Genomic DNA, 57,671 nt, shown 5'->3' on the forward strand with positions numbered 1-57,671 from the left:
CAAGCCGGCCGCGATCAGCGCCAGGCGCAGGAACGTCTCGGGGGCCGAGTCGGCACCGGGCCGGATGAGCGCCGTCGCCGCTCGTGCTTTCACGATCCCCTTGAGCTTTGGGTGCCGCGCCAGCATCGCCGTCAGCTGGGGAAGGGTGGCCCACGGCTCGGTGCGGCCCTCCAGTTCAGGGCGTGGCCGGCGCACGAGTTGGTCGCCCACTGCCACGAGATCATCCAGCGGCACGATGCGGGCAAGGTCCAGCCAGGTCCGGGCGGGTGTTGATATCCGGATGCCGTCCAGGACCATGAGCTCGTCGTCGAACGCAAGGACCGTGTGCCCGACCACGCCCTCACGCCGGACCGGCGGCAGGGCCCTGCGCTTGCTGAGATGCAGTTCGCGGCAGCCGCGGTACCAGGGCGGGAGCCACAGTCCCAGCAGGACGGCGGCCGTGAGGTGCGAAATCCACGCGCCCGGCGTCGCGGATGACAGGGCACGGGCCAGGCTTCGGAATTCAAATTCCCAGCCCGCCGGCACATGGATCAGCCGGCCCGCCGAGGTCAGGTCGGAGGAACGGAGCCGGGCACTGCCCAGGCTCGCGGCCCGCGCCTCATAGACCGTGAACGGGGCCGTGGAAAGGTGGGCCGGCAGGGGTGCTGGTGGGTGCATGCGGACCATTCTTGTCCGAACCCCGGGTCGCCGCTCCGGTTATCCACAGGCCCCCGTTGCGCTATCACTTGGAGCGGTCAAACCGCCGGAATGGCAGCCCAAAGTGATAGCGCAACAAGGGGGTGGGAGGGGCTTTAGAAGAGGCCGACGGGGTTGCCGGCGTCGTCGACGTCCATCCGCATCGCCGCGGGCACCTTGGGCAGGCCCGGCATGGTCATCACGGCGCCGGTGAGGGCCACGATGAAGCCAGCGCCGGTCTTGGGGATGAGGTCCCGGACGTGGATGGTGAAGCCCTTGGGCGCGCCGAGCCGGGTGGCGTCGTCGGTGAAGGAGTACTGGGTCTTCGCCATGCACACCGGCATCCCGGACCAGCCGTTCTTCTCGATCTCGACCAGCCGTTTGAGCGCCGGCACCGAGAAGTCCACGCCGTCGGCACCGTAGACCTCCTGCACGATGGTCCGGATCTTGTCCTCCACGGACATCTCCAGCGGGTACAGGTGCCGGAAGCCGTGCGGGGCATCGATCGCGGCGGCCACCTTCGCCGCGAGCTCGTCGCCGCCGTCGCCGCCACCGCCGCGGCCCCAGACATCGGCCACCGCGGCCTGGACCCCCTCCGCGGCGCACCACTGAAGCAGCCAGTCCAGCTCCTCGGTGGTGTCCGTGGAGAATTTGTTGACCGCCACGACCGGGATGATCCCGAACTTCTCGACGTTGCGGATGTGGCGCCGCAGATTGGCGACGCCGGCGGCCAGCGCCTCCACGTTGGGCTCCTTGAGCATGTCTTTCGGCACGCCGCCGTGCATCTTCAGCGCCCGAACGGTGGCCACGAGGACGACGGCGGACGGGGCGACGTCGGCCATGCGCGCCTTGATGTCCATGTACTTTTCGGCCCCGAGGTCCGCGCCGAACCCCGCCTCGGTGACGACGATGTCCGCAAGGCTGCGGGCCGTTTGCGTGGCGATGAGGGAGTTGCAGCCGTGGGCGATGTTGGCGAAGGGCCCGCCGTGCACCAGCGCCGGGGTGCCGGCGATGGTCTGCACGAGGTTGGGCTTGATCGCGTCCTTGAGCAGCATGGTCAGGGCGCCCTGGACGCCGAGCTCGGCCACGGTGACGGGCCGGCGGTCGTAGGTGTAGCCGAACGTGATCCGGCCCAGCCGGTCGCGCAAATCGTTCAGGTCCGTGGCGAGGCAGAACACGGCCATGATCTCCGAGGCCACGGTGATGTCGAAGCCATCCTGCCGCGGCGTGCCCTGGGCCGGCCCGCCGAGGCCGATCACGACCTCCCGGAGGGACCGGTCGTTCATGTCCAGGACGCGTTTGAACGTCATCCGGCGCGGATCGATGTTCAGCTCGTTGCCCTGGAAGATGTGGTTGTCCACGAGGGCCATGAGGGCATTGTTCGCCGAGGTGATGGCGTGGAAATCGCCGGTGAAGTGCAGGTTGATCTGGTCCATCGGCAGCACCTGGGAGTAGCCGCCGCCGGTCGCGCCGCCCTTCATCCCCAGGATGGGGCCGAGCGAGGGTTCGCGCAGCGCGATCATCACGCTGTGACCGGCCCGGGCCAGGGAATCCGCGAGCCCAACAGTCGTGGTGGACTTGCCTTCGCCGGCGGGGGTGGGCGACATCGCGGAGACCAGCACCACCTTGCCGGGCGCGCGCGCGGGGGCGCCCGCCGGAACGGTCAGCTTCGCCGGATCGATCTTGGCCTTGTAGGGTCCGTAGAGTTCCAGCGCGTCCGGGTTGATGCCGGCGGCCGCCGCAATCTCCCCGATCGGCTTCATGACTGCCCGCTGGGCAATTTCCAGGTCGCTGGGGACGGTGTTCCCGGCAGTGGTGGTCTCAGACATCGTTGTCCTTCGGCTCGTGGCGTCGGCGGGTTTGTCCCGGTCCGGTGTTGCCGGGCGGGGTTGGAGGGGGTGGATCCGGTTCAGGGTGTGTGGCCCACCGGGATGGTCAGGCTTCCAAAATACTGGCTCACGGCGGTGTGGTAGCTCTCCAGCGTAATCGCGGCGGTGCGCTGCCAGCCGAAATCCTGGGCATGGATCGCGGCGGCGCGCCCCATGTCGGTGCGCGTTTGGGCATCGTCGAAGAGCGACTCGAGGGCGTCCGCCCAGTCGCTGGCCTTGTGGCCCTCGATCAGCATCCCGGTCCGCCCGTCCTGGACGGCGCGGGAGAGGCCGCCGACTTTCGTGGCGAGGACCGGCGTCCCGCAGGCCTGCGCCTCCAGCGCCACAAGGCCAAAGGACTCGCTGTAGGAGGGCATCACCACGACGTCGGCGGACCGGTACCAGCCGGCCAGTTCCGGGGCGTTCACCGGCGGGTGGTGGGTGGCGACGTCGTCCATTCCGGCGGCGCTGATCAGCGTCTTGAGGTTGAAGTCCTTGGCGCCGCTGACGGCCCCCAGAATGGTCAGCTGCAGGTCGATGTCCGGGCGCCGGGAGCGCAGGAGCGCGGCCGCCTTGATCAGGATCTGCGGGCCCTTGAGCCGCTGGATCCGGCCCGCGAACAGCAGATGGAACTTGCCCGGGGCGATGCCGTGCTGGGCCCTGGCCCGGTTCCGGAAGGCCGGGGTGAAGACGGCCAGGTCCACGCCGGGCGGCGCGACGTCGATGCGGTCGATGTCGGCGTTGTAATGCGAGACCAGCTCGGCCGCTTCGGTGCCGGTGTTGGCGATCAGCCGGGTGGCGCCGTCGACAATCCGGTGCTCGCCGTCCTCGCGACGCCGCGGCTCGGGCTGTTCGCCGGACTCGAGCAGCTGGTTCTTGACCTTCGCCATCGTGTGCATGGTGTGGACGAGGGGCAGCCCCCACAGCTCCGCGAGCTCCAGCCCGGCCACCCCGGAAACCCAGTAGTGGGAATGGACGACGTCATAGCGGCCGTGCGGCTGGAGCTGGCGGATCCGGTTGATCTCGGCGACCATGCTGTGCAGCAGCCCCGGGAGCTCCTCCTTGGGCAGCTTCCGCGGCGGCCCGGCGAGGACGTTGTGCACGCACACGCCAGGGGACGGGTGTTCGACGGCGGGCTGAGTGGCCGAGGTGGACCGGGTGAAGATCTCCACTTCCACCCCGGTCTCGGCGAGGGCTGCGGCCAGCGCCCGGACGTATACGTTCATGCCGCCGGCGTCACCGGAGCCGGGCTGCTCCATGGGCGAGGTGTGAAGGGAAAGGAAGGCGACGCGGCGGATCAGCGACACGGTTCCCCTTTCCTCTGCCCATTTCTCTCTGCCAAATGCATGTCGATAAAACATTACTCCTGAAGTGCCGGCCGGTTCACGGGTCCGTTCGGTTCGCAGACCGGGGCGTGCTGCTAACGTGGCCGCTGTGAACACAACGACAGGACCGGAGCCCGCAGCCGGCTGGACCATCCGCGAGGCCCGCCCGGAGGACTGGCCGGGCATCTGGACGATCCTGGAACCTGTCATCCGTTCGGGGGAGACCTTCACCTGGGACCGGGACACAGGAGAGGCGGAGGCCCGCGGGCGCTGGTTCAAGCGGGCGCCGGGCCAGACGTTCGTCGCGGTTGCCTCCGACACGGGTGCGGTTCTTGGCACCGGCGAACTGCACCCCAACCAAGGCGGCGGCGGCAGCCACGTCGCCAACGCGGGCTACATGGTTCACCCGGCGCAGGCCGGCCGCGGACTGGCCCGGGCCCTGTGCGCCTATTCGCTCGACGCCGCCCGCGACGCCGGCTTCCGCGCCATGCAGTTCAACGCCGTCGTGGAAAGCAACGTCCGGGCCGTGGCCGCGTGGAAATCCATGGGCTTTGAGGTGCTCGCGACCATTCCCGAGGCGTTCAACCACCCTGAACTGGGCTACGTGGGCCTGCACGTGATGTACCGAAAGCTGTAGGGCTGCCGGCCCCGGTGCCGCGGGACGCTAGTGTCGGCAGGCCGCTGCTGCCGGCGGGCCGTTATGGGCCGCCGTGCCAGAGACGGCCCAGCTCCGGGAACGCCGCTTCATAGCTGGCCAACAGTTTGCCGGCGAGGACATCCGAATCCACGAGCGGATGCCTGGCGAACGCGGCGAGGGCCGCCTCCCGCCGGCCGGTCGTCGCCGCCTCCACCACGAGCCGTTCGACGTCCTTGACGCGCCGCAGCAGCTCCAGTTGCGCCGGTCCCGGACGGTCCTGCGGGACCGGCTCGGCGCCGTCGGGCGTCACCCGGCACGGAACTTCGACGACGGCGTCGGCCGGCAGCCCCGGGACAGCCGGTACCGCCTGCTCCGCCTGCGCTCCGGACCCGGCGGTGGACCCGGCGCCGGCCGCTTCCGGGCCCGCGGACCCGGCGGTGGTGACGGTGTTGCGCGTATTCAGGATCAGGTCCGCCGCGCCGCCGCCGGAGAGGGCGCGCATGGCCGCCAGCGCCACCCGCTCGTAGCCGCCGCCGGCGAGGTCGGTCTCGTCGCGGCGTTCGCCCGAGACGCGGGCCTCCGCGAGGTATCCCTCCTCGCGGGACCGGCGGGCGGCCTCCCACAGCGCAAAGGCCTCCGGCCCGGCGGCAGCCAGCAGGGGATACAGTTCGGCCTGCTGCCGGGCGATGGATTCCCCCCGGGTCTGCCCTGCGGCGCGCATGCCGGCCACCGCCCGAACGGTGTCGTAGTAGTAGAACAGATATTCATTCGGCAGGCAGCCAAGGCCGGCCAGCAACCCGGGCGGGAACAGTCGGCCTTCCTCGAATTCCGACAGCGCCGCAGGGTTCGCGAGCAGTGCCGGGAGGGCGTCCCGGCCCCCGGCCCCCAGCCGGTACAGCCAGCCGAGGTGGTTCAGGCCGTAGTAGCCCACGCCGTCGAGCGTGCCCTCCGGCAACGCGACGCCGGCGGCCCGCGCCGCGCGGTGCACCAGACCGCTGGCGGAGTCGCAAATCCCGATCACCCTGGGACCGAGCACCGGGAGCAGGGCCTCCGTGACCATGCCGGCGGGGTTGGTGAAGTTCAGCAGCCACGCCCCGGGGCAGCGGCTCCGCATTTGCTCCGCGAGCCGCAGCATCGGCGGAATGGAGCGCAGCGCGTAGGAGATCCCGCCGGCGCCGGTGGTTTCCTGGCCCAGGAGGCCGAGGTCCAGGGCGATCCGTTCGTCGGCGGTCCGCCCGGCGGTGCCGCCGGGCCGGATGGCCGCGAAGACCATGTCGGCGCCGTCGAGGGCCTCGGGGAGCGAGGACACGGCGCGGATCTGCGGGCCGGAACCCGGCGGGCCCTGCCGGGCGAGGGAGGCCAGGACCGCCTCGATGGCCGCCAGCCTGGCGGGGTCGACGTCGTAGAGCACCAGCTCCCGCACCAGCCCCGCGAAAGGCCCGGCAGAGAGCGCCCGGTAGACCAGGGGGACGCGGAAGCCGCCCCCGCCGGCGATCGTGAGCCGCATGCGGACAGTCTATTCCCCGCCGCATTTTCCGCCGGCCGGGGCGCCGGCCGTGGCGCCGCTTCCCCTGGTTTCCCTCGACGGCGGTACAGCGTAGTGTGCCGTATATGGACGCGACCCCGGCGCGGCGATTTGATCCGCTCTCTGCCGTCCGCAGCCCGGCCGCGGACGGGTTCGACCTGCTCCTGACCGGGACGGTGTTCCAAGACATCATCTTCACCGGGCTGCCCCACGCGCCGCAGCCCGGCACGGAAATCTGGAGCGACGGGATGGGCAGCTGCCCCGGGGGCGTCGCCAACCAGGCCATTGCCGCCTCCCGGCTGGGACTGCGGACCGGTCTTGCCGCCGTGTTCGGCGATGACGGCTACGGTGACTACAACTGGAAGATCCTCGCCGCCCAGGAACACGTGGACCTGTCCCTGTCCCGGCGTGTTCCGGGCTGGCATTCTCCGGTCACAGTGTCCTTGAGCGTGGAAAAGGACCGGTCCATGGTGACGCACGGGCACCCGGCGCCGGTGACCTCCACCGAGCTGGTCGGATGCCCGCCGCCGGCGCTCGCAGCCGTTGCGGAGCTGGGGGAGGAACTCGAACCGTGGGCTGTCGACGCGCACAAGAACGGCGTCCAACTGTTCGGCGACGTCGGCTGGGACCCCACCGGCGCATGGTCTTCGACCCGGCTGGAAAACCTGAAGTATTTCCACGCCTTTATGCCGAACCAGCACGAGGCCATGAACTTCACGGGCTGCGACGACCCTTGGTCCGCCCTGTACTCGCTCGCGGACCGGGTTCCGGTGGCGGTGGTCACCCTCGGCGCCCAGGGATCCATGGCCGTGGATTCGGAAACGGGGGAGGAGGAGTGGGTCCCGTCCCTGCCGGTCCGAGCCTACGACCCCACCGGCGCCGGTGACTGCTTCGGTGCGGCCTTCATTGTCGGCTCCCTGGCCGGCTGGCCGCTGGGAGACCGGCTCCGCTTCGCCAATCTGTGCGCCGCCCTGGCCGTCCAGGAGGTGGGCGGCTCGCTGGCCGCGCCCGGCTGGGGCGACATTGCCGACTGGTGGCAGCGGGCCAACGCCAGGAAGGAACGGCAAAGCAGCCAATGGCTTCGCCGCTACCGCTTCCTGGAGGAGATCGTGCGCGATGTCCCGCCCGAAGCCCAGCGGCGCGCGACGGCGACCATCGCCCACCTGTCCGACGCTTAGCCGGCGGGGCGGCCGGGGCTTTCGTGGCCGGCACGAGTGGACATGTCCCGTGGTGGGTGCCGGCCGGGTTCGTGGCACCAGTGGACATGTCCTCCGCTGGGGCCAGGGCTTGGACATGGACCCGTTCTGTGCGGCCTTGGGTGTGAAGATTGGGCATGTCCCACGGTGGGTGCCGGCCGGGTTCGTGGCACCAGTGGACATGTCCTCCGCTGGGGCCGGGGCTTGGACATGGACCCGTTCTGTGCGGCCTTGGGTGTGAAGATTGGGCATGTCCCTCGGTGGGTGCCGGCCGGGTTCGTGGCACCAGTGGACATGTCCTCCGCTGGGGCCGGGGCTTGGACATGGACCCGTTCTGCGCGGCTTTGAGCGTGAAGATTGGGCATGCCCCGCGGGGAGGAATGGGCATGTCCCGCGGTGGGCGGCCCCGGCCGATTATTCGGCCCGCAGCGCCCGCGCCTAGAATCGTTAGGTGACTTACCAAGCAGCAACAGGCGATCTCCTGCCCGGTTCGGCGGCAGTGCCGGCCCATGCTGAGGAGCGCTCAGCCGTAATCGACCTCGACGCCATCCGGCACAACGTCCGCCGCATCGCAGCCGTGGCCTCACCCGCGCAGGTCATGGCCGTGGTCAAGGCCGACGCCTACGGGCACGGCGCCGTCCAGGTGGCCCGGGCCGCCCTCGGCGCGGGGGCCAGCTGGCTGGGCGTCGCCCACATCTCCGAGGCCCTCACCCTGCGCGCCGCCGGGATCGAGGCGCCGCTGCTGGCCTGGCTGCACACCCCGGACAGCAACTTCGCCGCCGCGGTGGCCGCCGGCATCGACATCGGCTGCTCGGGCTGGGAACTGGACCGGATCGTGGCCGCGGCCCGCGAGCAGGAACGGCCCGCCCGCGTGCACCTGAAGGTCGACACCGGGCTCGGCCGCAACGGCGCCACCCTCGACGCTTGGGACAGCCTGGTCGGCGAGGCCATGGAACACCAGGACCAGGGCCTGCTCCGGGTCGTGGGGATCTTCTCCCACCTGGCCGTTGCCGACGAACCCGAACGGCCCGAAACCGACGAGCAGCTCGCCGCGTTCCGCCAGGTCCTCGCCGTCGCCCAGGACGCCGGCGTGGACCCCGAGGTCCGCCACCTCGCCAACACCCCGGCCACCCTTTCCCGGCCGGACACCCACTTTGACCTGGTCCGTGTGGGGCTGGGCCTGTATGGGCTGTCCCCCTTTGAAGGGCAGAGCCCGGCCGAGCTCGGGCTGCGCCCGGCCATGACGGTCCGCACGGTGGTCTCGCACTGCAAGGACGTGCCCGCCGGGCAGGGCGTTTCCTACGGGCTGAACTACCGCACGGACGGTGTCAGCACCCTCGGGCTCATCCCGCTGGGCTACGCCGACGGCGTCCCGCGCATCGCCACCGGTGGGCCCGTCCGGGTCGAGGGCACGAACTATCCGGTGGTGGGGCGCATCGCGATGGACCAGATGGTGATCGACCTCGGACCCCGCCACGTGGCGGCCGGAGGCCCGAGCATCCTCGGCGCCGAGGCGGTGCTGTTCGGCGACGGCGCCGACGGCGGACCCACGGCAGATGACTGGGCAAGGGCCGCCGGTACCAATAACTACGAGATCGTCACCAGGATCAGCCCGCGCGTGCCGCGCCGCTACCTGAACGAAGAGCCCTCCACCGGCGAAGAGCGGCCGTGAGCGGGCCCGCGTGGGAACGGAGCCTTGAGGTCCACACCGCGGCTCAGACGCATTCGCTCGCCGCGGCCCTCGGCGCCGTGCTGGAAACCGGAGATCTGCTGGTCCTGACCGGCGAACTGGGTGCCGGCAAGACCACGTTCACGCAGGGGCTGGGGGAGGGACTGGGAGTGCGGGCCGGCATCATTTCGCCGACCTTTGTCCTGGTGCGCATCCATCCCAACCTGCCCGAAGGACCCCGGCCGGGCGGACCGGACCTGGTGCATGTGGACGCCTACCGGCTGGAGTCGGCCGCTGAAATCGACGACATCGATCTGGAAAACACCATGGACAGCGCCGTGACGGTGGTCGAGTGGGGCCGCGGCCGGGTTGAGCACCTCAGCGACAGCCGGCTGGAGGTGGAACTCCACCGCACCCGCGGAGGTGCCGCCGCGCCCGCCGAAATGCACGCCGAAACGCCCGCCGCCGGTCCCGTTCTGGACTTCGACACGGACGACGACGACGAGCTGCGGACCGTCGTGATCCGCGGCTTCGGCCCGCGCTGGGCCGAAGCGCCGGCGCTGCCCGGCACCGCGGCGCTGCCCGAGACCACGCCCGGCGCCGAGCTGCCCGAGGCCACGCCCGGCGCCGAGCCCCTGCCCCAGACCCCGGAACGGAATCCCTGATGCTGATCCTCGCCATCGACACCTCAGCTGTCGCCAGCGCCGCCCTGGTCTCCGATGACGCACCGGAATCCGTGCTGGCCAGCTTCGCCACCGAGGACACGCGCACCCATGCGGAGGTCCTGGCCCCGGGAATCGACGGGCTCCTGGCCGAGGCCGGAGTCAGCGGGCGCGACGTCGACGCTATCGTCACCGGCGTCGGCCCCGGCCCGTTCACGGGACTGCGCTCCGGGATCGTCACGGCCCGCACCCTCGCGTTTGTCTGGGGCAAGCCGCTGTTCGGCGTCATGAGCCTGGACGCGATCGCCCTGGAAGTTGCCGAATCCACCGACTCGGCCGCGGAGTTCATTGTCGCCACCGATGCGCGCCGCAAGGAAGTGTACTGGGCCCGGTACACCCTCTCCGATGCCCAGCTGCCGCACCTGGAGGACGGCCCGCACGTGGGATTCGCCGCGGATCTGCCGGATCTGCCCGTCTACGGTGCCGGGGCAGGAATCTACTCCGACGTCGTCAAGGCGGTCGCCGAATTCAGCACCCGCCAGCCGGAGGCCCTCTCGCTGGGCCAGTTCGCACTTGCCCGGCTCTCCGCGGGGGAACAGCTCCTGGACTCCACCCCCCTGTACCTGCGCGAATCCGACGCCCAGGTGCCCGGACCTCGGAAGCGTGCCCTGTGAGCGCGGGGCGAGCCGTCCGGCTGCCCGGCGGGGTCACCCTGCGGGACATGGACGCCGCGGACATCCCCGCCGTCCACGCCCTGGAACGCCGGCTCTTTCCCGTGGATGCGTGGCCGCTGCAGATGTTCCACGACGAGCTGGCACAGGCGGATACCCGGCGCTACCTTGTGGCGGAGATCCACGGCGGGATCGTGGGCTATGCCGGGCTCATGTGCATCGAACCGATCTCGGACGTCCAGACCATCGCCGTGGTGCCCGAGCAGGAAGGCAAGGGCATCGGCTCGGCCCTCCTCACCGAGCTGATCGCGGAAAGTCGGCGCCGCCACGCTCAGGACGTGCTGCTCGAGGTCAGGGCGGACAACCCCCGGGCCCAGCAGCTCTACCTGCGCTTCGGCTTCGAACAGATCCACGTCAGGCCTCGCTACTACCGCGACGGCGTCGACGCCCTGATCATGCGGCTCCAGCTGCCCCGCGAACCGCTCAGCCCCCAGCCAACGGAAGCAGGCCGACCATGAACCGCACCCAGCCGCTCGTGCTCGGCATCGAGTCCTCCTGCGACGAAACCGGCGTCGGCATCGTCCGGGGGACCACCCTGCTGACGAACACCGTCTCGTCCTCCATGGACGAACACGTCCGCTTCGGCGGCGTGATCCCCGAGATCGCCTCCCGCGCCCACCTCGACGCATTCGTCCCCACCCTCGAGGAGGCTCTCGCGGAGGCGGACGTGACCCTCGCGGACATCGACGCGATCGCCGTCACCTCCGGGCCGGGCCTGGCGGGGGCCCTCATGGTGGGGGTCTGCGCGGCCAAGGCGCTCGCCGTCGCCACCGGCAAACCGCTCTACGCCATCAACCACCTGGTGGCGCATGTCGGCGTCGGGCTCCTGCAGCAGGGCGGCGGCGCAGTGAATCCGTTGGGCAACGCGACGCCGGTCGGCGCGCCGGAGCAAACCACTCAGCAGACCGCGCAGCCAACCCTGCCCGAGAACATGGGCGCGCTCCTGGTCTCCGGCGGCCACACCGAGATCCTGCGGATCCGGAGCATCACGGACGACGTCGAACTGCTGGGCTCCACGATCGACGACGCCGCCGGCGAAGCCTATGACAAGGTGGCGCGGCTCCTGGGCCTGGGCTACCCGGGCGGTCCGGCCATCGACAAGCTGGCGCGCACCGGCAACGCCAAGGCCATCCGGTTCCCGCGCGGGCTCACCCAGCCCAAGTACATGGGGACCGCCGAGGAACCCGGACCGCACCGCTACGACTGGTCCTTCAGCGGACTCAAGACCGCCGTCGCCCGCTGCGTGGAGCAGTTCGAGGCCCGCGGCGAGGAGGTCCCCGTCGCCGACATCGCCGCGGCCTTCCAGGAAGCCGTGGTGGATGTCATTACCTCCAAGGCGGTGCTCGCCTGCCGCGAGAACGGGATCACGGAGGTCCTCCTGGGTGGGGGCGTCGCCGCCAACTCGCGGCTGCGCCAGCTCACCGAACAACGCTGCAGTGCCGCCGGGATCCGGCTGACGGTGCCGCCGCTGCCGCTGTGCACGGACAACGGCGCCATGGTGGCGGCACTCGGCGCGCAACTGGTGATGGCCGGCGTGAAACCGAGCGGGATCGGCTTTGCGCCGGATTCCTCGATGCCGGTCACGACAGTCTCCGCCTGAGGCTGCGTCCGCCTGAAGCCAGGACGGCCTGCGGCGTCGTCCGCCTCCATGCTGGCTCTTGGCGCCGGAGCTAGGCGTCCGGGCCCTGGCGCATCTGCTTGACCAGGTCCAGGACGACGGCGCGCAGGTCCCCGCCGTGCTCGGCGGCGACGCGGCGCTGCCGCTGGTAGCCGGCGCCGCGCTCGATGATCTTCTCGACGTCGGCCAGTTCGGCGCTGCAGCCCAGCTTCGCCGCCACCGGCTCAAGCCGCTTGAGCGTCTCGCGCAGGTGCTCCGTCACGAGCTGTTCGTTGCCCGCGGCGTCGAGGATGATGATTGCGTCCAAGCCATAACGGGCCGCCCGCCATTTATTCTCCTGGACATGCCAGGGCGGCATGGTGGGTATGGTGCCGCCGTTGTCCAGCGTCGTGGAAAACTCGTCGACGAGGCACTGCGTCAGGGCGGCGATGGCGCCGACTTCCTCGAGCGTGGCCAGGCCGTCGCAGATGCGCATCTCGATGGTGCCGAAGTGCGGGACGGGCCGGATGTCCCAGCGGATCTCCGAGAGGGAATCGATCACGCCGGTGGTGAACATGTCCTGGGCGTACGCCTCGAAGTCCTCCCAGCTGGAGAACTGGAAAGGCAGCCCGGCGGTCGGCAGCTGCTGGAACATCAGCGCCCGCTGGGAGGCGTATCCGGTGTCCTCGCCGCCCCAGAAAGGGCTGGACGCGGAGAGCGCCTGGAAGTGCGGGAAGTAATTGACCAGGCCGTCCAGCACCGGAAGGACCTTGTCCCGGCTGTCGAGTCCGACGTGCACGTGGACGCCGTAAATGACCATCTGCCGGCCCCACCACTGGGTCCGGTCAATGAGCTTGGCGTAGCGTTCCTTGTCCGTGACGGGCTGCAGCTGGGGCGGGCTGAAGGGGTGGCTCCCGGCGCAAAAGATCTCCACACCCATCGGATCGGTCACGTCCCGGACCGCCGCGAGCGAGCTGCTCAGGTCCGCCTTGGCCTCCGCAACAGTGGTGCAGATGCCCGTGACGAGCTCCACGGTGTTCAGCAGCAGCTCCTGCTTGATGTGCGGGTGCTCGTCGTCCTCATTGAGTTCGGGATGCCGGGCAGCGACGCCGCGCAGCACCTGGTTCGCCACGGAGGCCAGCTCGCCGGTCTCGGCGTCGACGAGCGCCAGCTCCCATTCCACGCCTAGGGTCGACTGCCTGGATGAAGCGAACTCGATCTTCATGTGGTCCCTTCACTGTTTTGCTGTCCCTGGCCGTGGTCCTGGTGTGGAGATGCGCTGGCAAACACCCTCGGACATGCCCCTGGACGTGGCACCGGCGGTGTCACGTGCAATTTCCCACATACCAGGGCGCCGGCCGGGCGGCTGGCAGGGCTACGGGTGGTCCAAGTCTAGTGCAGGGCCGGCCCCGGGACGGTGTCAAAGTTGCCGCTGGTGCGTGAGTGTATTCACAACGTGGCTGGTCAGCGACGGCGCGGGCAGTCGCGCGGTGAGCCGCGGGTGGCCGGACCCATCCTGGCGTTTAATGGAGCTGTGCCCATACTGAACAAAGACATGACCCTGTGTATCTCGCTCTCGGCCCGGCCCAGCAACAACGGGACGCGCTTCCACAACCACCTGTACGAACAGCTGGGCCTGAACTGGATCTACAAGGCCTTTGCCCCCACCGACCTCGCCCAGGCGATCGCCGGGGTGCGCGGCCTCGGCATCCGCGGCTGCGCGGTGTCCATGCCTTACAAGGAGGACGTGATCGCCCTCGTTGACGTCATGGACCCGTCGGCGAAGGCCATCGACTCGGTCAACACCATCGTCAACGACGGCGGCCGGCTCACGGCCTACAACACCGACTACACCGCAATCGAGCAGCTCCTGCAGAGCAATGCGGTCCCCACGGACTACTCGGTGCTGGTCCTGGGCTCCGGCGGCATGGCCAAGGCCACCGTGGCCGCGCTGCGCGATGCCGGGTTCAAGGACGTGACCGTCGTGGCCCGCAACGAAGAATCCGGCCGCGCCCTGGCCGAACAGTACGGCTTCGCCTGGAGCGCCGAACTGGGCTCTGCGGCGTCCGGTAACGGCATGGCCGACATGCTGATCAACGTCACCCCTATCGGTATGGCAGGCGGCCCGGACGCCGCCGCGCTGCCCTTCCCGCAGGAGGCCATCGACGCCGCCAAGGTGGTGTTCGACGTCGTCGCGCTCCCCGCCGAGACGCCCCTCATCAAGGCCGGCCGCGCGGCCGGCAAGACCGTGATCACCGGAGCCGAGGTGGCCACGATCCAGGCGCTCGAGCAGTTCGTGCTGTACACCGGCGTCCGGCCGACCGACGAGCAAATCCGGGCCGCCGAGGAGTTCACGCGGGCCCAGTAACCCGGCCGCCCGGCCCCTTCCCTGGGATCCCGCTGGCGGGGCTAGCGCCCGGGGGATCCCGCTGGCGGGGCTAGCGCCCGGGGGATCCCGCTGGCGGGGCTAGACGGGCTCCACCGAGATGGCCACCCGGTCCTCGCCGATCCTGGTGAGGACCAGGGTGGCCGATTTCTTGTCCTTGTGCTTGGCGGCGCTGCCGCCGGGCAGGAGTTGCTTGCGCAACTCCTCCGGCGTGACAGCCGTGCCGCGTTTCTTGATGTCCAGGACCCCGATGCCTTGATCCTTGACCCAGGACTTGAGTGCCTTGACGTTGAACGGCATCACCTCCAGGACCCTGTACGCCCTGGCGAACGGGGTGTCATGCAGCTCCGGGGCGCAGATGTAGGCGATGTGCTCGTCCACGAGGTGCCCGCCCAGCTGGAGCGCGACGTCGGCCACCAGGCCGGCGCGGATCACCGCGCCGTCGGGCTCATACAGGTACCCCTCCACGGGGCCCACGGGCGCCACCGGGCCGGCACCGAAGTCCTCGCCGCTGGTGAGCTCAGCAGAGCCAAGGGGTCCGAGCACGAGGGCCGCGCGGCGCACCCCGGGACGCCGCACCGCGTTGAACCACAGGGCCACCTCGGTCACGTCCCCGCCCACGGAGACCCACTGCGCCTCGCAGCCGGCAGGCACGGAATCGTGCGGCATGCCCGGGCCCATCTTCACGCCGACGGCGCGGCCGGAGCCGGCGAGTGACTCCACGAAGGACAGCGGCGGGGAGAAATCCTCCGGATCCCAGATCCGCTTGGTTCCCGAAGTGGACGTCGTGCGCCGGGCGGGGTCGAGCCAGACGCCGTCGACCCCTTCGAGCGATACCGACGTGGCATCGGAATGCACCACGGTGGCATTGCGGAACGGGATCAGGTTCATCGTGGCGCAGGCGGCCGTGGCCTCGTCCTTTTCCACGGAGGTGACCACCAAGTCCAGGGACGCCAGGGCCATCGAATCCGCCCCGAGCCCGCAGCCGAGATCCGCGACGTGGCCGATCCCGGCCTCCGCGAACCGCTGCGCGTGCCTTGCCGCCACCGTGAGCCGGGTGGCCTGCTCCAGGCCGGCCTTGGTGAAAATCATCTGCCGGGCGAACTCGCCGAACTTCGCCTCGGCCTTGGTCCGCAGCCGGGACTGGGTGAGCACGGCCGAGACCATTTCGGGGGAGTGGCCGGCCTTGCGTAGCGCCGCCGTGAGGCGGAAGGCCTCGTCCTCGCGGTACGGCCCCAACGACGCCAGCAGCTCCCAGCCCTCGGGCGTGAGGATCGGGGCAATATGTTCCTGCGGTGCGTCAGTCATGCCATCCAGCGTAGTTGAGGTCCGCGGGCGCGCTGTGACCGGACGGCGGGGGCTAGGCTTGACGGCATGGAAGACAGCGGCACAGGCGACAGCATCTCAGCGGAAACGACAGGGCAGGACACGGCCGGGAACGACGACGCCGGGAAGGAGCGCCGGCGCCCGCAGGGGCTGGCCCGCTACGCAAAACCGGCGCTGATCGCCGGCGCGGTGATCGCTGTCGTGTCCGTCGCGCTTTTGGTGATCATTTTCTTCCTCGACTCCTTTAACGCCACCGTGTATTCCGTCGGCGGCAAGAACGTCCAGGACGCCACGGACGAGGCCCGGGCCATCCGCGACACCTATACCGCGGCCCGGCTCGGCGGCATCATCTTCCTCATCGCAGGGATCCTGCTGGCCGCCGCCGGTGCCGTGCTGATGTACCGGCACCGGAACGACGAAGGCCAGGACACGGACGAAGACGACGGCGAGGACGTGGACTTCGACGACCTCGCAGGCCAGTAGCCACCGAGTAGGCGCACGCGGGGGCCGCAGCGCGTGGGCCCAGCCCCCGCAAGGCCAAACGGTGCCACAGGCCACAGGACATGCCCAGCCTCCTGCGCCATGAATGGGCATGTCCTCCGGGGCAGCCCTGAACTGGTCCCCGGAAGCTGGACATGTCCTCCTGCGCAGCCCACGCCCGTTGCGCATGTCCATCGCTCAGCGCGGGCAGCGAACATGATGCCCAAGTGTCCTCCGGCAGCCACCAAGGTTGGGCATGTGCTCCCGGGCAGCCCGCACCCGCGGGGGTCCATCGCTCGGCTTCAGGAGTGGACATGTCCTCCTGGGCAGCCCGCACCCGTTACGCATGTCCATCGCTCAGGGCGGGCAGCGAGCATGATGCCCAAGTGTCCTCTGGTCGCAGCGAAAAAGGGGCATGTCCTCCCGGGCAGCCCTGAACTGGTCCCCGGAAGCTGGACATGTCCTCCCGGGCAGCCCACGCCCGTCGCACATGTCCATCGCTCAGCGCGGGCAGGGAATATGATGCCCAAGTGTCCATCGGCCGCAGCGAAAAATGGGCATGTCCTCCCGGGCAGCCCGCAACCGTTGGGCATGTCCATCGGCGTGGCCCACACCCGTTGGGCATGTCCTCCGGCGTGGCCCGCGCACGCTGGGCATGTCCATCGCTCAGCGCGGGCAGAGGTCATGATGCCCAAGTGTCCACCGGCCGCAGCGAAAAATGGGCATGTCCTCCTGGGCAGCCCGCGCACGCGGGGCATGTCCATCGCTCAGCGCGGGCACAGAACATGATGCCCAAGTGTCCACCGGCCGCAGCGAAAAATGGGCATGTCCCATGGGGAGACATGTTCACCCGGAACGAATTTCTGGCACTCGCCTTGACCGAGTGCTAACCATTTACATAGAGTCGTCATTAGCACTCTCCCTAGGAGGGTGCTAACACATGAAGCGCGCTCGCCAGGCACGCTGCCGGCACCGCGACGACGGTCTGTGCGCCTTGGCATCACCGCTTCATAGTCCACAAATTTGCTGACGAAAAGGAGAGGTCCGAGTGTCGGTCTCTATTAAGCCTCTTGAGGATCGTATTGTTGTCCGCCCGCTCGAAGCCGAGCAGACCACGGCTTCCGGCCTGGTTATCCCGGACTCCGCGCAGGAGAAGCCGCAGGAAGGCGAAGTTGTTGCAGTAGGCCCCGGCCGCTTCGACGACAACGGCAACCGCGTTCCCATCGACGTTGCCGTCGGCGACGTCGTCATCTACTCCAAGTACGGTGGAACCGAAGTCAAGACCGGCGGCACCGAGTACCTCGTGCTCTCCGCCCGCGACGTTCTGGCGATCGTCGTAAAGTAACTCTCTTGGACCCCCGCGCAGCCGATCCTTTCGCATTGAATGGATCAGTTGCGCGGGGTTCTGTCTTGAAAGGACAAAACCATGGCAAAGCAGCTTGCGTTTAACGACGCTGCCCGCCGGTCGCTTGAAGCCGGCATCGATAAGCTCGCCAACACCGTCAAGGTCACGCTCGGCCCGCGCGGCCGCAACGTCGTACTGGACAAGAAGTGGGGCGCCCCCACGATCACCAACGATGGCGTGACCATCGCCCGGGAAATCGAGCTGGACGACCCCTACGAGAACCTTGGCGCGCAGCTTGCCAAGGAGGTCGCCACCAAGACCAACGATGTTGCCGGCGACGGCACCACCACCGCCACCGTCCTGGCCCAGGCCCTGGTCAAGGAAGGCCTCCGCAACGTAGCGGCAGGCGCCGCTCCGGGCGAAATCAAGCGCGGCATCGAGGTTTCGGTCGAGGCCGTCGCCGCCCGCCTGCTGGAGAACGCGCGCCCGGTTGAAGGTACGCAGGTCGCCAACGTGGCCGCAATCTCCGCCCAGAGCGACGAGGTCGGCGAGCTCCTGGCCGAGGCGTTCGGCAAGGTCGGCAAGGATGGTGTGATCACCATCGAGGAATCCTCCACCACGCAGACCGAGCTGGTCCTCACCGAGGGCATGCAGTTCGACAAGGGCTACCTGTCCCCGTACTTCGTCACGGACGCGGAACGCCAGGAGGCCGTCCTCGAGGACGCCCTGATCCTGATCAACCAGGGCAAGATCTCCTCGGTGCAGGACTTCCTGCCGCTGCTGGAAAAGGCGCTGCAGAGCTCCAAGCCGCTCTTCATCATCGCCGAAGACGTCGAGGGCGAGGCCCTGTCCACGCTGATCGTCAACCGCATCCGCGGCACGCTGAACGTCGTCGCCGTCAAGGCGCCGGGCTTCGGTGACCGCCGCAAGGCCATGCTCCAGGACATCGCGACCCTCACGGGTGCGCAGGTTGTCTCCGCGGAGCTGGGCCTGAGCCTGGACACCGTTGGTCTCGAGGTGCTCGGCACCGCACGCCGCATCACGATCACCAAGGACAACACCACGATCGTCGACGGCGCCGGTTCGGCCGAGGACGTCGCCGCCCGTGTTGCCCAGCTGCGCGCCGAGCTGACCCGGACCGATTCGGACTGGGACAAGGAAAAGCTGCAGGAGCGCCTGGCCAAGCTGGCCGGCGGCATCGGCGTGATCAAGGTCGGCGCTGCCACCGAGGTTGAGCTGAAGGAAAAGAAGCACCGCATCGAGGACGCCGTGTCCTCCACCCGCGCTGCCCTCGAAGAAGGCATCGTGGCCGGCGGCGGTTCCGCCCTCATCCACGCGCTGAAGGCGCTCGACGAGGACGCTGCCGTCCAGGCCCTCGAAGGTGACGCGGCTGCGGCCGTCGGCATCGTCCGCCGCGCCCTGGTCCAGCCGCTGCGCTGGATCGCCCAGAACGCCGGCTTCGACGGCTATGTCGTGGCTGCCAAGGTGGCCGAATCCGCCGTGAACCAGGGCTTCAACGCCAAGTCCGGCGAATACGAAGACCTGATCGCCGCCGGCGTGATCGACCCCGTCAAGGTGACGCGTGCGGCTCTGCGCAACGCGGCCTCCATCGCAGCACTGGTCCTCACCACGGAAACCCTCGTGGTGGAGAAGCCGGCTGACGAAGACGAGCACGCAGGGCACAAGCACTAGGCTCTGCCCGCAGGGGGACGGTCCGGCAACTTGCCGGGCCGTCCTTTTTTCTGTCGAGTCTCTGCTGCCGTTCTGCCGTGTTCTTGGCCGTAAGTTGCCGTGATTCTGGCAGAGTTAACCCGTCAGGCGCCGCTCCAGCGTCCCAGGTTCACTGGAAACTCCCACGTTGGCATGCCTCAATGGGGATCAGTGGCCGCCTCGGCGATTGGCCATCAAAATTACGTTTTGGTAACATGGAGGCTTTGGTTATCTGGTTGAGGGATAGTTCTATGACACAGCAAGGAACGTTGCCCCGGCCTGCCCGGCACAATGCCGCGGCGGGGCACGATCCCGCACCCAAGGCCGGCCGAAAATCCACCTTCAGGCCCGAAATCCAGGGACTCCGGTCCCTCGCCGTGCTGATGGTCATGAGCTATCACATCTGGCTGGGCCGGGTCTCCGGCGGCGTGGACGTTTTCCTGCTGATCTCAGCCTTCCTCATGACGCTGCAGTTCGTGGGCCGCTACGAGCAGGGCCGGTCCATGGCCCTCATCAAACACTGGCTGCACCTTTTCCGGCGCCTCGTCCCGGCCGCCGTCACCGTCCTGGTGGCCATACTCGCCGCAACTGTCCTGTTCCTGCCCCGGACCCGGTGGATGGAAATCATCAACCAGGGCTGGGCCTCCCTGGTCTATGCCGAGAACTGGCTCCTGCAGACGCAGGCGACGAACTACTACGCCGCGGACCACAGCCAGGCCAGCCCCTTCCAGCATTTCTGGTCCCTTTCGATCCAGGGCCAGGTCTTTATCCTGTGGCCGCTCATTTTTGTGGGAGCCGCAATCGTCGCCAAGCGCTTCAAGCTCCGCTACCGCGTGCTGCTGTGCTACGTCTTCGCCGTGATCTTCGTTGGTTCGCTGCTCTACTCCATCGTCTTCACCCAGGCGAGCCAAACGGAGGCATACTTCGACACCTGGGCCCGGTTGTGGGAGTTTGCCCTGGGCACGCTGGTGGCTTTGGCCCTTCCGGCCCTGCGGCTTCCGCGCGGCTGGCGGATCGGGCTTGGCTGGCTTGGCATTGTGGCCATGCTCAGTTGCGGCCTCCTGCTCAATGTCCAGGCTTCCTTCCCCGGGTTCGTGGCACTCTGGCCCACCCTGGCGGCAGCCTGCGTCATCGCCGCCGGACAGTCGGGGAGCAAGTTCGGCGTCGACCGGATCCTGAGTTCGAAGCCTTTGGTCCGGCTGGGTGACATTTCGTACGCCCTGTACCTGTGGCACTGGCCGGTCCTGGTCATCTCGCTTGCCGTGCTGCACAGGGACAAAGCGGGTCCGATCACGGGCGCCGTCATCGTCGCCGTTTCACTGGTGCTCGCCTACTTCACCACCCGCTTTATTGAGAAGCCCTGGCGTGAGTGGCAGTGGCCGGAGGTGCGGCGGCGCCGCGCCCTCGTTGCCATCGCCGCGGTCGTGGCCACCGCCGCCGTGCCGCTGGCCGGGATTCAGATCCAGCAGCGCCTCGAAAGCGAGGCGGTACTGGCCCAGGCCCCGAAGAACAACCCGGGCGCCTTGGCGCTGATGCCCGGCTTTGTGGACCAGGCGGACGCCAACGCCGTCCTGCTCCCCACCCCGCAGACGCTGCCGCAGGACTGGGCCAGCCTGCCGAATTCGTGCTCCGGTGACCTGCAGCCGCAGGACAAGACGCTTCAGAAGGATTGTTTCCAGAACAATCAGTCCGACACCGGAGCGAAAAAGGTCCTGGTGATCGGTGATTCCCACGCCCAGCAGTGGCTGGGCTCGATCGGTCCCCTCAGCGATGAGAAGGGCTGGCGGCTCTACGCCATGCTCAAGGGCGCCTGCAAACCCAACATTGTGCCGCAGCACGTCTCCGCGGATTGCGACAATTTCAATGCGGCGGTCGCATCGGAAGTGAAGAACAACCCACCGGACGCCATTATCATCGTGGGCACCGAAGCGGCACCGTCGTCGCCACAGGAGACTGTGATCCCGGGCTTCGAAGCCACCGCGAAGTCTTGGGCGGACGAGGGCATCAAGGTCGTGGCGCTCCGGGACAATCCGCGCTTTGCCTTCAACATGGCGGAGTGCGTGGCGACCAAGGGTGCCGACGCGCCGGACTGCAGGCCGCGCGAGCAGGGCCTCCTGGCGGCGACGAATCCCCTCGCCGCGCTGGATGGCAAGCTGCCGGGTGTTGCGTTCGTTGACATGACGGACCTGATCTGCAACGGCACGGAATGCCCGGGCGCCGTCGGCAACACCTACGTTTACCTGGACAACAACCACCTCAGCCGGAGCTATGCGGCCAGCATGGCCCCCATGTTCAGCGAGAGGCTCCTCGCGGCGACCGGATGGGGCCCATAGGCCGGTCGGACCCCGGGCCACGGCGGGCACCTGCGGCCCATATAGGTCAAGGCTGGGAGCGGTCCGCCCTGCGCCGCAGCTGCCGGGCGGCGTCCGGCGCCAGCCGCTTGGTCACCAGCCGGTAGAACAGCAGGACGGCGACGGCGGCCACCACGATTCCCAGCAGGTTCAGGAACAGCTGCAGGGCGGAGCCGGCCGCCTTCTGGTACTCGCCCAGAACCAGTGCCACGGCGACAAACCCGGCTGCCGGCACCGTGGTGACGGAGATGAACACCCCGATCAGCGCCGCCGAGCGCCGGCTGATGACCGACAGCATCCCGGCTGTTCCGGCGAGGACGGCGACGATCAGGGAATAGGGGCCGGGGTGGTAGATGAATTCAACTGCCGAACCGTGATCCAGCGCGTCTGTAGGGAACAGCCCGAGGGGTATGGAGAGCCACGCGGTCAGCGCGGCGGCCAGCATCGCGACGGGAAAGCCGACGCCGAGGGCCAGTGCCGCGTCACGTCCGAGCCGCCGCTGGCGCCGGACCAGGGCCACGGCCAGGGCGGCCAGCGGGCCGAACTCCGGGCCAACGGCCATGGCGCCGACGATCGCAATGGTGGAGTCCGTCACGATGCCGATGGCCGCGAGCTGCGTCGCCAGGACCAGGAACGCCAGGAAACTCCACGTCAGGCGCGAATCCTCGCCGGTCTGCCGCGACACCTCGTCCCAGATCACGGCGTCCGCGCCCTCACCCGGAGCCTCCGCCTCCGCCCGGTCGGCGCGGTCCGAGAGCACAAGGTCCGGTGCAATGACCGTAATCGATCCCCGCTGCTGGACATCGAGGGCGTGCAGCTTCTCCACGAGCCCCTCCACGGATTCCCGGGCCAGCAGAACCTCGATCACGTCCCCGGGCGGTGTGACGGACGAAGCCTTCGCCAGCGCCACTTCCGAGACGCCGACGTGATTTGTACAACTTTCGAGAACAACTCCGGACAATTCACCCGGAACACAAATGCGCAGCTGCACGATCACTTGGCGGCCTCCTCAGACTCGTACCAGCCTAGCTTCCGCCGCGCGGCCGACGCCGCGGCCGACGACGCCGGCGGCCACCGAGAGGGCCCCCGAGAGCGCCGCCAGCGGGGCGCACGGCGGCCGCCGCCCCCGGCCCTGCGGAGGCCTTCGCGGGACCTGCGCGATTGGCAAAGAAAATTACGTTTCGGTAACATTGATGTTTTGGAAACCGGCAGGAAGGGTTATTTGTGTCGAGCGAGCGAACCATCGTCACCCCGCCAAGGGCGGATGCAGGTTCTCCGGCGACCCGAAAAACTAGCTACCGCCCCGAAGTCCAGGGCCTTCGCGCCCTCGCGGTCCTCATGGTGGTCACGTACCACGTGTGGCTGGGCCGGGTCTCCGGCGGCGTGGACATCTTCCTCCTCATTTCAGCCTTCCTGATGACGCTCAGCTTCACGCGGAAGGTCGAAAGCGGCGCGCCGCTCCGGCTGCTCAGCCACTGGCTGCATCTGCTCAAGCGCCTGCTGCCCGCCGTCGTCGTGGTCATTCTCGGCGTCCTCGCCGGCACCTGGGCCATCCTGCCGCAAAGCCGCTGGCCCGACGTCCTTGAACAGGCCTGGGCGTCCCTGCTGTACCGGCAGAACTGGCTCCTGGCGGACAGCGCGGTGGACTACTACGCCCAGGACCATTCGGGCGCGAGCCCGCTCCAGCACTTCTGGTCACTCTCGATCCAGGGCCAGGTGTTCGTGCTCTGGCCGCTCGTCTTCGCCGGCACGGCGCTGCTTTCCCGGCTGCTCCGCCGCTGGACCGGCCAGGACCATATCCTGCTGCGTTACCGGTCACTGCTGGTTGCGGCCTTCGTCGCCATCTTCGCCGTGTCCCTGGCGTACTCGATCCAGCAGACCGCCACGAACCAGGCCCACGCCTACTTCGATACCGGCGCGCGGCTCTGGGAGTTCGCGCTCGGCTCGCTCCTGGCCCTTGCCCTGCCGTATCTGAAGCCGGGCAGGATCCTGCGCGTCGTGCTCGGCTGGGCCGGCCTCGCCGCCATGCTTTCCTGCGGGCTGTTGCTGACCGTGGACCGTTCCTTCCCCGGTTTCATCGCGCTGTGGCCCACGCTGGCCGCCGCCGCGATCATCACCGCCGGTCAAAGCGGCAGCCGATTCGGCGTTGACCGCTTCCTGACCTGGAAACCCCTGGTGGCGCTGGGGGATAACTCCTATGCGCTCTACCTCTGGCACTGGCCGCTGCTGGTCCTGGCCCTCGCCGGGGCGGGCATCACGGCGCCCAACCTGTTCCAGGGTCTGTGCATCGTTGCCGCGTCCGTCGTCCTGGCCGTGCTCACCACCCGTTTCGTCGAGAAGCCGCTGCGCGAATGGCACTGGCCCAAGCGCCGCGCCTGGCGTACCGCCGTCGTGATTGCCGCCTGTGGTGCCTTGCTGGCGGGTCCCGTCGCCGTGTGGCAGAGCCAGCTCCTGGCCGACGAAGCGGAGGCGGCGTCCCAGCCCAAGGAGCTGACTCCCGGCGCGGCCGCCCTGGCACCGGAAAACGCCGGCAAGCCCACGCCGGAAGCCAAGATCATCCCCGCGCCGGCGGCGATGAAGAACGAGTGGGCGGACATCGACGGGCTGTGCACGGACGGAAACGTCCCCAGCGACCCCCTGCTGCAGGGCTGCCTGCAGAACAACAAGCCGGACAAGGTCACCAAGCGGATTGTGGTGCTCGGTGACTCGCACGCCCAGCAGTACATGGCGGCGCTGGGCCCCATCGCGAAAAGCCACGGCTGGGAAGTTGTCACGCTCCTGAAGGGCAACTGCCGCTTCGGCGGAGAGTCCCCGGAGCGGGACGCGGACTGCAACGCCTTCAACCGGGCCAGCGCGCAGTACGTCCTGGACCACCGCCCCGACGCCGTTTTCACGGTTGCGTCCCTGACCCACAAGGAAGCGCCGTTCGAGACCGAAGTGCCGGAGTACCTGGCGGGCATCAAGCCCTTCACCGACGCCGGCATGGACGTGGTGGGCATCCGCGACAACCCCCGCTTCAACATCAATATGCCCGAGTGCGTCCAGAAGAATGGCGAGGATGCCTCGGAGTGCAACGTGCCGGAGCAGGAATCGCTCGCGGGGTCCTCGCCGCTGGACGCCTACCGCGGCCAGGTGCCCAGGCTGCACCTCATGGACATGAGCGATTTCATCTGCGCCAACGGAACGTGCCCCGCGGTGGTCGGCAACGTGTACGTCTACAAGGATGACAACCATCTGACCAAGACGTACGTCCAGTCCATGATCCCCATGTTCGAACGGCGGCTGCTCGCGGCCACCGGCTGGAAGTAAGCCGGCGTCCGCCGGCCGGACGCGGGCCCGGGCGGCCGGGGGAGCCCTCCGGGCATGGGGCGGCTCACATTGAAGCCGGACATTACCGCCCGGAATATGGCTATCGCCGCCAAGGTTCTACTATTTATTGAGGACTTCTGCACGAACCAACTGCATGAACCTTCTGCATGACCTTCTGCACAGGCCAGACCCGTAATGACGGGCTGGTCATCTGTTGCAACCCCTACCCGTGACCCCGTAACCCAAGGTAAGAGGCGCACTCATGACCCAGCCCGAACACGATCCCTTCGGCTTCATCGGCCTGACGTACGACGACGTCCTGCTCCTGCCCGGCCACACCGACGTGATCCCCTCGGAAGCGGACACGTCTTCCCGGATCTCCAAGCGCATCACGGTCCAGACCCCGCTGCTCTCCGCCGCGATGGACACCGTCACGGAGTCCCGGATGGCCATCGCCATGGCCCGCCAGGGCGGTCTCGGCGTCGTGCACCGCAACCTCTCCATCGCCGACCAGGCCGACCAGGTGGACCGGGTCAAACGCAGCGAATCCGGCATGATCACCAACCCCCTGACCATTGGCCCCGAGGCCACGCTGGCCGAACTGGACGAAATCTGCGCCCGCTACCGCGTCTCCGGCCTGCCGGTCGTGGACGAGGGCAACAGGCTGCTGGGCATCGTCACCAACCGCGACACCCGCTTCGTGCCCGAATCTGACTTCCCGCTGCGGCTGGTCAGCGACGTCATGACCAAGATGCCGCTCGTGACCGGACATGTCGGCATCAGCCGCGAGGAAGCCTCGCACAAGCTGGCCACGAACAAGATCGAAAAGCTCCCGCTCGTTGACGAGCAGGGCCGGCTCAAGGGCCTGATCACCACGAAGGACTTCACCAAGGCCGAGCAGTACCCGCTCGCCACCAAGGACGACGAGGGCCGCCTGCGCGTCGGCGCGGCGATCGGCTTCTTCGGCGACGGCTGGGAACGTGCCATGGCGCTCATCGATGCCGGTGTGGATGCTCTCTTCGTGGACACCGCAAACGGCCACTCCCAGGGTGTGCTGGAAATGATCCGCCGGCTCAAGTCCGATCCCGTTGCCGCGCACGTGGACATCATCGGCGGCCAGGCCGCCACCCGCGAAGGTGCGCAGGCACTGATCGACGCCGGTGCCGACGGCATCAAGGTCGGCGTCGGTCCCGGGTCCATCTGCACCACCCGCGTGGTCGCCGGCGTCGGCGTTCCGCAGATCACCGCCATCTACGAGTCGGCGAAGGCAGCCATCCCGGCCGGCGTCCCGCTGATCGCCGACGGCGGCCTGCAGTACTCCGGCGACATCGGCAAGGCGCTCGTCGCCGGCGCCGACACCGTCATGCTCGGCTCCCTCCTGGCCGGTTGCGACGAATCCCCGGGCGACCTGATTTTCGTCAACGGCAAGCAGTTCAAGAGCTACCGCGGCATGGGCTCCCTCGGCGCCATGCAGACCCGCGGCAAGAACACCTCCTACTCCAAGGACCGCTACTTCCAGGCCGACGTCTCCGGCGATGACAAGCTCATCCCGGAAGGCATCGAGGGCCGGGTTGCGTACCGCGGTCCGCTGTCGTCGGTGGCGTACCAGCTGGTCGGCGGGCTCCGCCAGACCATGTTCTACACCGGCGCCCCGACCGTGGCCGAACTGAAGGCGCGCGGCAAGTTCGTCCGCATCACCGCCGCCGGGCTCAAGGAGTCGCACCCGCACGACATCCAGATGACGGTCGAAGCCCCGAACTACGGGTCGCGCTAAACCCTCCGCTAAAACCAGGTGAGCCCGCCGAAACCACAGTTTCGGCGGGCTCACCCGGTTCCAGGGCGGCCCGATTCCCAGCAGCGGTGCCACTCGCGCCGGCTCCCGGTCCCGGAACTAGGCTGGAGGCATGTCCGAACTCCTGCCGGCCCGCGCGCCCAAACGCAAGCTCGCGCTCAAGCCCTACGCCCGCGCCGTGGCGCAAGTGCTGCGGGTGAGCTTCCGGGCCTCGCCCGCCGCCGTCGTCATGAAGGTCCTGGGTTCCCTGATCTCGGCGCTCCTGCCACTGGTCACAACGTACTTTGCCGCCCTGACCACCACGTCGCTGGCCGCCGCCTACGCGGGCGACGCCGACGCCGGCCGGCAGGCCGTCGTGTACGTCATCATCACCGCGGCACTCGGGCTCTTCTGGGGATCGTTCAGCAGCGTGGACCGCTACATCCAGCAGCTCATGAGCTTCCGGGTCGGCGCGATCGTCGGGGACCTGATGTACGAACGTTTCCTGTCCCTGGACTTCTGGCGCTACGACGACAAAGAGACCGTGGACCTGTACGACCGGGCGAAGCGTTTCTCCGACTCCTACGCCCGCGTCCTGGACCGGATCGCCGCCATCTTTACCCAGCTCATCTCCGTGCTGCTCGCGATCGGCGCGCTGCTGCTGGTCAGCTGGTGGATCGCCGTGATCGTCCTGATTGCGATCGTCCCCAGCGTCTACCTGCAGTTCAAGCTCTCCCGCGAACAGATCGCGCACTGGAACACCCAGGTCGATTCGCGCAGGCAGCGCAGGATGATCGAAACCAACCTCCTGCGTCCGCAGCACATCGCCGAGATGCGGCTCTACGGGATCGTCGGCTACCTGATGGGCCTGCGCTCCCGGCTGCGGGACGCCGATGAAAAGCGCCGGCTGGACTTCCAGAAGCGCTATATCCCCAAACAGCTCGCGGCCGATGCCCTGCAGTACGGCGCGGAGGTGGTGTCACTGATCTGGGTGGTGGGCCAGATCATCGCCCGGGCCCAGCCCGTGGGGCAGTTCCTCTATGTCCAGCAGATTGTCAGCCGCGCCCTCTCGACCGCCAACAGCCTCGTCTCCTCACTGAGCTCGATCGACGAGGACCTGGCGAACCTCACGGACTACGAGCTCTTCATGGCCCTGCCCGTGCCGTCCGGCCACGCCCCGCCTTTGCTGCAGGCGCCGAAGACGGTGGAACTGCGGGACATCCGCTTCACCTACACCGGCAGCGACCTGGAGGTGATCCGCGGCATTTCGCTGACCATCCGGCAAGGCCAGCACATCGCCATCGTGGGGGAGAACGGCGCCGGCAAGTCCACACTGATCCGCATCCTGGCCGGGCTGTACCGTCCCGATTCCGGGCAGGTGATGCTCGACGGCGTGGACCTCGCCGCCGTCGACGTCACCTCCTGGCACCGGCACCTGGCGGTGCTCAGCCAGGAGTTCCTCAAATACGAATTCGCCACCGCGGCGGAAAACATCTTCTTCGGCGACGTCGATTCGCCCCGCGACGACGGACGGGTCCGCCGCTCCGCCGCGGATGCCGAAGCCCTCGAATTCATCAACAAACTGCCCAACGGCCTGGACAACCACGTCAGCAACTGGATGGAGGACCCGCGCGGGCGGAAGGGCTCCGGCCTTTCCGGCGGGCAGTGGCAGCGGCTGGCGATGGCCCGGAACTTCTACCGCGGCGCATCATTCATGGTGATGGACGAGCCGACGTCGGCCATCGACGCGCTGGCGGAGCACCGGATCTTCACGCGGCTCTTCGCTGACCGCAGCAGCACGATCATCGCCATCAGCCACCGCCTGGCCACGATCGAGAAGGCCGATGTGGTCTACATGCTCGAGGACGGCCGCATCGTGGAACAAGGCACCCACAAGGAACTGGTGGCACGCCGCGGCCGGTACTTCCGGATGTTCGAGTCCCAGCTCACCGTCCCCGACACCGAGAACGTCAGCGGCGAGTAAGCGGAGCGCCCTCGATGGTCGTCCGCACCCGGGCCAGGCTGGGTTCCGGCGGGACACTGCTGAAACCGAAGCCGACGGCGGGGCGGACGGCGGCGAGCGGGCCGGCGTCGGCGCCGTCCCAGCTGACGGTCGCGGAGTCGATGCGATGCAGATCGGTGACCCCGTAGTATTCGCGCCGGCCGCCCTTGGCCGTGCCCGCAGTGCGTACGCCGGGGAGGACCCTGGCCGCAACGGGGCTGACCGCACGCAGCCAGCGCGGATGCACCGCCAGAGCCCGGGGGACCAGCCGCGCCACGGCGCCCAGCCGGGTGCGGGACCCGAGCCGGGCGCGGATCCGCAGCGGGCCGGCGTCGACCGCGAGCTGCCCGGCCCGATGCTCTGATGCCAGGGGCACGATGCAGGTCTCGTCGAAGTTGTAGACCGCGCTGATGAAATCGGCGGCTTCCACGCTCGGCGCGAGCAGGATCCGGTGGCCGGAGGGCAGCTGGACCATCGCGTCGGTGAGGGGCCCGAAGGGGGACTGCGTCCAAAGGCCCACCACCGCGCGCAGGCCCGATCCCGTGCCGATTCCGGCAATGTGTCCGTCGAATATCCAGCGCTGGTCCATGACGTTCACAGTACGTCGACGCGGAGCCGCGCGTCCGCTGGGATAACCTAGAGCAGTGACTTACGAGATTGAGATTGGCCGAGGCAAGCGTGGGCGTCGTGCCTACTCCCTGGATGACATTGCGATCGTCCCCAACCGGCGCACCCGTGACCCCAAGGACGTCTCCGTCTCCTGGCAGATCGATGCCTACAAGTTCGACATGCCGGTCATCGCGGCGCCGATGGATTCGGCCATGTCGCCGGAGACCGTCATCGCCCTGGGCCGCCTCGGCGGACTCGGTGTACTCGACCTCGAAGGCCTTTGGACCCGGTACGAGGACCCGCAGTCCGTACTGGACGAAATCGCGGGCCTGGCCGACGAGACCAACAGCCCGGCCGTCACCCGGCGCATGCAGGAGCTCTACCAGGCGCCGATCCAGCCCGAGCTGGTCACCTCCCGCCTCGCCGAGATCCGCGCCGCCGGAGTCACGGTGGCCGGCTCCCTGACCCCGCAGCGCACGCAGGAACACTACAAGACCGTGGTGGCCGCCGGCGTCGACATCTTCGTCATCCGCGGCACCACTGTCTCGGCTGAGCACGTCTCCAAGGACCACGAGCCGCTGAACCTCAAGCAGTTCATCTACGAACTCGACGTTCCCGTGATCGTCGGCGGGGCAGCCGGCTACACCCCGGCCCTGCACCTGATGCGCACCGGCGCCGCCGGCGTGCTGGTCGGCTTCGGCGGCGGAGCCACCACCACCACCCGCCGCGCCCTGGGCATCCACTCGCCGATGGCCTCCGCGATCTCCGACGTCGCGGCGGCCCGCCGGGACTACATGGACGAGTCCGGGGGACGCTACGTCCATGTGATCGCCGACGGCGGCATGGGATCCTCCGGTGACATCGTCAAGGCCATCGCCATGGGCGCCGACGCCGTGATGCTGGGCAGTGCCCTGGCCCGCGCCGACGAAGCCCCCGGCAAGGGCTGGCACTGGGGCCAGGAAGCCCACCACCTCGAACTGCCCCGCGGCGACCGGGTCAACGTGGGAACCGTGGGGCCGCTCGAAGAGGTCCTGTTCGGGCCCGGCCACCACACCAACGGAACCTCCAACCTCGTCGGCGCGCTGCGCCGTTCAATGGCGACCACCGGCTACTCGGACCTGAAGGAATTCCAGCGCGTCGACGTCGTCGTCTCGCCGTACGCCGGCAACTGAAACCGCACGCCGGGCGTTGATTGGCCCTGCCCATCCGGGAAACTTGGACGTAGTCTGGTGCCCTACGAGGTTCGATCCGGATGGAGGCGTGACATGAACAGTTTTCCCGGCGGTTCTGCCGAGGCCGGAGGTGCCCTCGGGCCAGCGGCACGCGAGGCTTCACTCACTGTGCTCAGGGGCAGCACCGCCCCCGGCAAAGAACTCGACATCCTGATCGTGGGCGGAGGCATCGTGGGTGCCGGCGCCGCCCTCGACGCCGTCACCCGCGGGCTCAGCGTCGGCATCGTCGAGGCGAACGACTGGGCAGCCGGGACGTCATCGCGGTCCTCGAAGCTCATCCACGGTGGCCTCCGGTACCTCGAAATGCTCGACTTCGGCCTGGTCAAAGAGGCACTGCATGAGCGCGGCCTCATTCTCTCCGTGCTGGCACCGCACCTGGCCCGGCCGGTCCCGTTCCTGTACCCGCTCCACAAGCCGTTCCTGGAGCGGCCCTATGTCGGCGCCGGAATCGCCCTGTACGACGCGATGTCCATCACCGGCGGGCACAGCCGCGGCGTCCCCTTCCACAAGCACCTGAGCCGGCGCGGAACCCTGCGCGCCGCCCCCAGCCTCAAGGACGACGCCTTCGTCGGATCCATCCGCTACTACGACGGGCAAGTCGACGACGCCAAGTACGTCGCCAACCTCGTGCGGACCGCGGCGCACTATGGCGCCCACGCGGTCAACCAAATGTCGGTTGTCGACTTCGTGCGCGAAGGCGAGCGGGTGGTCGGCGCCAAGGTGGTCAACCACGAGGACGGCTCCAGCTTCAAAATCCGGGCCAAGCAGGTCATCAATGCCACCGGTGTCTGGACCGACGAAACCCAGGCCATGGTGACAGACCGCGGGCAGCTCAAGGTACGGGCCTCCAAGGGCATCCACCTCGTGGTGCCCCGCGACCGGATCCAGTCCACGGTGGGGCTGATCCTGCGGACCGAGAAGTCCGTGCTGTTCGTGATCCCCTGGGGCAGGCACTGGATCATCGGGACCACTGACACCGACTGGCACCTCGACAAGGCCCACCCCGCGGCCTCCAGCAAGGACATCGACTACCTCCTCGAACACGTCAACAAGGTCCTCAAGCGCCCGCTGACCCGCGAGGACGTCGAAGGCGTCTACGCGGGGCTGCGGCCGCTGCTGGCCGGGGAAAGCGATTCCACCGCCAAGCTCTCCCGCGAACACGTGGTGGCCCACCCCGTGCCGGGTCTGGTGGTGGTGGCAGGCGGTAAATGGACCACCTATCGGGTCATGGCCAAGGACGCGGTCGACGAGGCAACACGCAGCATGGACGAGCGCGTCCCGGCCAGCTGCACGGAGTCCGTCCCCCTGCTGGGGGCGAGCGGTTTCAAGGCCGCATGGAACCAGCGGAACCGGATGGCGGAGGAGACCGGCGTGCACGTTGCCCGGATCGAACACCTCCTCAACCGCTACGGTGCCATGACGCCGGAGGTGCTGGCGCTCATCGCGGACAGTCCGGAACTGGCCGAGCCGCTGCCGGGCGCTGACGACTACCTGGCCGCCGAAGCCGTCTACGCGGCCACGCACGAGGGCGCCCGGCATGTCCAGGACGTCCTGACCCGCCGCACCCGGATTTCGATCGAAGCGTGGGACCGCGGTGTGTCCGCCGCTCCGGTAGTCGCTAAACTAATGGGAGACGTTCTCGGCTGGAGTGATGCGCAGCGCGAGGGCGAAATCAAGCACTATCTGGCCCGGGTTGATGCCGAGCGCCTGAGCCAACAGCAGCCGGACGACGAATCCGCCGATGCCGCACGGCTGGGCGTGGAGGACATTGTGCCCCTGCGCTGAGACTCAGCGCCGGCCGGCAGTGCAGGTTACAACGCTAGTCATTGGACTGCCGGCCGGCGTCACTGACGCCACTTCGAAGGGACATCTCTTGGCGGAACCACTGGACCGGTACGACGCCGAGCTCACCACACCCGAGATGGTGATCCTCGAAATGGATGCCACGGACAAGCTCGACGCCACTTCCCAGCTCGCGGAACGCATGCATGCTGCCGGACGAATTTCCGATCTCGAGGGCTTCCTCAAGCAGGTCAATGCCCGGGAGCACCAGCTCGCCACCGGCCTGCCCGGCGGTGTGGGCCTGCCGCACGCCCGCAGCGAGCTCGTGTCACAGACATCCATCGCGGTCGGCATCACGAAGTACGGCCGGGCGCTGGACTTCGGCGCGGCGGACGGCCCGGCCACGGTGATCCTGCTCATCGCCACTCCGGCGAGCTCCTTTTCCGATCACCTCGAAGTGCTCGCGACCCTGGCACGCTCACTGTCGAAAGAGTCCTTCCGTGAGTCGCTCCGCCGCGCCTACGACGCCGAAGTGATCGCCGAGCTGATCAATTCCAGCCTGGTGTTCTTCGACCACTAAAGATTGGGGCAGGCCCTTTCGTGTCGACTCCGTCGCCACGCAGGGACCCGGCTGCCCCACTCTAGGCAGGCCCTTTCGTGTCGACTCCGTCGCCACGCAGGGACCCGGCTGCCCCACTCTAGGCAGGCCCTTTCGTGTCGACTCCGTCGCCACGCAGGGACCCGGCTGCCCCACTCTAGGCAGGCCCTTTCGTGTCGACTCCGTCGCCACGCAGGGACCCGGCTGCCCCACTCTAGGCAGGCTCGTTTCGCTGTTCTACACAGGGACGAAGTACCTTTAAGGGGTGCTGAAAACTGCCCTCAAACCCCGCTGGATCGCAGGACTCGTGTTCGCGATCGCCATTTCCGGGGTCTTTGTGCTGCTCAGCCAGTGGCAGTTCGGCCGTTCAACGCAGGCCGAAGCCCCGGTCTCCACCACAACGGAGGAAACGCGGCAGCTCACCTCGGTCCTGCAGCCGGGCGGATTCTTCCCCGGATCCGTGGCTGACCAGATGGTCACCGCCACGGGAAGCTACGACCCCCAGAAGCAGGTCCTCGTCGCCGGCCGCCTCAATGACGGCGCGCAGGGCTACTGGATCGTTTCGGCCTTCGCGGTCAAGGATGCCCCGGTCCTCAAGGGCGGAGGGGCCACACCGCAGACCTGGATTCCGGTCGCACGCGGCTGGGTGGCGGATCCCGCGGACGCCGTGGCGCCGCCGTCGGGCACCATCGAACTGACCGGGCGGCTGTTGCCGTCCGAGTCCCCGCTGCCGCAGACCGATCCCGGACCCGGCCGCGCCAGCGCCGTCTCGGTCGCCGAACTCATCAACGACTGGAACGTCAGCAGCTACCCGGGCTTTGTCGCAGCAACCACCGAACTGGCCGGCGGCACCGACGTCGGGGCCGCGGCCACCGGCGGCGACGTCAAGCCCCTCCGGATCGGTCCGCAGCCGCCCGCGCAGCAGGTCAACTGGCTGAACCTCTTCTATTCCGTGGAATGGGTGGTCTTTGCCGGCTTCGCGCTGTTCATCTGGTGGCGGCTCGTGAAGGACGACTACCGCCGCGACCTCGAAGACGCGCTCGACGAGGAACCGGCCGGGGAAGAACCCCCCGACGACCGCCACGCGGCCTCCCACGAGGCGGCCGACGAGCCCACCGACGCCCATCCCACAGCCCCCCACCCCACAGACCCGAGAGTGCAATCATGATCGAGCCCCAGCCCGCCATCCAGCCGCAGACCACCAACGGCACGGGGAAGGCCGGGAAGAAGCGCCGCTTCGGCGGCACCGAGGCCCAAATCCGGTCCGCCCTGAAGTTCTACAAGGTGCTCGCCTACCTGACGGGCACGATGCTGCTGCTGCTCTGCGCCGAACTGATCGCCCGGTACGGCTTCGGGCAGTACCTCTTCGCCGGCGGCACCAACGCCGTCACCGGCCAGCCGTTCGGCCTCGGATTCGCCGACGCCGAGCCTCCCGGGGTGATCGGGGGCGTCAACCTCTCCGTCACGGTCCTGATCGTGCACGGCTGGATGTACGTCGTGTACCTGATTTCCAACTTCCGGCTCTGGTCGCTCATGCGCTGGCCGTTCACCAAGCTGGTGGTTATGGCCCTGGGCGGCGTCGTGCCGTTCCTGTCCTTCTTCGTCGAGAAGAAGTTCCACGCAGAGGTCGAGGCCGAACTCGCAGCAAACCCGCAGGCTCCCCAGCGGTACTGAACCGCGGCTCTTCTGACCCGCGGCCCTTCTGAGCCGCAGCCCTGCTGAGCAGCGCCCTCCTGAACAGCGCCCTCCTGAACAGGGACCCGACGCCGGCAGTCGCCGTCGGGCATGTGAGTTCGCTTACCTCGGCCCGCGATTCGGGCCCGCACCGGCTTCTCAATGTGCGGGCGGGCGGCGGCGCAAAGTAGGCTAGTGGGGTGACTACTCCCACTGCATCCCAGACGTCCCACAGGCCGGTTCTGGTTGTTGACTACGGTGCCCAGTACGCGCAGCTGATTGCCCGCCGCGTCCGGGAAGCGAATGTGTATTCGGAAGTGGTTCCGCATACGTACAGCACCGAGCAGCTGCTGGCCAAGAACCCCGCCGCGATCATCCTCTCGGGCGGCCCCTCGAGCGTCTACGCCGACGGCGCCCCCAGCGTCGGTGCCGACCTCTTCGAGGCCGGCGTCCCGGTCTTCGGCATCTGCTACGGATTCCAGGCCATGGCCAACGCCCTCGGCGGCAAGGTGGCCCAGACGGGCCTGCGCGAATACGGCGCCACCGAGACCACCACCCTCGGCGAGGGCCGCTCCATCCTGGCCGGCATGCCCCAGCACCAGAGCACATGGATGAGCCACGGCGACTCCGTCCACGAAGCCCCCGAGGGCTTTGAGGTCCTGGCGACGACGGCGGGCGCCGACGTCGCGGCGTTCGCCAATGAGGACAAGCGCCTCTACGGCGTCCAGTGGCACCCCGAAGTCAAGCACTCGGCCTACGGCCAGCAGGTCCTGGAGAACTTCCTCTTCAAGGGCGCCGGGCTGGAACCGAACTGGACCACCGGCAACATCCTCGAAGAACAGGTCCAGCGGATCCGTGACCAGATCGGCGACGCCCGGGTCATCTGCGGACTCTCCGGCGGTGTCGACTCGGCAGTGGCCGCTGCCCTGGTCCAGCGCGCCGTCGGCGACCAGCTGACCTGCGTCTTCGTGGACCACGGGCTGTTGCGCGAGGGCGAAGCCGAACAGGTCGAACGTGACTTCGTGGCCGCCACCGGCGTCAAGCTCTATGTCGCCAACGAGCAGGAGCGCTTCCTGAGCGCCCTTGCCGGCGTCAGCGATCCCGAGACCAAACGCAAGATCATCGGCCGCGAATTCATCCGCGCCTTCGAGGAAGCCGAACTGGCGATCATCGCCGAGGCAGCAGCTCACGGCGAGAAGATCAAGTTCCTCGTCCAGGGCACCCTGTACCCCGACGTCGTCGAATCCGGCGGCGGCGAAGGTGCGGCCAACATCAAGAGCCACCACAATGTGGGCGGGCTCCCCGAGGACCTGCAGTTTGAACTGGTTGAACCGCTCCGTGCCCTGTTCAAGGACGAGGTCCGCGCGGTCGGTGCCCAGCTCGGCCTGCCGCAGGAAATCGTCGGTCGCCAGCCCTTCCCCGGCCCGGGCCTCGGCATCCGGATCGTCGGCGATGTCACCAAGGAACGCCTGGACCTGCTCCGCAAGGCCGACGCGATCGCCCGCGCCGAGCTGACCGCGGCCGGACTGGATGACGAAGTGTGGCAGATGCCCGTGGTGCTGCTGGCGGACGTCCGCAGCGTGGGCGTCCAGGGCGACGGCCGCACTTACGGACACCCGATTGTCCTGCGCCCCGTGTCCTCCGAAGACGCCATGACCGCCGACTGGTCGCGGCTGCCCTACGAGCTCCTGGCCCGGATTTCCAACCGGATCACCAACGAAGTGGACGGCGTCAACCGCGTGGTGCTGGATGTGACCAGCAAGCCGCCGGGAACCATCGAGTGGGAATAGCAATCTGAATGGCCGGCCTTTCGAGGCCGGCCATTTCATTTTGTTCCTGACAATGTTTCTGACAATTCAGCCTGAATTTCGCACCGCCCAGTGTTGCGGCCCCGCACCTGCGGGGGATTCGGGCTACCCTCGAAAGCATGCCGGTATGGTCCAAGGCGTCCCGCGCGAGCCTGGCAACCGCGAGCACACAAGATGCGGCCAGGGAAAGCGCGGACGCAACACAGACGAGCGTTGATACGACGAACGCGCCAGAGTCGAGCCCGCCGCGGTCCGGCACAGAGAAGTCGAGCACAGAAAAGAAGGCAGCAGTGTCAGTTGGTCAAGGCCACCCCGAGGGCTCCGAGGAGTTCAGGAAATGGCTGTCGGGGCTCAAGCCCGTCACCGGTGCAGATACCATGCTGCGCTTCACGAAGACGCCCGAAGGCTCAATTGACCTCACTCATGCCCATCCCTCGGGGCTTGCGCAGCTGATGGCAGGGCGGCGCACCCGGCTCTCGACCCTGATCCGCGACCGCCAGCAGTACGTTGTTGCGGCCAGGGCATCGCGCAACCTGCGCTCCAAGATCTTCGAACTCGCCAACGACCGCGGCATCGACGCGGGGTATTTCTCCGCCGGCACGGTCGTCTGGACGTCCGCCGTCGGCGGTAAACCGCAACGGATCTCGGCCCCGGTCATGCTCACCGCCATCTCCCTCACGGTGCGCCCCGGCGAGGACGACTACGAACTGCAGCTCACCGAACAGGCGCAGATCAACCCGGCGCTGGTCCGGCACCTCAAGACCGTCCACGGGATCGTTTTCGACGTCAACGCGGTGACACGGATGGCGTACAGCACGGCACGGTACGACCCGCAGCCCGTCCTGGACCGCCTGGGCACCCTGGTCCAGCCGATTCACGGCGCGGAGGTCGAACACAACCTGCTCGTCTCCACCTTTGCCGACCTCTCCGGCAACCTCGATGATCCGTGGATCAACCAGAACAACCCCCTTGTCACCGCGCTGGCACGGTCCGGTTCCGGCGAACTGGTCGACGTGCCTGCGCTGGATCCCGGCCGCTTCCCCAGCACGGACGACCGGGACCCGGCCGAGGAGCTTCTGCTGCTCGACGCCGACACGGACCAGCAGTATGTGATCGACGCCGTCCGGGCGGGCGACTCGCTGGTGGTCAGCAGCCCGCCGGGCACCGGCCAGACCCAGACCGTCATCAACACCATCGGCGCCCTCGTGGACGAGGGCAAGTCCGTCCTGGTGGTTGGCGACCGGCGGGCCAGCCTCGCCGAGATCTCCGGGCAGCTGGACGGCCTCGGCCTGGACTCGGTCCTTTTGCAGCTCGCCGGCAACGCCAGCCCGCTGCAGCTCAAGGGCCAGCTGGTCCGGGCGATCGTCCGCAACGAGAAGTCGCTGCAGCCGCAACTGACCAACCTGCACGCCACACTGACCGGGCACCGCCACGCCCTGATGGACCACGTGGCCTCCCTGCACAACGTCCGGGCGCGCTGGGGTTGCTCGCCGTATGAGGCCATGCAGTCGCTGGCAGAGCTGACCTCCATCCAGCCGGCACCGGCGACGACCGTCCGGCTCAAGCGCAGCGTGCTGGACAACATCCGGGACCGCGAGGAGCTCGCGGGCCGGCTCCGCCGCGCCGCCGAGCTCGGCAGCTTCAGCCGCACGTCGACCACCAGCCCCTGGCACGGCGCGCGCCTGCTGACCCGCAAGGAGACGCAGGAAGCGCAGGGCGTTGCCCAGTCCGTGGCGGAAAAACTGCCGTTGCTGCGCGGGCGCATGGATGCCGTGGCGGAACACGCGGAGATCCGGCTCGGCCGGACCTTCGCCGAATGGGGCGAGCAGATTGAACTTCTCGTGGCCGTCCGCGAAAGCCTGGACAAGTTCACTCCCGACATCTTTGACCGGCCCGTGCACGACCTGATCTCGGCCACGGCGTCTTCCGCCTGGCGCAGGGAACGCGGGATCGAAATGCCGTCCATGCAGCGCTCACGCCTGCGCAGGGTGGCCAAGGAGTACGTCCGGCCCGGCGTGCACATCGCGGACCTGCACAGCTCCCTGGTCCTCGTCCAGGAACAGCGCGCCGCCTGGTCCGGCTACGCGACCACGCAGCGGCACCCGGCCGTGCCGTCCGGGCTGGGTGAAATCACCGGCCTGTACCGGGAGCTCGCAGCGGAACTGGCTGAACTCGGCCTGGCGGTCAAGCACACCGCCGCCGGCGGCGAGCTGGACCGCGCACCCTACGACGAACTCCTGCCCCGGGTGCGGCGGCTCGTCGCCGACACCGCGACCCTCGAAACCCTCCCGGAGCGCACTCTGCTCGTCGAGAGCATGCGTGAGCACGGCCTGGGCGAGCTCCTCGCCGACCTTGCCGAGCGCGAGGTCCCGGAAGGTTCGGTGACCGCCGAACTCGAGCTCGCCTGGTGGCAGTCGGCCCTGGAAGCCATGATCAGCGGCGACGATTACCTCGCCATGTCCGACGGCGACGCCCTGCGCCAGCTTGAGGCGGAGTACCGTCTCGCGGACAACGCCCATATCGCCAGCGGCGCTGCCCGGCTGCGGTGGAACCTGTCCGAGCGCTGGCGCACGGCCATCGCAGCCTATCCCCGCCAGGCCGAGCTGTTGCGCAGCCTGCTGAAGGACGGCCGGGTGACCCTGGCAGCCCTGAGCGGCCAGGCGCAGGAGCTGCTGCCCACACTGGTACCTGTGTGGTCCGTCAGCCCGTACCTCATGACGGGCCTCCTGCCGATCGAGCAGACCTTCGATGCCGTCGTGATCCTCGACGCCGAGACGACCTCGTTGCAGGCCGTCCTCCCGGCGATCGCCCGGTCCCGGCAGGTCATCGCGTTCGGCGACGAACAGATCGCCAGCCCGCGGACCTTCACCGTGGGCGTCGAACGGCTCGCCGCGGGGGAGAGCTCCTACCAAAGCGTTGAGAGCTCGTACCGGGCACTCGCTGCCGTGCTTCCGGTCTGGAACCTTAGGACCGTGTACCGTGCGGTCGATGAAGACCTTGTGCGCCAGCTCAGCAAGGGTTTTTACGGCGGGGAACTCACCCGCCTCCCGGAGGGGCAATCCGCCACGGGCCTTGACCGTACCCTCAGCGTGGAGTACCTCCCCGACGGCACGGGGCTGCCCAGCGCTGACCACGACGGCGTCGAATCGGTTGTTGCCGAGGTCAACCGTGCCGTGGAGCTGGTCTTCGAGCACGCCCGGCTCCGCCCCCGCACGTCGCTGGCCGTGGTGACCGGCAGCCTCCGCCATGCCGCGCGGATCGGCGAGGCCATCAGGGCCCAACTGCCCAACTACCCCATGCTCGGCAGCTTTTTCACGGCGGGGGATGAGTCCTTCCGCGTGGTGGACCTGGAACGGGCCCAGGGCCTGGTCCGCGACCACGTCATTTTTTCCCCGGGCTACGGCCGCACCCCGCACGGGCGCACCCTCCACAGCCTCGGGCCGCTTTCCGCCGAGGGGGGCCGCGCAAAATTCGCCCTGGCGATGACGCGTGCGCGCCGGTCCCTGCACGTGCTCAGCTGCTTCCGCCCCGAAGACCTCGATGTCAGCCGCCTCAGCCACGGCGCCGTGGACTTCTACGAACTCCTGGACCGTGAGATCGCGGGCAACACGGACCTTGGCAGCCCCGCCTCCCGGGCCGCGGCCAGCGAGCAGGCGCTCGGCGCCGATCCGCTGGTGGCCGACCTGGGCGACCGGCTCCGGGCACGCGGGGCACGCGTGTGGCACCAGTACGACGGCGTCCTGAACATGGTGGCGGCCGCCGATCCGATGACCACCATCGGCCAGGACGATGCGGAGATTCCCCGTCCGGTGGCGATCGAGTCCGATGGCACCGGCCACTACCGGCGGATGAGCGTCCGGGAACGGAGCAGGCTCCGGCCGCAGCTTTTGGAGCGGCTTGGCTGGCGGTACATGCCGCTATGGACCATAGAGGTCTTCACCGACCCCTCGGCCTGCGCCGACCGGATTGGCGGCTACCTCGGGCTGGAGAAGCCTGCCGCATCCAGCCGGCTGCGGACATCGCACGGGTTCTTCGACGACGGCATCGAGCACCTGGCGATCGACGAGGCCCGGGCCGCCGAGTACCACGTGGCGGCCGAACCCGCGGGACAGGTATTCCGCGGCCACGAAACTGCCGGCCAGGAACTCCGCCGGCAGGCACCAGCATCAGGATCGACAAGCAACACAGGCAGTAAGGAGGCCGGCGGCATGAGTGCGGACGGCATCACCGGCGACAACGGCGACAACGGCAACACCGGCGGTAACGGCAATACCGGCGGTAACGGCAATACCGGCGCCCCCGAAGCCGCCGCAACCAACGCCGCGGCGGGGGCCGCGGCCGACATCGCTGGGCCGACGACCGCTGGGCCAAAGCCCGGCGCATCGCCCGGCGCATCGACCGGCGACGGGCCGGACCTGGACGCTGCGAAGGAGACGCCCCGCCGTTCGGAGGCTCAGGCCACCGTGGCCGAGGGTGTGCTGCCGAACAAGGCGGCGGAAGACGACCCCCGGCGCTGGGGTGACCAGCCTGATAATTACGATCACGACGCCTGGCTCCAGGAACAGAAGCCACCGCACTGGGGCTGACGCTGCCGTCCGCAGCAGAGCCTGTGGGCGCAGCCGGCGTCGGCCCGAGCCAACTGCCCGGACACCCTGGCACTGCGGAAACGCTAGCCCGGCGGTGACGCCACGAGCACGAAAAACAGCTTGCCCTGGGTAGACGCGCCCGCCAGCCTGCGTGCCTGGTCGGCCGGTGCTGCCACCACCACCAGCCCGTCAGTCTCCGCAGCGGCGGGCCAGGGGCCGGCCTTGCCGCCCTGCGCCGACGTCCAGAGCACCGGCACGGCTTCGGCCAGGACTTGGCTTTCGCCGGGTTGTTCCGTGCCGTTGCCGCCGGTGAGCACCACGTTGACGAGCTGCCCGGGGGAGACGAGCTGGATGGAGGCCGGATCCGCCATCCTCAGCGGCACGGCAGCAGAGCCGGGCGGGCTTCCGGCGAGCAAACCCGGCCCAAGGATCTGGGCGTCGGTGAGGAACTGGCCCTGGCGCAGCGGCGCGGCCAGCTGTTTGCCCTCGAATGCGGTCTCGCTGCCCGGGTTGCCGGCAGGAACGAGGCCGGGCGGCACGCTGATCCTGCTGACATCGCCGGGTTCCAGGGTCTTTCCGGCCGGCAGATCGGCCGCTGCGGCGAAGGCTGCGACCGTGTCAGCGGGCGGGGGAGCCAGCTGCTGAACCGTCAGACCGGCGGGAATGCAGAACAGGAGGGCCGCGATAAAGCGCCGGTTCCTGCTCAGCCAGCCGCGCAAGCGGCGCCGCGACGGGTGGCCACGGGGCGGATGCCTGCGGGGTTGCGCCGGACCGAACCGGCTCCGGAACGGACGGCCGGCGGCGGAAGACGTGGCTGGAGGAGGGCTGACGGGGCGGATCCCGGTGCGGGACCAGCGGCCGGAGGCCACTTCGGGCATTGCGACGCGGAACGGCTCGAACGAAGGCGTGGAAGTCGGTCCGGATGCCGCCGGGGCAGCCGTCCGGAACGAAGGCGGGGATACCGCGCTGAGGAAAAGTGCCATGCCGCCACGCTACGGATCCGCCCAGGGCGGCGGGAGCTGCGGAGCGTCCTATGTGGACAACGGCCACAGCGGACAGGGACTAGCGGTTCAGGCAGTGCCCAGGCTCAGCCGGCCGTGGCCCAGCCGGCAGCAGGCGCCAACCCGGCAGATGCCTTAGCTGGCCGCGGCGGCGGGTGCGGGGGTGGCCGCGGGGGCAGCAGGAGCCGGAGAAACCGTGCTGCCCTTGGCGTCGCGCGAATCGGTCCGGTAGAAGCCGGAGCCCTTGAACACTACGCCGACGCTGTTGAACTTCTTGCGCAGCGTGCCCTGGCACTCGGGGCAGGACGTCAAGGAGTTGTCGCTGAACGACTGCACGATCTCGAAGGCGTGGCTGCAGTCCTTGCAGGCGTATGCATACGTGGGCACTGGAAATCCTCCTCAGGGGCAAACGAGCAGGTCCCGTGCTGTCGAGTCCGGATCACCGCCGATATGTCTATCGACCGGTTCCGTCCTTAGCAGTCGCAGGGCCTGAGTGCCAATTCTATCACCTTGGCACGAGCCCGGATCAGCCGGGCGGGATCAGCCGAGCCGGATGATCCCGCCCGGGGTCAGCGCCGTGTCGACTTTCCGGTCGAACGCCTCCGCCGGAATGCTGCCTGCGGGCAGCACCTCCGTGTCATACACGACGGCGGCAGTCGGCAACGCGACTCCCTCGAATGCCCCGTCGGACGCCACGCCGGGCGCGCCGCCGGACGCGGAGGACATGGCGGCCAGGGCGGCAAGAAACTTGTCGTAGTAGCCGCCGCCTTGTCCGATTCGGTTGCCCGAGAAATCCACCGCCGTGGCCGGGAGGAAGATGGCGGTGGCGTCCCGCATGACGTCGGTGCCGTGGCGTTCACCGACAGGCTCCTGGATGGGCGCGTAACGGCTGCGGACAAACCCGGACAAGGGAGTCCAGTACACCCAGCTGAGCTCGATATCGGGTTCGCAAACCGGCAGCAGCACCCGGTGGCCGGCATCGACCAGGGCCGTCAGCAGTGGCAATGTGGGCGGTTCGGCGCCCACCCCGAGGTACGCCGCGAAGGTGCCCTGGCGGCCGCTGGCCAGCCCGGAGGCCCACTGGAGCCCATGGCTGGCGATGCCCGCCGCGGCGGCATCCTGCGCGGCCGGCGGGAGCGCGTAACGCGCCGCCCTGTGGCCGGAGCGTATTTCCTCTTTTGACGCCATCTTGGCCCTTCCTCTGCCTCTTGCGGCCGCGCTGCACCGGGCAGGCCCGGCGGGCGGTTCGCACAATGATTACGCAATGATTCGTCCCTCCGTTAGATTAGTCGTGTGAATACACCCAACGCTTCCGTCCGCAAGGCCGTAATCCCCGCCGCGGGCCTTGGTACCAGGTTCCTCCCCGCCACGAAGGCCATGCCCAAGGAAATGCTGCCTGTCGTTGACAAGCCGGCCATCCAGTACGTCGTCGAGGAGGCCGTGAATGTCGGCCTGAACGACATCCTGATGATCACCGGCCGCAACAAGAGGGCGTTGGAGGACCACTTCGACCGCGTCCCCGCGCTGGAGTCCACCCTGAAGGCTAAGGGCGACACGGCGAAGCTCGAGTCCATCCAGGCCGCCAGCAACCTCGGCGACATCCACTACGTCCGCCAGGGCGATCCCATGGGCCTTGGCCACGCCGTCCTCCGGGCCAAGCAGCACGTCGGGCAGGAGCCGTTCGCCGTCCTCCTGGGCGATGACCTTATTGACGCCCGCGATGAGCTCCTCAGCACCATGATCGACGTCCAGGCCAAGACCGGCGGGTCGGTGGTCGCTTTGATCGAGGTGGACCCGTCCCAGATCAGTGCCTACGGCTGCGCCGACGTCGAGGCAATCGGCGGTGAGGACTATGTCCGCATCAACCAGCTCGTGGAGAAGCCCGACGCCGCTGACGCCCCGTCCAACCTGGCCGTAATTGGCCGCTATGTGCTGCACCCGGCCGTCTTTGAAGTGCTGGAGCGCACCGCGCCCGGCCGCGGCGGGGAAATCCAGCTCACGGACGCCCTGCAGGAACTCTCGGCCGGCACCGGCGAGGGCTACGGCGTGTATGGCGTCATCTTCCGCGGCCGCCGCTATGACACCGGCGACAAGCTCAGCTACCTCAAGGCCTGCGTCCAGCTCGCCTGTGACAGCGAGGACCTCGGCCCGGGCCTGCGCGAATGGCTGCCCGGCTTCGCGTCCAGCCTGGCCCCCAGCCTCGCCAAATAACTCCCGTGGGGGGCAGCTTCACCTGGCCGGTGACCCTGGAGAGCGGCGAGATCGTGTTGCGCCCGATCCGGTACCGGGACCGCAAGGAGTGGACAGCACTCAGGTCCCGCAACTGCGAGTGGCTGGCCCCCTGGGAGGCATCGAACCCGGTCCCCGGCGGCGGTCTGCCGGACTACCGGCAGATGGTGCGTTCGCTCAAGGCCCAAGCCGCGCAGGCCACGGCGCTGCCCTTCGTGATCGCGGAATGGACACCCGGCCATCAGGCACCGGTGATCGTGGGGCAGCTGACGGTGTCCTCGATCGTATGGGGATCGGCCATGATGGCGACGCTTGGCTATTGGGTTGACAAGGAACGGGCCGGCCGGGGGATCGCCCCCACCGCGGTGGCCATGGCGACGGACTATTGCTTCGGCACCCTTGGCCTGCACCGCATGGAGATCAACATCAGGCCGGAGAACGCGCCGAGCCTGCGCGTGGTGGAGAAACTCGGGTTTCGCGACGAGGGATTCCGGCCCAGGTTCCTGCACATCAACGGTGAATGGGCGGACCACCGGACCTTTGCGCTTACGGCGGAAGAAGTACCGGAAGGCCTCCTCGCACGGTGGCTGAGAACCCGCCAGTCCTGAAGCCCGCGACAGCCGCCTGACCAGCCACGACGCTCCGACGCCGGTCAGCTGCCGCCGCGCGCGCGACACACCCCTGACAATGCGGGGCAGCACCCCATATACCTCATACGGTTTTGAGTGTGGACTTCCCTCTTAGCAGCTCTGTGATCCTTGTCATTGCTGTTGCGCTCTGGATCGTGTGGGTGGCGCCTTACGTTCTCCGGAACGGACGCCACCAGCTGCAACCTGCAGGCGAATTCCTGGCGGACGTCATTGACATGGAACCAGCAGATCCACAGGCGGGGAAGGTTATGAAAATGGCGGCGCAGCAGGAGAAACCCATGATCAGCACTCAGCGCGCAGAACCGGCCGGCGGCACACGTGGGCCTGGGGCGGGCAAAGCGGCGACCCCTCAGCTGAGCCCGATTGCTGCGGAGGGCTCCCCGGTGTTCCGGGTTCGTTGGGGGCGCCTGGTGCTGGCGGTAGCCGGGCTCCTGGCTCTCCTCACGGCAGTGGTATCCGGAGCCCTTCGACTTTTCGGCATCGGTTCAGGCTGGCTGCCGGTGACCGCCCTCCTGGGCGCCGTCGCCGCAGTGGCGCTGCTTCGCCGCCTTGCCGTCCGCGATCGCCGGCGGAAGATGAACGCTGCATTCCGTGCAGCCATGGCCAGCCCGGAACGCACTCCTGCGCGGCCGTCCGTGCCTGAACAGACCCCCTCGGTTCCCGCCGAACGCCCCGGCATCCGGCCGGAAAGCCCGCTCTTCGACGCCGAAGCGGGCCGCAACACGCCCGAGCCCGCGCCGAAGCCGCTGACCGCACTGGAACTCCGCCAGGCCGCCCTCGCCGAAGCCGTCGCCTCGGGTGATGCTTCGGCGGCTGTGGCCGCCGGCACGGGTGCAGTAGCGGAGGGCACGAGCTGGGAGCCCGTCGAGGTTCCCAAGCCCACCTACGTCGAAGCCCCGAAGGCCGAACGTGCAGCCCCGATGCCACTCGACCTTCCCGAGGCGCCGAAGGCCGTAGGAAAGCCGTCCCTCAAGCAGGCCTCAGCGCGGCCGGCAGCGTCCGATCCGCAGACCGCCGAGGATTCCGAGACCAAGCAGCTCAGCAAGGCCCAGAGCGCCTTGAGCAACCTGGATGATGTCCTCCAGCGGCGCCGCGCCTGATCCGGCCCGTCCTTCCCGAGATTACCCCGGGCAGCCAGCAATGGCTGCCCGGGGTTTTTCATGTCCCCGCAGCGGCGACGGCGGGCTTCGCAGCGCCGGGCTTCGCAGCGCCGGGCCGTCGACGCCGGGCACTCCGTGGGCGTGCTCAGCCGCAACCCGCCAGCGGCCGGCGCCGCCGGCAACATCCGGGGCGCGGAATACTTCCGCGCGGATGTCACGACGGGCGAGGGGATCGCGGCCGCCCTGGCAGGCGCCGACGGTAATTGACTGCTTGGTGGGACGCGCCGGGAAGGCACGCAAGAACATCGCCGACGGCGGCGCGAGGCTTCTGGCCGCCGCCCAGGACGCGGTAATGGCCAAGGCGCGCAAAGGGTCAACTCGGTCGTCTGCCGCTGCCCGGCGCGATGGGCCGCTACCTGCGCCAGGGGTTAAGTCTGGTGCCGGACGCGCGACACGGCACCGAGACTTTCCGGGGCTGGCTGGAAAACAGCGCAGATAGTTTGTAGCCTAGGGACACCGGCAACGCCGTTCCGTCAGGACCGGCGTTGCTTCGGGGCTATAGCTCAGTTGGTAGAGCGCTTCGTTCGCATCGAAGAGGTCAGGAGTTCGAATCTCCTTAGCTCCACAGATTTCAAGGGTTTCTGAACCTTTGAGTGCGTGGCCCGACTGTTTGGCCCGAGTGTGTGGTCCCGCTGTAGAGCCGGATCATTCAGGATCCGCGGCCGTCAGCCCCACTGAGTACGGTGGGCCGCGTTGCCCGCGGACCCGTGACCCGTGCAGAGCTATACCATCCTTCCAGGCCCCTGACCTGCGCAATCATTGTCGAAATGGTGTCTGGGCATTATGCTCGGCGACGGGGGAGCCGGGAGCCGGCTCAAAGACTTGGGGGAAAAATTGAACAAGAAGACCATCCGCTTAGGCATCGCCGGGGCACTCACTGCGCTCTCGCTCACCGCGCTCTCGCTTGCGGGCCTCGCCGTTCCGGCGCAGGCCGATCCCGATCAGTGGGCCATTCCACCGAACATCGATTCCTGCGGCCCGGTGGTCGACTCAGTCAGGTTCTGCACGGCGCCGGACGGGCATCCGTACCCGATGCTGGTCAACGGCGGCGCCGTCGCCGGCCCGCGGCCCGGCATCGGCGGGCCCCTCCAGGTCGGCAGCACCCTGACCGTTGTTGACGGCGCCTGGGATCCCGCGGACGCCAAGCTCACGCACCAGTGGCTGCGCAACGATGTGCCCATCCCGGGCGCCACCGGCCCCACCTACCTGCTCACCACGGCGGACCTCGGCAAGGGCCTCCGGGTCAAGACCACGGCGGCAGCGCCGAGCTATGCAAACACGACCCTGCAGTCCGCCAAAACCGCCCCCGTCACGAACGCCGGCGGCACTGTCCCGTCCGTCGTTGCGGGGGACGTTGTCATCGCTCAATTGGACACCCACCCGGATAGGCCCAGCCGCCTCGTGTTCGCTGGGGGGAGTTTCAAGGGCGCTCCGGTCATCCACCGCCAGTACCAGTGGCTTCGCGACGGCAAGCCCATCCCGGGTGCCACCGCGGAAATGTTCGACCCGAAGGGCTGGGGATCAACGGGGCTGCTCAGCGTCAGGATCACCGGCCACGCGCCCGGATTCAAGCCGGCCGCCGCGACCTCTAAACAGCGAAAGGTTTCTGACTTCGACCAGGCCCCCGGCGCCGTGGTCACCGGCGGCACCGGCTTGGGGGAGGTCCTCACCGCCGTAGACGACGTTCCCTGGACTGCCTGGCGGGGCGAGTACACCTACAAGTGGCTGCGCGACGGCGTCATAATTCCCGGAGCCACCGCATTGACCTACAAGATCACGGCCAAGGACCAGGGCCACACCCTGGTCCTTGAGTCCGGCACTTGGTACGACACCCACATCTACTCCAACCCGGTCGCCGTGCCGGCGGCCGGGGAGCTGAAGCAGCTGACGAACGTCACCAAGCCGGTCGTGACCGGGGACGCCGTGACCGGCTCTGTGATGAAGGTGTCGGCCGGGACCTGGTCCGTGCCCTCCGACAGGCTGACGTTCACCTACAGCTGGCTGGACGGATCGAATACGGTCAGCGGCCCGACGTTTACTCCGGACACGCCCCAAGTTGGCAAGACCCTCACCGCCCTCGTGACCGCCTCCGCCCCCGGCTACTCCACCGCCTGGGTAAAAGTCACAGCGCCCAAGCCCGTGACCGTGCGTGAGTCGACGCGGGCCATCAGCGGGAACCTGACCGTCGGGTCGAAGGTGACCTTGACGCCCGACCCCTGGTATGACCGGGCGGGGATCACTTCGGACGTAATGTGGCTGCGCGACGGCGTCCAGATCGCCGGGGCCGACGGCTGGAGCTACGTCCTGGCGAAGGCCGACGCCGGCACGAAGCTCTCGGTCAACGTGAACCCGACTACGTCGGGCGGCAAGTACCAGACGCTCAACGCTTCGTCGAGGGTGGCGGGTTTGCCCCTGACGTCGGCCACGCCGACGATTGCCGGCACGGTCAAGGTTGGGAATGTCCTGACTGTGCAGCGGGGCACCTGGACCTGGGGCACTGCCTTCACGTACCGCTGGCTGCGCAATGGCGTCGTCATCTCTGACGCCTATGCATCCACCTACAAGGTCCGGACCGCCGACAAGGGCACCAAGCTCACCGTCCGCGTCACCGGCTCCCGGTTCGGCTACACCACCGTGTCGCGGACCAGCGGAGCGTACCTCGTCGGCTGACCAACGGCTTTCCCGGGCCCGCCGCATGCCGGCGTGGTCCGGGAGGCAAGACTAGCCCGTCCGGGAAGAGGAGCAACATGGCAGCCACAGGGATCGTGACCCGGCCGGCGTCGAACGTAACCCTGCACGTCGGGGCACCAGGGTCCGCCGTGGCCAGCGAGACAGCCGCCCTCCTCAACGAGTCCCTCGGCTCCGGTTTTATCCAGCCATCAGCTCTGGCGGAACTGACAGCCGAGGGCGGGGGAGTCCTCATCCGCGCCCGCGGCAGGGGCGGTGAGCTCCTGGGTGCGGGGACCGCCCGCGTGCTGGACCAGGCGTCCCACGCCGTACTGCAGGACCGCCTGCGCCCTCCTGGGGTCGACGCCGGCCTGGTCGGGCGCCGGGTCGGGGAGCTGAAGTCCATTGTGGTCGCGCCCGCAGCCAGGGGGATGGGCGTCGGCTCGACCGTGCTCGCGGCCTGCCTGGACTTTCTGAAGGCCCGCGGCTGCCACGACGTCGTGTCGGCGTCCTGGGTCTCGGCCGATCCACAGCATTCTTCCCTGGGGATGCTGGAGCGGGCCGGCTTTGCGCAGGTGGCCACGATCCCCGCCTTCTGGGCGGACGACCAGAGGGCGGTCGGCTACCTCTGCCCCCTGTGCGGCGCCAGGTGCGTCTGCGCGGCCGTCATCATGGTGCTCCCACTCATGGACAGGGCCAACCGCGGCTAGGGCGCTTCCTTGGCCAGGGCCGCGGTGCCGGGAGGCGTTGTGCGGCCGAGCCGCTCGTCGAGTCTGATGCGCAGCCTGGCTGCGGTGACCTGAACCCGGTGCTGCGAGACGGCCGCAGAGCCGGAAAGCTCCGCAGAGACGTGGTGCCCGCTGCCGGTAATCTCCCCGGCCCCGTTCACGGACTCCCACGCGATGTCCAGGAGCTCGAGCTCCTCGTTGCGGGCCAACTCGCTGCGGGCGAGCACATCCAGCGCTGCCAGCCCCAGGGCCTTGCTGTCCCGGTCCTCATCCAGGGCACGGTCCAGCGCCCACTGGGTCCGTTTCCACCACTCCGCCCGGTCGTCGGCGACGGCTTTCTGGCGCAGCGTCTGCCAGGCCATGAACGCTCCCACGGCCGCAGCAACGAGTACCGCAACCGGGGCAAGTGCGGCAACGATCTGCCACCACTCGGCCGGTCCTGGCGGGAGGAGGACTTCAACCGGGACCGGAGACGGGGCAGGCGTTGGTGGCATGCGACCAGCCTAAGCCGCGGCCCGGACAGTGGCGGGCGGCAAGGCGGGCACGGTGCGGCGGGCGCGGCGGGCGCGGGGTGCTTCGGTGCTCCCGACCGGTCACCGCGGCATCGGTAAACGTACTGCGAAGGTTCGGCCAACAGGTGCCCAACGCCGCGTGAAACAGGCGGAATCGGCCTGGCGGCTTGTCTACGGTGGACGGATGAAAGTCTCCCTACAGCACCGCGGCGCCCTGACCGGCGGCCTTGTTCTCGCCGTCTGTTCAGCGCTCCTCAGCCCCGTCGGCCCGACTCATGCGGACGGCAGCCAGAAAGGTAACACCGGAGCGGCCCAGGGCGCCCACCTCGACCTTGGCCCGGCCGACCTGCCCGAAAACCGGACGGTGACCGTCCTCGCCCCGGGCGTTACCCGGACAAAGATCAGCCGCGGCGGAGCAGACCCGTCATTGTTCTGGACAGCCGAGGTGGCCATACCCTCGGATTCACCGGATCCTGACGCACCAGCCTCGGCGCTCTCCAGCCAGGCCACCGCGCAGCACATCGCCGACAAGCTCAATGCGGCAGGGGTCGATGCCCGCGTCGAACATGTCCAGTCCCCGCAGTTGGCCGACGCCGGCGGGGATCTGGGGTACCGGGTCCGTGCCGGTCACCTCGCCGCCAAGGCCGATGGCAACCCGGTTCTCGCGCAGATCAAGGCGGCCGGGTTTGCCTCCTCCGTGATCTATACGGGTTGGGACGGCGACGCCGGCGCCAGCACGAAAACTCGCGGGCCCTGGAACCTGGAGGTCATCACCATCGATCCCAAGACCTTCACGGGCCGGCTCTCCGGCTCCTTCGGCCCGGACCTGGAAAAGCCGGAGACCACCAGCCAGCTCGCTACTGACGCCAGCGCCATCGCCGCCGTCAACGCGGGCTACTTCGTCTTCGACCCGGCAGCCGGCGCCGAAGGTGACCCCGCCGGGGTCGGCGTCTACGGCGGCAAGACCCTCAGCGAACCAGTCGCGGACCGCCCGGCCCTGGTCATCGACGGCAAGAAGAACAGCACCAGCATTCAGCGGCTGACCTGGGCCGGTTCCGTCTCCTCCGCTTCCGGTTCGGCGGCTCTGGACGGCATTGACCGGGTGCCGGGCCTGATCCGCAACTGCGGCGGAGCCAACGGCCTGCCCACCCCGCTCGCACTCCACGACGTCACCTGCACGAACGCCAATGAACTCGTGGCCTTCACGCCTGAATTCGGGCCGTCGACTCCGGCCGGTCCGGGCCTTGAGGTGGCGGTGGACAGCCACGGCACCGTCACCGCAATTGCCGGGACACGCGGCACGGCCGTTCCTGCCGGCGGACGCACCGTCCAGGCAACCGGGACCAACGTCGCACGGCTGCGGACAATCGCCACGGTGGGCGCCAAGCTGAAAATCAACACCGGTCTGCTCGACCAGGACGGAAGGTCCTTCTCCACGGACAGGGCCACCACCGTCGTCAACGGCGGCCCGCTGCTGGTCAAGAACGGCAAGGCAGAGGTCACCGCCAGGCGTGACGGCATGGTCCACCCCAATGACGGGAACAGCTTCTACTACGGCTGGGTCCACAAGCGAAACCCGCGGACTTTCGCCGGCACCGATGCCCAAGGGAGAACCATGCTGGTGACAGCCGATGGACGCTCGACGGCCTCACTGGGACTAAGCCTGAAGGAAGAGGCCGACGTCGCCGCGTCCCTTGGCATGGTCCAGGCGATTAACCTGGACGGTGGCGGTTCCACGACAGCAGTGGCCGGAGGAGCTGTTCTGAATATCCCCTCGGGCGGCGCGGAACGTCCCGTCGGTGACGCACTCCTCGTGCTTCCCACCCGAAAGGATGGGCCGAACAGCACGGACAAGTAGCGGCGGGTCTCTCTCCGACTCTTGACGGGAAGTCACAGCGAAGCGTACAGCCGGCCGAGTGAGGTCAGCCGGCCGTTCGTTTGATAGAGGGCTGACGGGCCCATGGCGGGGTCACTGGGTTCCCTGGCTTTCCACGCAAACCGTTCGACGAAGGGCATCGCTCGCATGCCGGCGACCGCAACCTGCATGAAGTAGGCGGTCTCGCGGGTGGTGTACCGGGAGGGGCGTGACGGGGTTGCCTGCCAGTCCGCAACTCCAAATTCGGTAACCCAGACCGGTCTTCCATACCGGTGATGCAGGTACCAGACTCTTGCGAGGAAACTCTCTGGGTTCGGCGAGCCGTAGTGATGCATCGTCATGAAGTCGATGCGGAGGTTCGTCTGCCGCGCCCTGGCCATGAAGTGGTCCAGCCACGGGCTCCTGACACCGACCGTGGCCGGAGATCCCAGACGCAGGCCGGTGGATTGAAGGTGGGGCCACAACCGTATGGCCTCATCGACGGACATGCTGGCCTGGCCTGGGTGGTCCGGCTCGTTGAAAGCGAGGAGGTGTTTGGTCCTCGTCTGGGGAAGTTGCCTTGCCACGTCGCCAAGGGCGTCCTTCCTGAGCAAAGCGTTCGCGCTCCACACCATCGGGACAAAGGCCGGCTTGGTCGTGACGGTATACGCGGATCCCCAGGAGTAGTACCAGTTGGCGTTGAGACTCCGGATTTGTCTCAACGCAAGCGCATCATCTCCGCCGTGGGCTGCGCCTTTGAGAGCCCGGGAGGCAGAGGTGGCCGTACGGGCAAGGGATGGTGTGGAGGGGGCCGGAACCGGCCCAGGGGGTGTGGCAACGGAACTGGCCCCGGCCGCGGCCAGGGCAGCCGCCATTGCAGTGAGAAAAGTCCGGCGATCCATGGATTCCTTCTTCCGAAGCGAAGCGTGCCGATACCAATCCTCAACCGGATGTGACGAGGGTCACGCTACGCCAGTCTCTCGCCATTTGGAACAGCCGCAACGTGTCGCATTGCCGGCGACCCCGGGTGCGGGGCAAAAAGAGTTTTCATGAGATGGTGTGAACCTGCGTGATCGGCGCCGTGGCCGCGCCGGCGCAGCAATCCGCGCGGCAAAACCCAACCTACTAACAGCGGCATGGCAACCGAATCAAGCGCAGGCATCCCAGATAGACATCCAGTGCAGACAAGGCCACCACCGATGAAGAACACCACCGCGATCGCCCTGACCCTGCTCTCTGTTCTGCTGACCGCGGCCTGCTCCGCCTCCCCGAGTCCCGAGCCGTCTGCCGGGACCCCTACGGCGGGCCTGCCGGCGTCGCTGCCCAAGCCTGACCAGGCCCAGCGGGAAGCGCTCCTGGCCTCGCTCGCCAAGATCAACCCCCGCCTGCCAGACGACCAGGCGGTCGACAAGGCCCGCCGCCTGTGCGGCCGCCTGGTGGGGCAATCGACGGCGGACCAGCTCATCGCCGCCGCAAAGGCGGAGTTCAGCGGGCACGTCCCCGCCCTCTCGGACGATGACGCCCAGCGGATCATCTCGGCGATCGGGGCCAACGGGTTCTGCCGCTAGCCTTGTTAACAACACGAGGAGAACTATGACCACCCTGAAAGAACGCCTGCACGCCGACGTCGTGAGCCACATGAAGGACCGCAACAAGGTTGCCCTGACCACCGTGCGCAACGTCCTGGGCGAGATCGAAACCCGGGAGAAGTCGGGTAAGACGCCGATCGTGCTGGACGACGCACAGGTGACCGCACTCCTGCAAAAGGAAGCCGCCAAGCGCCGTGACACGGCCCGCATCTACACCGAGGCCGGCGAAGCCGAGCGTGCCGCCGCCGAGATCGCCGAGGCCGAGGTGATCGAGGCCTACCTGCCCAAGCCTCTGACCGCGGCGGAAGTCGAGACGATCGTGGACGAGGCCATCGCGGCGCTCAAGGCCGACGGCGTCGAGCTGTCCATGCGTCAGCTGGGGGCAGTGATGAAGCCCGTCACCGCCACGGTGGCCGGACGTTTTGACGGCAAGGCCGTCAGCGAAATCGTCCGCAACCGTCTCGCGCAGCAGTGAGCCTGATCCGGCTGCACGACGTCAGCGTCCGCTTCGACAACACACAGATCCTCCGCGAGGCGTTCTTCCGTCTGGAGCCCGGGGACCGGGTGGGCCTGATCGGCAAAAACGGCTCCGGCAAGACGTCCATCCTCAAGCTCATCCTGGACCAGGTCTCCCCGGACGCGGGAACGGTCACTGTGGAGCAGGGCATCCGGGTGGGGTACTTCTCCCAGTTTTCCGAGCTCGATGGCGAGGCAACCATCCTTGAGGTCCTTGACGGACTGTTCGTCGAGATCAAAGCTGCCGAGGCAGAGCTGGCGGCCATCGACACCGCTATTGCGGCGGACCCCGCCGGCGCCGAGCTGGACCGGCTGATCCGGCGCCAGGCCGAGCTCTTCGAGGACATGGACCGCCTCGACGGGTGGGATTACAAGCGGCGCATCGACACAGTCCTGACCACGCTGGGGTTCAGCGACGCCCACCGCACGTGCGCGATTGACGAACTCTCGGGCGGGTGGCGCAACCGCGCCGCCCTGGCCAAGATCCTGCTGGAGGGTCCGGACGTCCTGCTGCTCGATGAACCCACCAACTACCTCGACGTGGCCGGCGTCGAATGGCTCGAAAACTGGTTCCGCGACTACCGCGGCGCCGCGATCATCGTCTCGCACGACAGGAAGTTCCTCGATGCGGTGGTCACCCGGATCATCGAAGTGGAAAACTTCCATCTGCACGAATACCCGGGAAACTTCGCCGAGTACGTGGTCCAGAAGCAGTTCCGGCTCAAAACGCTCGAGGCGCAGTTCGTCCATGAGTCCGAGCTCCTGGCCTTTGAAGCGGAGGGCATCGCCGACCGTCGCGAGGCCGCCAAAGCCGCCAGCCGCGGGTTGGGGAACCAGCTGGCCAAGATCAAGAAAGCGCGGACACCCCGTCCGGTGGACCAGATCGTCACCGAGATCTACGGCGGGCTGCACGTGAAGGATGTCCTCTGCCGGGTCGAAGGGCTGGGCAAGTCCTACGGCGACAAGGTCTTGTTCGAGGACCTGAGCTTCGAGATCCGCCGCGGTAACAGGATTGTGGTCCTGGGCTCCAACGGCAGCGGCAAGTCCACGCTGCTGAAAGTGCTGACCGGGGAGGAACCGACGGATTCCGGTGAAGTGGTCTGGGCGAAGGGGCCGGGTTTTGTTTCCTACAACAAAATGCTGGAAGAGCTCGACGACGCCGACACCGTCTCGCACGCGGTCAACGCGCTGCCGGACAGCCTGGCCTTCAGCGCCACGAAGAAGTCCGTCAACAGGTTTCTCGCCATGTTCCAGTTCTCCGAGGCCGACCTCAAACAGAAGATCGGGAACCTTTCCGGCGGACAGAAAGCCCGCGTCGCCATGGCCCAGTGTCTGCTGTCCGGGGCCTCGGTGCTGCTGCTTGATGAGCCCACCAACCACCTGGACATGTCCAGCACCCAGGTCATGGAGCGGGCACTGCTCCACTTCCCCGGGGCCGTCGTCGTGGTCAGCCACGACCGCTTCTTCAGCGAGAAAGTCGCCAACCGGCACCTGGTCTTCGGCAGCGACGGAGCGGAACCCGGCGAGGTCGACGTGCGCGCCGCCTAGAGCCGCGTGACGATCGCCCCGAGGCTCAGGGTTTGATCAGCATTGGCTCAGGATGTGGCCTAAACGGCTGAAGGGCCAACCATTGTTCGGTTGCGGGCGGTAATGTGGCGCTGGCTGCCGACCGGGGGGACGGCAGCGGTCTCTTAACCGCTTTGAAAGGAATCTCCCGTGGCAGGAATCATCGGCTGGCTCAGTGCGCTGGGCACTACCGGCAAGGCAGTAGTAGTCGCCTCCGTCGTCATCACTGGCGGCGCCGGCGCGGCGGCCGCCACCGCGACCGCCAATCTCCCGGCTGACCCGACGTCGACCACGACGGCGACGGACACAGCAACCTCTGAACCGGCCGACTCGGCCGATCCGGCTGACTCGGCCGATCCGGCCGAGTCGGAGACGCCGGGAGTGGACGACCAGGAAGCCGCTGATCACGAATCGTCCGAACCCGGCGAATCGTCTGAATCTGGCGAATCGTCTGAACCCGGCGAACCGGTTGAGTCGGATGACCAGGAGTCGGACGATCAGGGTGCGGATGATCAAGGTGCGGATGATCAGGGCACAACCGCGGGCACCGATGATCAGGGCACAGCCCCGGGCACCGATGATCAGGACGCGGACGATCAGGGCGCCGAAGAGGGCACGGACGCGCAGGAGCCTGCTGCCCCCGCTCCGGCCCCGGAAGCCCCCGCAGCACCGGCACCCGTTGTTCCGGAGTCCCCGGCACCTGCAGAAGATGATTCGCAGGACTCTGCCGACGCGCCGGAAGCCGACGGGTCCCACGTATCGAACGGCAATAGCGTTTGGGCACACCAGAACGCCGCTGAACACCGCGCCGCCGGCCAGGCCAATGCCGCTGAACACCGTGCCGCGCCGGCCGGGCGCGGAAGCGAACACACCGGCGAGTCCGACAAGCACGGCAAGTCCAACGAGCACGGCGACTCGCGCGAGCACGGCGGCTCTCGCGGGCATGGCCACGACAAGTAGCCAACAGGTCTGCAATGACGGGGCCCGGACCACTGGTCCGGGCCCCGTCGTCGTAACCGCACGAAATGTGACGGCACGAAAATCTTCCACCGCGAAAGACTCACATCGGATCGGTCTCAGCGGCGCGATGATCCGGTCCGCGGGATAATAAGAACATGACCAATCAGCAGCAGGACCGCGACCCGTGGGAGGAGTTCGATAAACTCCAGCCCGCCGGTCCGGACCGGGTTGCCGGGTACCCCGGTGGGGAACCGCAGGGCTTCGGCTTCCGCACGGGCGTCCGCAGTGCCCGGGTAGCCCTCGGATTTGCCGTCTACTCCCTGGCGCTGGGGAGCATTCTGGTCCTCACGGGGGCCATCGTTTTCATCAGCAGCGGGAAGTGGCTGCTGCTGGGGCTGATGGTGCTGATCGAGGTCGTCTTCGTCCTGGCGTTCCGACGGCTCATGGTCCAGGTCCGGAACCGCCGCGCCGCTGGCTAGAGCCAGCCCTTCTTCTTGAAGATGGCGTACATCAGCGCCGCCGTGCCGGCCATGAGCGCGATTGCCATCGGGTAGCCAAGGGTCCAGTGCAGCTCCGGCATATGGTCGAAGTTCATGCCATACAGTCCGGCCACAAATGTCGGCGCGAAGAAGATCGCGGCCCACGACGAGATCTTCTTGACCTGCTCGTTTTGTTCCGCGCTGGCCTCGTTCTGGCGGTTGGCGGTCAGGGTTCCGTCCAGGGTGAGCGCATTCTGCAACAGGTCACGGAACGAATCGGCGCGGGAAATCAGCCGCTCCACGTGGTCCTCGACGTCGCGCAGGCTGTGCTGCAGTTCCGTGTCCACCCGGTACTTCTCGAAGCCCCGCCGGAGCTGTTGCATCATGGCCGGGAGCGGGTGGATGGCGCGCTGGAAATGGATGACTTCCCGGGCGAGTTCGTAGATTCGCCGGGACACCAGGGGGTCGCCGCTGAAGAGTTGGTCCTCGATCTCGTCGATGTCGTTTTCCAGCCCGGCCACCACGGGACCGTAGTCATCCACCACCTGGTCCATGAGTGCGTACAGGACGGCCTCGGGCCCGTGGCGCAGCAGATCGGGCCGGCCCTCCATCCGGCGCCGGACCTTGCCCACGACTTTCGTCTCGGCGTGCCTGACGGTGACCACGAAGTTGCGCCCGGTGAAGACGTGGAGTTCGCCGAATTCCACGGTCTCGGTCTCGTCCAGGTACCGGGCGGGCCGGAGCACAGTGAACAGGTTGTCGTCGTAGCGTTCGAGTTTGGGGCGCTGATGGGCAGAGATCGCGTCCTCCACCGCCAGTCCGTGCAGGTTGAATTCGGCCGCCACGGCCGCCATTTCCTCAGAAGTCGGCCGGTACAGGCCGATCCAGGCCATACCCCCGTGCTC

General features: G+C 68.2%; 48 protein-coding genes and 1 tRNA gene (2 of these 49 cut by a window edge). 35 read left to right on the forward strand and 14 right to left on the reverse strand.

All coding sequences use genetic code 11. The features are described from left to right. From C566_RS0107545 to mshA, 3 genes are all read right to left on the reverse strand, one after another. Positions 1-657 carry the 5' portion of a DUF559 domain-containing protein gene (locus C566_RS0107545; protein ID WP_018773720.1) on the reverse strand. Its footprint begins 261 nt before the window's first position, so the window shows 657 of its 918 coding nt (coding positions 1-657); its start codon is at positions 655-657; the stop codon falls past the left edge of the window. 134 nt (positions 658-791) lie between these two features. Then, on the reverse strand, positions 792-2,504 hold the full coding sequence (locus C566_RS0107550) for a formate--tetrahydrofolate ligase (RefSeq protein ID WP_018773721.1): 1,713 nt from the start codon (positions 2,502-2,504) through the stop codon (positions 792-794). A gap of 80 nt (positions 2,505-2,584) precedes the next feature. Beyond that, entirely contained in the window at positions 2,585-3,850 is a 1,266-nt protein-coding gene (mshA, locus tag C566_RS0107555) for a D-inositol-3-phosphate glycosyltransferase (protein WP_018773722.1), read from the reverse strand. A 127-nt stretch (positions 3,851-3,977) separates the two neighbouring features. Here mshA and C566_RS0107560 point away from each other — a divergent pair, with 127 nt between their 5' ends. After that, positions 3,978-4,505, forward strand: a complete 528-nt coding sequence (locus tag C566_RS0107560; RefSeq protein ID WP_018773723.1) for a GNAT family N-acetyltransferase — start codon at positions 3,978-3,980, stop codon at positions 4,503-4,505. A gap of 61 nt (positions 4,506-4,566) precedes the next feature. Here C566_RS0107560 and C566_RS0107565 read toward each other — a convergent pair whose 3' ends face one another. Further along, positions 4,567-6,012, reverse strand: coding sequence for a family 4 glycosyl hydrolase (locus C566_RS0107565; RefSeq protein ID WP_018773724.1), 1,446 nt, complete (start codon positions 6,010-6,012; stop codon positions 4,567-4,569). A 104-nt stretch (positions 6,013-6,116) separates the two neighbouring features. Between C566_RS0107565 and C566_RS0107570 the strand changes: the two genes are divergently transcribed. From C566_RS0107570 to tsaD, 6 genes are all read left to right on the forward strand, one after another. Further along, positions 6,117-7,208, forward strand: coding sequence for a carbohydrate kinase family protein (locus C566_RS0107570; protein WP_018773725.1), 1,092 nt, complete (start codon positions 6,117-6,119; stop codon positions 7,206-7,208). Positions 7,209-7,677: 469 nt separating this feature from the next. Continuing rightward, positions 7,678-8,898, forward strand: a complete 1,221-nt coding sequence (alr, locus tag C566_RS0107575) for an alanine racemase (protein ID WP_018773726.1) — start codon at positions 7,678-7,680, stop codon at positions 8,896-8,898. After that, the gene (gene tsaE / locus C566_RS0107580; RefSeq protein ID WP_018773727.1) at positions 8,895-9,560 is read left to right on the forward strand and encodes a tRNA (adenosine(37)-N6)-threonylcarbamoyltransferase complex ATPase subunit type 1 TsaE; all 666 of its coding nucleotides are present in this window, start codon (positions 8,895-8,897) and stop codon (positions 9,558-9,560) included. The genes alr and tsaE overlap by 4 nt, the downstream gene beginning before the upstream one ends. Then, complete coding sequence (gene tsaB / locus C566_RS0107585; RefSeq protein WP_018773728.1) at positions 9,560-10,231, forward strand: tRNA (adenosine(37)-N6)-threonylcarbamoyltransferase complex dimerization subunit type 1 TsaB; 672 nt, start codon at positions 9,560-9,562, stop codon at positions 10,229-10,231. Before tsaE ends, tsaB begins: the two co-directional genes overlap by 1 nt. A gap of 47 nt (positions 10,232-10,278) precedes the next feature. After that, complete coding sequence (gene rimI / locus C566_RS0107590; RefSeq protein ID WP_051082277.1) at positions 10,279-10,746, forward strand: ribosomal protein S18-alanine N-acetyltransferase; 468 nt, start codon at positions 10,279-10,281, stop codon at positions 10,744-10,746. Next, positions 10,743-11,888: a tRNA (adenosine(37)-N6)-threonylcarbamoyltransferase complex transferase subunit TsaD gene (tsaD, locus tag C566_RS0107595; protein ID WP_018773730.1), complete on the forward strand. Its 1,146-nt coding sequence runs from the start codon at positions 10,743-10,745 to the stop codon at positions 11,886-11,888. Before rimI ends, tsaD begins: the two co-directional genes overlap by 4 nt. A 70-nt stretch (positions 11,889-11,958) precedes the next feature. On the opposite strand, the gene C566_RS0107600 is transcribed toward tsaD, so the two are convergent. Beyond that, entirely contained in the window at positions 11,959-13,110 is a 1,152-nt protein-coding gene (locus C566_RS0107600; RefSeq protein WP_018773731.1) for a glutamate--cysteine ligase, read from the reverse strand. Between the two features lie 309 nt (positions 13,111-13,419). On the opposite strand from C566_RS0107600, the gene C566_RS0107605 reads away from it, so the two are divergent. Next, the gene (locus C566_RS0107605) at positions 13,420-14,253 is read left to right on the forward strand and encodes a shikimate 5-dehydrogenase (protein WP_269210538.1); all 834 of its coding nucleotides are present in this window, start codon (positions 13,420-13,422) and stop codon (positions 14,251-14,253) included. Positions 14,254-14,352: 99 nt separating this feature from the next. Here the strand turns inward: C566_RS0107605 and C566_RS0107610 are convergent, their stop codons facing one another. Then, positions 14,353-15,579: a class I SAM-dependent methyltransferase gene (locus C566_RS0107610; protein ID WP_018773733.1), complete on the reverse strand. Its 1,227-nt coding sequence runs from the start codon at positions 15,577-15,579 to the stop codon at positions 14,353-14,355. A 66-nt stretch (positions 15,580-15,645) separates the two neighbouring features. Between C566_RS0107610 and C566_RS21030 the strand changes: the two genes are divergently transcribed. The 4 genes from C566_RS21030 (at position 15,646) to C566_RS0107630 (ending at position 21,465) form a co-directional block, all read left to right on the forward strand. Then, entirely contained in the window at positions 15,646-16,080 is a 435-nt protein-coding gene (locus tag C566_RS21030) for a hypothetical protein (RefSeq protein WP_018773734.1), read from the forward strand. Positions 16,081-17,125: 1,045 nt separating this feature from the next. Beyond that, entirely contained in the window at positions 17,126-17,422 is a 297-nt protein-coding gene (gene groES / locus C566_RS0107620) for a co-chaperone GroES (RefSeq protein ID WP_018773735.1), read from the forward strand. Positions 17,423-17,503: 81 nt separating this feature from the next. Further along, complete coding sequence (gene groL / locus C566_RS0107625) at positions 17,504-19,114, forward strand: chaperonin GroEL (RefSeq protein WP_018773736.1); 1,611 nt, start codon at positions 17,504-17,506, stop codon at positions 19,112-19,114. A 269-nt stretch (positions 19,115-19,383) separates the two neighbouring features. Next, positions 19,384-21,465, forward strand: a complete 2,082-nt coding sequence (locus tag C566_RS0107630) for an acyltransferase family protein (protein ID WP_026266487.1) — start codon at positions 19,384-19,386, stop codon at positions 21,463-21,465. 46 nt (positions 21,466-21,511) lie between these two features. On the opposite strand, the gene C566_RS0107635 is transcribed toward C566_RS0107630, so the two are convergent. Further along, entirely contained in the window at positions 21,512-22,393 is an 882-nt protein-coding gene (locus C566_RS0107635; RefSeq protein WP_018773738.1) for a DUF389 domain-containing protein, read from the reverse strand. Between the two features lie 314 nt (positions 22,394-22,707). Between C566_RS0107635 and C566_RS0107640 the strand changes: the two genes are divergently transcribed. The 3 genes from C566_RS0107640 (at position 22,708) to C566_RS0107650 (ending at position 28,547) form a co-directional block, all read left to right on the forward strand. After that, complete coding sequence (locus tag C566_RS0107640; protein ID WP_155846800.1) at positions 22,708-24,792, forward strand: acyltransferase family protein; 2,085 nt, start codon at positions 22,708-22,710, stop codon at positions 24,790-24,792. Positions 24,793-25,054: 262 nt separating this feature from the next. Beyond that, on the forward strand, positions 25,055-26,566 hold the full coding sequence (gene guaB / locus C566_RS0107645; RefSeq protein ID WP_018773740.1) for an IMP dehydrogenase: 1,512 nt from the start codon (positions 25,055-25,057) through the stop codon (positions 26,564-26,566). Between the two features lie 130 nt (positions 26,567-26,696). Further along, positions 26,697-28,547, forward strand: coding sequence for an ABC transporter ATP-binding protein (locus tag C566_RS0107650; protein WP_018773741.1), 1,851 nt, complete (start codon positions 26,697-26,699; stop codon positions 28,545-28,547). On the opposite strand, the gene C566_RS0107655 is transcribed toward C566_RS0107650, so the two are convergent. Further along, positions 28,534-29,154, reverse strand: coding sequence for a hypothetical protein (locus C566_RS0107655; protein ID WP_018773742.1), 621 nt, complete (start codon positions 29,152-29,154; stop codon positions 28,534-28,536). The two genes, C566_RS0107650 and C566_RS0107655, sit on opposite strands and share 14 nt — an antisense overlap. A gap of 55 nt (positions 29,155-29,209) precedes the next feature. Between C566_RS0107655 and C566_RS0107660 the strand changes: the two genes are divergently transcribed. From C566_RS0107660 to C566_RS0107690, 7 genes are all read left to right on the forward strand, one after another. Then, positions 29,210-30,346, forward strand: coding sequence for a GuaB3 family IMP dehydrogenase-related protein (locus C566_RS0107660; RefSeq protein WP_018773743.1), 1,137 nt, complete (start codon positions 29,210-29,212; stop codon positions 30,344-30,346). Positions 30,347-30,439: 93 nt separating this feature from the next. After that, a complete protein-coding gene (locus C566_RS0107665) occupies positions 30,440-32,191 on the forward strand; it encodes a glycerol-3-phosphate dehydrogenase/oxidase (protein ID WP_018773744.1) in 1,752 nt (583 codons plus the stop codon). Positions 32,192-32,279: 88 nt separating this feature from the next. Next, positions 32,280-32,768: a PTS sugar transporter subunit IIA gene (locus tag C566_RS0107670; protein ID WP_018773745.1), complete on the forward strand. Its 489-nt coding sequence runs from the start codon at positions 32,280-32,282 to the stop codon at positions 32,766-32,768. A gap of 283 nt (positions 32,769-33,051) precedes the next feature. Then, on the forward strand, positions 33,052-33,954 hold the full coding sequence (locus C566_RS0107675) for an SURF1 family protein (RefSeq protein WP_018773746.1): 903 nt from the start codon (positions 33,052-33,054) through the stop codon (positions 33,952-33,954). Then, on the forward strand, positions 33,951-34,460 hold the full coding sequence (locus C566_RS0107680) for a DUF3817 domain-containing protein (protein WP_018773747.1): 510 nt from the start codon (positions 33,951-33,953) through the stop codon (positions 34,458-34,460). The genes C566_RS0107675 and C566_RS0107680 overlap by 4 nt, the downstream gene beginning before the upstream one ends. 200 nt (positions 34,461-34,660) lie before the next feature. Further along, on the forward strand, positions 34,661-36,250 hold the full coding sequence (gene guaA / locus C566_RS0107685; protein ID WP_018773748.1) for a glutamine-hydrolyzing GMP synthase: 1,590 nt from the start codon (positions 34,661-34,663) through the stop codon (positions 36,248-36,250). 308 nt (positions 36,251-36,558) lie between these two features. Then, the gene (locus C566_RS0107690; RefSeq protein ID WP_018773749.1) at positions 36,559-40,854 is read left to right on the forward strand and encodes an ATPase AAA; all 4,296 of its coding nucleotides are present in this window, start codon (positions 36,559-36,561) and stop codon (positions 40,852-40,854) included. A gap of 83 nt (positions 40,855-40,937) precedes the next feature. On the opposite strand, the gene C566_RS0107695 is transcribed toward C566_RS0107690, so the two are convergent. The 3 genes from C566_RS0107695 to C566_RS0107705 form a co-directional block, all read right to left on the reverse strand. Then, on the reverse strand, positions 40,938-41,837 hold the full coding sequence (locus C566_RS0107695; RefSeq protein WP_231386285.1) for an RcpC/CpaB family pilus assembly protein: 900 nt from the start codon (positions 41,835-41,837) through the stop codon (positions 40,938-40,940). 153 nt (positions 41,838-41,990) lie between these two features. Beyond that, positions 41,991-42,242, reverse strand: a complete 252-nt coding sequence (locus tag C566_RS0107700; protein ID WP_018773751.1) for an FmdB family zinc ribbon protein — start codon at positions 42,240-42,242, stop codon at positions 41,991-41,993. Positions 42,243-42,395: 153 nt separating this feature from the next. After that, the gene (locus tag C566_RS0107705; protein ID WP_018773752.1) at positions 42,396-43,043 is read right to left on the reverse strand and encodes a 5-formyltetrahydrofolate cyclo-ligase; all 648 of its coding nucleotides are present in this window, start codon (positions 43,041-43,043) and stop codon (positions 42,396-42,398) included. A gap of 105 nt (positions 43,044-43,148) precedes the next feature. Between C566_RS0107705 and galU the strand changes: the two genes are divergently transcribed. From galU to C566_RS0107740, 7 genes are all read left to right on the forward strand, one after another. Continuing rightward, complete coding sequence (gene galU, locus C566_RS0107710; protein ID WP_026266488.1) at positions 43,149-44,066, forward strand: UTP--glucose-1-phosphate uridylyltransferase GalU; 918 nt, start codon at positions 43,149-43,151, stop codon at positions 44,064-44,066. A gap of 5 nt (positions 44,067-44,071) precedes the next feature. Beyond that, positions 44,072-44,692 (forward strand): GNAT family N-acetyltransferase, encoded by a 621-nt coding sequence (locus tag C566_RS0107715; RefSeq protein WP_018773754.1) that lies wholly within the window; start codon positions 44,072-44,074, stop codon positions 44,690-44,692. 143 nt (positions 44,693-44,835) lie between these two features. Further along, positions 44,836-45,834, forward strand: coding sequence for a hypothetical protein (locus C566_RS0107720; protein ID WP_018773755.1), 999 nt, complete (start codon positions 44,836-44,838; stop codon positions 45,832-45,834). A 60-nt stretch (positions 45,835-45,894) separates the two neighbouring features. Further along, a complete protein-coding gene (locus C566_RS23120) occupies positions 45,895-46,101 on the forward strand; it encodes a hypothetical protein (protein WP_018773756.1) in 207 nt (68 codons plus the stop codon). Between the two features lie 285 nt (positions 46,102-46,386). Beyond that, positions 46,387-46,459: transfer RNA gene (locus C566_RS0107730), tRNA-Ala, on the forward strand. Between the two features lie 269 nt (positions 46,460-46,728). After that, the gene (locus tag C566_RS0107735; RefSeq protein ID WP_155846801.1) at positions 46,729-48,564 is read left to right on the forward strand and encodes a hypothetical protein; all 1,836 of its coding nucleotides are present in this window, start codon (positions 46,729-46,731) and stop codon (positions 48,562-48,564) included. A gap of 77 nt (positions 48,565-48,641) precedes the next feature. Continuing rightward, positions 48,642-49,271: a GNAT family N-acetyltransferase gene (locus C566_RS0107740; RefSeq protein ID WP_018773758.1), complete on the forward strand. Its 630-nt coding sequence runs from the start codon at positions 48,642-48,644 to the stop codon at positions 49,269-49,271. Here C566_RS0107740 and C566_RS22315 read toward each other — a convergent pair. Then, the gene (locus C566_RS22315) at positions 49,268-49,783 is read right to left on the reverse strand and encodes a hypothetical protein (protein ID WP_043466384.1); all 516 of its coding nucleotides are present in this window, start codon (positions 49,781-49,783) and stop codon (positions 49,268-49,270) included. The two genes, C566_RS0107740 and C566_RS22315, sit on opposite strands and share 4 nt — an antisense overlap. A gap of 202 nt (positions 49,784-49,985) precedes the next feature. Here C566_RS22315 and C566_RS0107755 point away from each other — a divergent pair, with 202 nt between their 5' ends. Continuing rightward, entirely contained in the window at positions 49,986-51,659 is a 1,674-nt protein-coding gene (locus C566_RS0107755) for a phosphodiester glycosidase family protein (RefSeq protein WP_018773760.1), read from the forward strand. Positions 51,660-51,691: 32 nt separating this feature from the next. Here C566_RS0107755 and C566_RS21040 read toward each other — a convergent pair whose 3' ends face one another. After that, on the reverse strand, positions 51,692-52,378 hold the full coding sequence (locus C566_RS21040) for a glycosyl hydrolase (RefSeq protein ID WP_018773761.1): 687 nt from the start codon (positions 52,376-52,378) through the stop codon (positions 51,692-51,694). Positions 52,379-52,855: 477 nt separating this feature from the next. Here C566_RS21040 and C566_RS0107765 point away from each other — a divergent pair, with 477 nt between their 5' ends. The 5 genes from C566_RS0107765 (at position 52,856) to C566_RS0107785 (ending at position 56,766) form a co-directional block, all read left to right on the forward strand. Beyond that, entirely contained in the window at positions 52,856-53,224 is a 369-nt protein-coding gene (locus C566_RS0107765; protein ID WP_018773762.1) for a hypothetical protein, read from the forward strand. A 25-nt stretch (positions 53,225-53,249) separates the two neighbouring features. Continuing rightward, a complete protein-coding gene (locus C566_RS0107770) occupies positions 53,250-53,720 on the forward strand; it encodes a GatB/YqeY domain-containing protein (protein WP_018773763.1) in 471 nt (156 codons plus the stop codon). Then, the gene (locus tag C566_RS0107775) at positions 53,717-55,309 is read left to right on the forward strand and encodes an ABC-F family ATP-binding cassette domain-containing protein (protein ID WP_018773764.1); all 1,593 of its coding nucleotides are present in this window, start codon (positions 53,717-53,719) and stop codon (positions 55,307-55,309) included. The genes C566_RS0107770 and C566_RS0107775 overlap by 4 nt, the downstream gene beginning before the upstream one ends. Positions 55,310-55,477: 168 nt before the next feature. Continuing rightward, complete coding sequence (locus tag C566_RS0107780) at positions 55,478-56,287, forward strand: hypothetical protein (protein ID WP_018773765.1); 810 nt, start codon at positions 55,478-55,480, stop codon at positions 56,285-56,287. 155 nt (positions 56,288-56,442) lie between these two features. Beyond that, positions 56,443-56,766 (forward strand): hypothetical protein, encoded by a 324-nt coding sequence (locus tag C566_RS0107785; RefSeq protein WP_018773766.1) that lies wholly within the window; start codon positions 56,443-56,445, stop codon positions 56,764-56,766. On the opposite strand, the gene corA is transcribed toward C566_RS0107785, so the two are convergent. Then, positions 56,763-57,671 carry the 3' portion of a magnesium/cobalt transporter CorA gene (gene corA, locus C566_RS0107790; protein WP_018773767.1) on the reverse strand. The gene runs 87 nt beyond the window's last position, so the window shows 909 of its 996 coding nt (coding positions 88-996); its start codon lies off the right edge, out of view — the gene reads right to left on this strand; it ends in the stop codon at positions 56,763-56,765. The genes C566_RS0107785 and corA overlap by 4 nt on opposite strands.

It is taken from the genome of Arthrobacter sp. 131MFCol6.1, from assembly GCF_000374925.1.
Classification (GTDB): Bacteria; Actinomycetota; Actinomycetes; order Actinomycetales; family Micrococcaceae; genus Arthrobacter.

Coding starts and splice junctions, on each gene's coding strand:
- C566_RS23120 (WP_018773756.1), top strand. CDS start 45,895: ATGTCCCCGCAGCGGCGACGGCGGGCTTCGCAGCGCCGGGCTTCGCAG.
- C566_RS0107705 (WP_018773752.1), bottom strand. CDS start 43,043: ATGGCGTCAAAAGAGGAAATACGCTCCGGCCACAGGGCGGCGCGTTAC.
- C566_RS0107765 (WP_018773762.1), top strand. CDS start 52,856: ATGAAGAACACCACCGCGATCGCCCTGACCCTGCTCTCTGTTCTGCTG.
- C566_RS21030 (WP_018773734.1), top strand. CDS start 15,646: ATGGAAGACAGCGGCACAGGCGACAGCATCTCAGCGGAAACGACAGGG.
- C566_RS0107740 (WP_018773758.1), top strand. CDS start 48,642: ATGGCAGCCACAGGGATCGTGACCCGGCCGGCGTCGAACGTAACCCTG.
- C566_RS0107550 (WP_018773721.1), bottom strand. CDS start 2,504: ATGTCTGAGACCACCACTGCCGGGAACACCGTCCCCAGCGACCTGGAA.
- C566_RS0107630 (WP_026266487.1), top strand. CDS start 19,384: ATGACACAGCAAGGAACGTTGCCCCGGCCTGCCCGGCACAATGCCGCG.
- C566_RS0107695 (WP_231386285.1), bottom strand. CDS start 41,837: ATGGCACTTTTCCTCAGCGCGGTATCCCCGCCTTCGTTCCGGACGGCT.
- C566_RS0107650 (WP_018773741.1), top strand. CDS start 26,697: ATGTCCGAACTCCTGCCGGCCCGCGCGCCCAAACGCAAGCTCGCGCTC.
- C566_RS0107610 (WP_018773733.1), bottom strand. CDS start 15,579: ATGACTGACGCACCGCAGGAACATATTGCCCCGATCCTCACGCCCGAG.
- C566_RS0107785 (WP_018773766.1), top strand. CDS start 56,443: ATGACCAATCAGCAGCAGGACCGCGACCCGTGGGAGGAGTTCGATAAA.
- groL (WP_018773736.1), top strand. CDS start 17,504: ATGGCAAAGCAGCTTGCGTTTAACGACGCTGCCCGCCGGTCGCTTGAA.
- C566_RS22315 (WP_043466384.1), bottom strand. CDS start 49,783: ATGCCACCAACGCCTGCCCCGTCTCCGGTCCCGGTTGAAGTCCTCCTC.
- C566_RS0107665 (WP_018773744.1), top strand. CDS start 30,440: ATGAACAGTTTTCCCGGCGGTTCTGCCGAGGCCGGAGGTGCCCTCGGG.
- C566_RS0107600 (WP_018773731.1), bottom strand. CDS start 13,110: ATGAAGATCGAGTTCGCTTCATCCAGGCAGTCGACCCTAGGCGTGGAA.
- C566_RS0107770 (WP_018773763.1), top strand. CDS start 53,250: ATGACCACCCTGAAAGAACGCCTGCACGCCGACGTCGTGAGCCACATG.
- guaB (WP_018773740.1), top strand. CDS start 25,055: ATGACCCAGCCCGAACACGATCCCTTCGGCTTCATCGGCCTGACGTAC.
- tsaB (WP_018773728.1), top strand. CDS start 9,560: ATGCTGATCCTCGCCATCGACACCTCAGCTGTCGCCAGCGCCGCCCTG.
- C566_RS0107570 (WP_018773725.1), top strand. CDS start 6,117: ATGGACGCGACCCCGGCGCGGCGATTTGATCCGCTCTCTGCCGTCCGC.
- C566_RS0107755 (WP_018773760.1), top strand. CDS start 49,986: ATGAAAGTCTCCCTACAGCACCGCGGCGCCCTGACCGGCGGCCTTGTT.
- tsaD (WP_018773730.1), top strand. CDS start 10,743: ATGAACCGCACCCAGCCGCTCGTGCTCGGCATCGAGTCCTCCTGCGAC.
- rimI (WP_051082277.1), top strand. CDS start 10,279: ATGGACGCCGCGGACATCCCCGCCGTCCACGCCCTGGAACGCCGGCTC.
- C566_RS0107565 (WP_018773724.1), bottom strand. CDS start 6,012: ATGCGGCTCACGATCGCCGGCGGGGGCGGCTTCCGCGTCCCCCTGGTC.
- C566_RS0107680 (WP_018773747.1), top strand. CDS start 33,951: ATGATCGAGCCCCAGCCCGCCATCCAGCCGCAGACCACCAACGGCACG.
- C566_RS0107655 (WP_018773742.1), bottom strand. CDS start 29,154: ATGGACCAGCGCTGGATATTCGACGGACACATTGCCGGAATCGGCACG.